The sequence below is a fragment of the Chitinophaga parva genome (assembly GCF_003071345.1).
GTDB lineage: Bacteria > Bacteroidota > Bacteroidia > Chitinophagales > Chitinophagaceae > Chitinophaga > Chitinophaga parva.
This window is the reverse complement of record NZ_QCYK01000002.1, coordinates 2,190,138-2,247,808: the sequence shown is the minus strand read 5'-3', so window position 1 is coordinate 2,247,808 and position 57,671 is coordinate 2,190,138. Positions and strand designations below refer to the sequence as shown.

Annotated in this window: 43 protein-coding genes and 1 tRNA gene (1 of these 44 only partly in view); 20 read left to right on the top strand and 24 right to left on the bottom strand. The window is 53.0% G+C overall.

Going from position 1 to position 57,671, the window contains the following annotated elements:
• From DCC81_RS19245 to DCC81_RS19235, 3 genes are all read right to left on the bottom strand, one after another.
• A protein-coding gene (locus DCC81_RS19245; RefSeq protein ID WP_133177725.1) for a hypothetical protein crosses the window boundary here: on the bottom strand, window positions 1–244 show its 5' portion. The gene continues 200 nt to the left of window position 1, outside the view; the window shows 244 of its 444 coding nt (coding positions 1–244); the start codon lies at window positions 242–244; its stop codon lies off the left edge, out of view.
• A 159-nt stretch (window positions 245–403) separates the two neighbouring features.
• Window positions 404–826, bottom strand: a complete 423-nt coding sequence (locus tag DCC81_RS19240; protein WP_108688194.1) for an Arm DNA-binding domain-containing protein — start codon at window positions 824–826, stop codon at window positions 404–406.
• 169 nt (window positions 827–995) lie between these two features.
• Window positions 996–1,079, bottom strand: a tRNA-Leu gene (locus DCC81_RS19235).
• A gap of 261 nt (window positions 1,080–1,340) precedes the next feature.
• Between DCC81_RS19235 and DCC81_RS19230 the strand changes: the two genes are divergently transcribed.
• Complete coding sequence (locus tag DCC81_RS19230; RefSeq protein WP_165806653.1) at window positions 1,341–2,315, top strand: DUF2167 domain-containing protein; 975 nt, start codon at window positions 1,341–1,343, stop codon at window positions 2,313–2,315.
• 79 nt (window positions 2,316–2,394) lie between these two features.
• Here DCC81_RS19230 and DCC81_RS19225 read toward each other — a convergent pair whose 3' ends face one another.
• The 7 genes from DCC81_RS19225 to DCC81_RS19195 all read right to left on the bottom strand — a co-directional run bounded on the left by DCC81_RS19225 (window position 2,395) and on the right by DCC81_RS19195 (window position 14,143).
• Window positions 2,395–4,593, bottom strand: coding sequence for a DUF4350 domain-containing protein (locus DCC81_RS19225; protein ID WP_108688192.1), 2,199 nt, complete (start codon window positions 4,591–4,593; stop codon window positions 2,395–2,397).
• Window positions 4,590–5,534 carry an ABC transporter ATP-binding protein gene (locus tag DCC81_RS19220; protein ID WP_108688191.1) on the bottom strand — a complete coding sequence of 315 codons (945 nt, stop codon included), beginning with the start codon at window positions 5,532–5,534 and terminating at the stop codon, window positions 4,590–4,592. Before DCC81_RS19220 ends, DCC81_RS19225 begins: the two co-directional genes overlap by 4 nt.
• A gap of 109 nt (window positions 5,535–5,643) precedes the next feature.
• Complete coding sequence (locus DCC81_RS19215) at window positions 5,644–7,080, bottom strand: RagB/SusD family nutrient uptake outer membrane protein (protein WP_108688190.1); 1,437 nt, start codon at window positions 7,078–7,080, stop codon at window positions 5,644–5,646.
• 11 nt (window positions 7,081–7,091) lie between these two features.
• Window positions 7,092–10,574 carry a SusC/RagA family TonB-linked outer membrane protein gene (locus tag DCC81_RS19210; RefSeq protein ID WP_165806652.1) on the bottom strand — a complete coding sequence of 1,161 codons (3,483 nt, stop codon included), beginning with the start codon at window positions 10,572–10,574 and terminating at the stop codon, window positions 7,092–7,094.
• A gap of 287 nt (window positions 10,575–10,861) precedes the next feature.
• Window positions 10,862–12,049 (bottom strand): FecR family protein, encoded by a 1,188-nt coding sequence (locus DCC81_RS19205; RefSeq protein ID WP_108688188.1) that lies wholly within the window; start codon window positions 12,047–12,049, stop codon window positions 10,862–10,864.
• A 58-nt stretch (window positions 12,050–12,107) separates the two neighbouring features.
• Window positions 12,108–12,707, bottom strand: coding sequence for an RNA polymerase sigma factor (locus DCC81_RS19200; protein ID WP_165806651.1), 600 nt, complete (start codon window positions 12,705–12,707; stop codon window positions 12,108–12,110).
• A gap of 227 nt (window positions 12,708–12,934) precedes the next feature.
• Complete coding sequence (locus DCC81_RS19195) at window positions 12,935–14,143, bottom strand: DUF4272 domain-containing protein (RefSeq protein ID WP_108688186.1); 1,209 nt, start codon at window positions 14,141–14,143, stop codon at window positions 12,935–12,937.
• A gap of 234 nt (window positions 14,144–14,377) precedes the next feature.
• On the opposite strand from DCC81_RS19195, the gene DCC81_RS19190 reads away from it, so the two are divergent.
• Both DCC81_RS19190 and DCC81_RS19185 read left to right on the top strand, forming a co-directional pair.
• The gene (locus DCC81_RS19190; protein WP_108688185.1) at window positions 14,378–14,761 is read left to right on the top strand and encodes a VOC family protein; all 384 of its coding nucleotides are present in this window, start codon (window positions 14,378–14,380) and stop codon (window positions 14,759–14,761) included.
• Window positions 14,762–15,234: 473 nt separating this feature from the next.
• On the top strand, window positions 15,235–16,392 hold the full coding sequence (locus DCC81_RS19185; RefSeq protein WP_108688184.1) for an alginate lyase family protein: 1,158 nt from the start codon (window positions 15,235–15,237) through the stop codon (window positions 16,390–16,392).
• Window positions 16,393–16,449: 57 nt separating this feature from the next.
• On the opposite strand, the gene DCC81_RS19180 is transcribed toward DCC81_RS19185, so the two are convergent.
• Window positions 16,450–19,320, bottom strand: coding sequence for a M1 family aminopeptidase (locus DCC81_RS19180; protein WP_133177724.1), 2,871 nt, complete (start codon window positions 19,318–19,320; stop codon window positions 16,450–16,452).
• A gap of 73 nt (window positions 19,321–19,393) precedes the next feature.
• Window positions 19,394–20,521, bottom strand: coding sequence for a helix-turn-helix domain-containing protein (locus DCC81_RS19175; RefSeq protein WP_165806650.1), 1,128 nt, complete (start codon window positions 20,519–20,521; stop codon window positions 19,394–19,396).
• A gap of 208 nt (window positions 20,522–20,729) precedes the next feature.
• On the opposite strand from DCC81_RS19175, the gene DCC81_RS19170 reads away from it, so the two are divergent.
• The 7 genes from DCC81_RS19170 to DCC81_RS19140 all read left to right on the top strand — a co-directional run bounded on the left by DCC81_RS19170 (window position 20,730) and on the right by DCC81_RS19140 (window position 29,878).
• Window positions 20,730–21,287, top strand: coding sequence for an RNA polymerase sigma factor (locus DCC81_RS19170; protein WP_108688181.1), 558 nt, complete (start codon window positions 20,730–20,732; stop codon window positions 21,285–21,287).
• A gap of 44 nt (window positions 21,288–21,331) precedes the next feature.
• Window positions 21,332–22,306 carry a FecR family protein gene (locus DCC81_RS19165; RefSeq protein WP_108688180.1) on the top strand — a complete coding sequence of 325 codons (975 nt, stop codon included), beginning with the start codon at window positions 21,332–21,334 and terminating at the stop codon, window positions 22,304–22,306.
• Between the two features lie 229 nt (window positions 22,307–22,535).
• On the top strand, window positions 22,536–25,775 hold the full coding sequence (locus DCC81_RS19160; protein ID WP_108688179.1) for a SusC/RagA family TonB-linked outer membrane protein: 3,240 nt from the start codon (window positions 22,536–22,538) through the stop codon (window positions 25,773–25,775).
• 10 nt (window positions 25,776–25,785) lie between these two features.
• On the top strand, window positions 25,786–27,327 hold the full coding sequence (locus DCC81_RS19155) for a SusD/RagB family nutrient-binding outer membrane lipoprotein (protein ID WP_165806649.1): 1,542 nt from the start codon (window positions 25,786–25,788) through the stop codon (window positions 27,325–27,327).
• Between the two features lie 6 nt (window positions 27,328–27,333).
• Window positions 27,334–28,341 (top strand): glycosyl hydrolase family 18 protein, encoded by a 1,008-nt coding sequence (locus DCC81_RS19150; protein ID WP_108688177.1) that lies wholly within the window; start codon window positions 27,334–27,336, stop codon window positions 28,339–28,341.
• Window positions 28,342–28,501: 160 nt separating this feature from the next.
• Window positions 28,502–29,389, top strand: a complete 888-nt coding sequence (locus tag DCC81_RS19145) for an AraC family transcriptional regulator (protein WP_108688176.1) — start codon at window positions 28,502–28,504, stop codon at window positions 29,387–29,389.
• A 12-nt stretch (window positions 29,390–29,401) separates the two neighbouring features.
• The gene (locus tag DCC81_RS19140) at window positions 29,402–29,878 is read left to right on the top strand and encodes a DUF983 domain-containing protein (protein ID WP_108688175.1); all 477 of its coding nucleotides are present in this window, start codon (window positions 29,402–29,404) and stop codon (window positions 29,876–29,878) included.
• A 1-nt stretch (window position 29,879) separates the two neighbouring features.
• On the opposite strand, the gene DCC81_RS19135 is transcribed toward DCC81_RS19140, so the two are convergent.
• The 9 genes from DCC81_RS19135 to hemN all read right to left on the bottom strand — a co-directional run bounded on the left by DCC81_RS19135 (window position 29,880) and on the right by hemN (window position 43,031).
• Window positions 29,880–31,601, bottom strand: coding sequence for a cytochrome-c peroxidase (locus DCC81_RS19135; RefSeq protein WP_205686369.1), 1,722 nt, complete (start codon window positions 31,599–31,601; stop codon window positions 29,880–29,882).
• Window positions 31,602–31,609: 8 nt separating this feature from the next.
• A complete protein-coding gene (locus DCC81_RS19130; RefSeq protein ID WP_108688174.1) occupies window positions 31,610–33,181 on the bottom strand; it encodes a purple acid phosphatase family protein in 1,572 nt (523 codons plus the stop codon).
• A gap of 75 nt (window positions 33,182–33,256) precedes the next feature.
• Complete coding sequence (locus tag DCC81_RS19125; protein WP_108688173.1) at window positions 33,257–34,096, bottom strand: glycerophosphodiester phosphodiesterase family protein; 840 nt, start codon at window positions 34,094–34,096, stop codon at window positions 33,257–33,259.
• Window positions 34,097–34,099: 3 nt separating this feature from the next.
• Window positions 34,100–35,572, bottom strand: a complete 1,473-nt coding sequence (locus DCC81_RS19120) for a SusD/RagB family nutrient-binding outer membrane lipoprotein (RefSeq protein WP_108688172.1) — start codon at window positions 35,570–35,572, stop codon at window positions 34,100–34,102.
• An 18-nt stretch (window positions 35,573–35,590) separates the two neighbouring features.
• On the bottom strand, window positions 35,591–39,067 hold the full coding sequence (locus DCC81_RS19115; RefSeq protein WP_108688171.1) for a SusC/RagA family TonB-linked outer membrane protein: 3,477 nt from the start codon (window positions 39,065–39,067) through the stop codon (window positions 35,591–35,593).
• Between the two features lie 39 nt (window positions 39,068–39,106).
• Window positions 39,107–40,150 (bottom strand): FecR family protein, encoded by a 1,044-nt coding sequence (locus DCC81_RS19110; RefSeq protein ID WP_108688170.1) that lies wholly within the window; start codon window positions 40,148–40,150, stop codon window positions 39,107–39,109.
• 35 nt (window positions 40,151–40,185) lie between these two features.
• Window positions 40,186–40,788, bottom strand: coding sequence for an RNA polymerase sigma factor (locus DCC81_RS19105; RefSeq protein WP_108688169.1), 603 nt, complete (start codon window positions 40,786–40,788; stop codon window positions 40,186–40,188).
• A gap of 142 nt (window positions 40,789–40,930) precedes the next feature.
• Complete coding sequence (locus tag DCC81_RS19100; protein WP_108688168.1) at window positions 40,931–41,527, bottom strand: acetate uptake transporter; 597 nt, start codon at window positions 41,525–41,527, stop codon at window positions 40,931–40,933.
• 142 nt (window positions 41,528–41,669) lie between these two features.
• On the bottom strand, window positions 41,670–43,031 hold the full coding sequence (hemN, locus tag DCC81_RS19095) for an oxygen-independent coproporphyrinogen III oxidase (RefSeq protein WP_108688167.1): 1,362 nt from the start codon (window positions 43,029–43,031) through the stop codon (window positions 41,670–41,672).
• 132 nt (window positions 43,032–43,163) lie between these two features.
• Here hemN and DCC81_RS19090 point away from each other — a divergent pair, with 132 nt between their 5' ends.
• From DCC81_RS19090 to DCC81_RS19045, 10 genes are all read left to right on the top strand, one after another.
• Entirely contained in the window at window positions 43,164–43,874 is a 711-nt protein-coding gene (locus DCC81_RS19090; RefSeq protein WP_108688166.1) for a Crp/Fnr family transcriptional regulator, read from the top strand.
• 99 nt (window positions 43,875–43,973) lie between these two features.
• A complete protein-coding gene (locus tag DCC81_RS19085) occupies window positions 43,974–44,510 on the top strand; it encodes a hypothetical protein (protein WP_133177722.1) in 537 nt (178 codons plus the stop codon).
• Between the two features lie 5 nt (window positions 44,511–44,515).
• Window positions 44,516–46,966, top strand: coding sequence for a heavy metal translocating P-type ATPase (locus tag DCC81_RS19080; RefSeq protein WP_108688164.1), 2,451 nt, complete (start codon window positions 44,516–44,518; stop codon window positions 46,964–46,966).
• The gene (gene ccoS, locus DCC81_RS19075; protein WP_108688163.1) at window positions 46,963–47,136 is read left to right on the top strand and encodes a cbb3-type cytochrome oxidase assembly protein CcoS; all 174 of its coding nucleotides are present in this window, start codon (window positions 46,963–46,965) and stop codon (window positions 47,134–47,136) included. Before DCC81_RS19080 ends, ccoS begins: the two co-directional genes overlap by 4 nt.
• Window positions 47,129–49,306, top strand: a complete 2,178-nt coding sequence (gene ccoN, locus DCC81_RS19070; protein ID WP_108688162.1) for a cytochrome-c oxidase, cbb3-type subunit I — start codon at window positions 47,129–47,131, stop codon at window positions 49,304–49,306. The genes ccoS and ccoN overlap by 8 nt, the downstream gene beginning before the upstream one ends.
• A 2-nt stretch (window positions 49,307–49,308) precedes the next feature.
• Window positions 49,309–49,473 (top strand): CcoQ/FixQ family Cbb3-type cytochrome c oxidase assembly chaperone, encoded by a 165-nt coding sequence (locus tag DCC81_RS19065; RefSeq protein WP_108688161.1) that lies wholly within the window; start codon window positions 49,309–49,311, stop codon window positions 49,471–49,473.
• A 2-nt stretch (window positions 49,474–49,475) separates the two neighbouring features.
• Window positions 49,476–50,513, top strand: a complete 1,038-nt coding sequence (locus DCC81_RS19060; RefSeq protein ID WP_108688160.1) for a cbb3-type cytochrome c oxidase N-terminal domain-containing protein — start codon at window positions 49,476–49,478, stop codon at window positions 50,511–50,513.
• 3 nt (window positions 50,514–50,516) lie between these two features.
• Window positions 50,517–51,899: a cytochrome c oxidase accessory protein CcoG gene (ccoG, locus tag DCC81_RS19055; RefSeq protein ID WP_108688159.1), complete on the top strand. Its 1,383-nt coding sequence runs from the start codon at window positions 50,517–50,519 to the stop codon at window positions 51,897–51,899.
• 19 nt (window positions 51,900–51,918) lie between these two features.
• Entirely contained in the window at window positions 51,919–52,341 is a 423-nt protein-coding gene (locus DCC81_RS19050) for a FixH family protein (protein WP_108688158.1), read from the top strand.
• 1 nt (window position 52,342) lies between these two features.
• Window positions 52,343–53,032, top strand: a complete 690-nt coding sequence (locus DCC81_RS19045; RefSeq protein ID WP_108688157.1) for a sulfite exporter TauE/SafE family protein — start codon at window positions 52,343–52,345, stop codon at window positions 53,030–53,032.
• On the opposite strand, the gene DCC81_RS19040 is transcribed toward DCC81_RS19045, so the two are convergent.
• The 3 genes from DCC81_RS19040 to DCC81_RS19030 all read right to left on the bottom strand — a co-directional run bounded on the left by DCC81_RS19040 (window position 53,029) and on the right by DCC81_RS19030 (window position 57,568).
• A complete protein-coding gene (locus tag DCC81_RS19040; protein ID WP_165806648.1) occupies window positions 53,029–55,527 on the bottom strand; it encodes a WG repeat-containing protein in 2,499 nt (832 codons plus the stop codon). The genes DCC81_RS19045 and DCC81_RS19040 overlap by 4 nt on opposite strands.
• 206 nt (window positions 55,528–55,733) lie before the next feature.
• Window positions 55,734–56,768, bottom strand: coding sequence for an alpha/beta hydrolase (locus DCC81_RS19035; protein ID WP_108688155.1), 1,035 nt, complete (start codon window positions 56,766–56,768; stop codon window positions 55,734–55,736).
• A gap of 47 nt (window positions 56,769–56,815) precedes the next feature.
• Window positions 56,816–57,568, bottom strand: a complete 753-nt coding sequence (locus tag DCC81_RS19030; RefSeq protein ID WP_108688154.1) for an alpha/beta hydrolase — start codon at window positions 57,566–57,568, stop codon at window positions 56,816–56,818.
• Window positions 57,569–57,671: the final 103 nt, after the last annotated feature.

Sequence of the window (57,671 nt, the reverse complement as noted above, 5' to 3'; positions counted from 1 at the left end):
TCTCCGTTTCATAATCGCCCAGATGGAAGTAACTTTTATCAGTTTGAAATATAGATACAATTTGCACTAAACGCATGGATTGTTCTGCATTTAGTAAGTTGGTGAACTGTGCTGAAATCTGTAACCTATTAGCGCGAAATTCGTATGGCAATTCAATTTTATCGTATTCAGCCCTTTGCTCGGAGGACATCCCTTCAATTATTTGATATAAGCCATTTTCGGCAACGTTTTGCTTTGGGGTCATATTTAAAATTTTATACAAGATACTTAAAAAAGTAAATGAAAATACCAACCTATGAAATAACAATTGATCCAACTGAAGATTCCTTTGTGAGTGCAATTGCATTGGTTCAGCATCCAGCCATTGAAGAGAATTTTTTGAAATTTTCAAAAATTGAAAAATTCATCTTCTCAACAGATGATGACAAACATGAACGGCAAATTCAATACCTACAAGACTTTTCATTTTCTCAAGATAACCTTCAAAATATGGCAACAAACCTTTAACCTGTTTGTTTTCATTAAGCATCCTTTGTTTAATCAAATCAGCAGTGAAGTCATGTTCATTCTCAACGAGCATTTTTACAACTTCTTTAAAGCGCTTCACCAGAATTTCAAGCTTCAAGTTTTCAATCTCATAATCCGCCGAAGACCGCCGAATTACACGCCGAGATGCATTCCAATCTCTTTCTTTAATGTAGATGCCAGTTGCTATTTCTTTTTTACTATCCCCAACGGCTATACGCATATAAACAGGTACTTCACCGCGCTTATTTACTTTTGACTTATAAAGCCAAAAAGAATAATCAACACTTAATATGTTCATTTTAAATTAGTTAGATGGTGACTGGAAATTCAACAGAGGTTACTGGAGAGGTTACTGGGGTTATGGGGGCCTACAAACGAAAAAAGGGTCAGCGAAATGAATCGCCAACCCTAATAAGTTGATTTTCAGTATCTCTTTAGATTGTAAGAGATTGGTTTTCAGTGAATTGTGCCCAGAACAGGAATCGAACCTGCACTCCGTTGCCGAAACAAGATTTTGAGTCTAGCGCGTCTACCAATTCCGCCATCTGGGCAATACAGCCACCCTTTCGGTAACTGCGGGCTGCAAAAGTAAATAAATCCAGAAAAAAAGCAAATTTATTTTCAAATTCCCCTCTAAAAACCTTACCCGGGAAATTATAAAGTCCCGAAATTATTTTGCTATCCTGGCGGCCGCAACCCGTGTACCCAAACCACCCTTATCTATATGTTCAGATTTTTTTGCGCAACTGTAGCCCTCACTGTGGCCTCCCTATGCCTTTACGCAGCCCCAGGGCAATGACACCGATTCCCTCGTGGAAGAAGCCGTCGCTCAGGGCCACATCATCGACTCCATCAGAAATTCGGAACACTATGAAACCGGCACCATAAAACTCAGCAATGGCAAGGCGGAGATCCACGTGCCCCCCGGTTTCAAATTCCTCAACAAAGAACAAAGCATCGACGTGCTCACCAAACTGTGGGGCAATCCCCCGGAAGTGGCCAACAAAACCCTGGGCATGATCTTTCCCGAAAATGCCGATCCTTTCACCGACAGCAGCTTTGTATTCGTGGTCTCCTACGACGAAATGGGCTACGTGAAGGACGACGACGCGGCTAAGATCAATTACAATGACCTCCTGAAGCAGATCCAGGACGGCGAAAAAGAAGATAACGAAAACCGCAAAAAAGAAGGCTATTCTACCATGCACCTCATCGGTTGGGCACAGGCTCCCTTCTACGACAAGCAAAACAAAGTGCTCCACTGGGCCAAGGACATCCAGGTAGGCGATGCCGAGCAGTCCCGCGACGAACGGACCCTCAATTACGAGATCCGTATCCTGGGCCGCAAAGGCGTACTGTCCATTGATGTCATCTGCACCATGCATGAACTGCCCCAGGTGAATGCCAACATCGAAAAGGTACTGCACATGGCTTCTTTCACGGAAGGTAACAGCTACTTCGACTTCGATCCCAAAATAGACAAGGTAGCCGCATGGACCATCGGCACCCTGGTAGCGGGCAAGATCCTCGCAAAGGTTGGCTTGCTGGCCATCTTTGGCAAATACCTCCTGGCCTTCTGGAAGTTCATCCTCATCGGCCTGGGCGCCATCGGCAGCTTCTTCCGCAAAATATTCCGCCGCAAAAAAGCGGAGTCTAACGTAGACGATTACACGCAGGCAGCTGACGCTGCTGCCATCGAAACGCCTGCTGAAGCAGCGGCGACATCCGATACGCCACCTGCCCTCCCCACAGAAGAAGGCACGGCAACGGACAATCCCCATGCATAGATCACCGCATTCTCATTACATAAAAAGGCCCGCGAAGCATATCGCGGGCCTTTGTGTTTGTATAATGATTGGTTATTGGTCAGCGGCGTTTGCGGTACAGCAGCAGGACAGCAGCCCCTATCAGCAATATGCCCGGCAGCAGGCCAAAGAATAGTACCCGCATAGTGGTCACTCCTTTATCGTCACTGTCTATCGAGTCTTTAGAGGCACGGGCGCCAATGTTCACCGGGTAACGTTCATCTGAGAACCAGCGGAACAGTTCTGTGATCAACGGCTGGTTCCAGACACCGGGCTGGTGGCGGTTCAGCTCTCCCGTGCTCATGAAGTCTGCATCACCGGCTATCACAATGCGTTGTTTTCCTTTCTGCAAACCTATTGCCAACACATGGTGGTCTTTGGACTGCAACAGCGGAATGCGCTGAAACCCCTGCTGGGACACCGTTTCCAACGCCAGCGCACCTGGCATGGATACAATGGCGCTGTCATGGCTGTAACCACCCAGCATCGGCTCCAGCATACCCGCGCTATCCGGCAGTGTAGCCAGGATGAAGTCTGGTGCATAATCGCGGCTGGGCTCCTGCACTGCACTTGCGCCGGCAGTAACACCCAGCTTGGCCAGCAAAGGCGCTACCAGCGGGGCATCACCAGGTTCTGTGAGCAGGAAGAGGTTATGTCCCTGGGCCACATAGGCTCCCAATCTCGCTTGTGCCGCGGGCGATAAGGCCTGTTTGGGATCGGCCAGTACCAGTACCACAGTTTTAGCAGGAATGTCCTGGGTATCCAGGTGCACGGTATCCACGTTGAAGCCCTGGTTGATCAGCGCCCGGCGGAAGGTCACTTCAGTGGCAAACATATGGTAGTCCGCATCACCTGCACGGTGGATATCGCGCTCCCCGTCGCCACTCACAAAAGTTACCAACGGAATGGAATCCGGTGCCACCAGGCGTTTCAGGGCCGCGGTAATTTCCTGCTCACTGGGATAGATCATGAAGTCATCATAGTAGCGCAGAAAGGTCTTCTGGTTGCCGTATTGCAGCTGGCGCACCAGGCGGTTCTCCTCCGGGCGCAGGTCTACCTGTTGGCGGATGCGGGCCGGCGACAGCACCTTGCTGAAATCAAGGTTTTGTATGTCGGCTACCTTTCGTGCTATCTGCTCATCACTTTGCCCGGGGTAATTTTTATACAGGCTCTTATTGTTCGCCAGGTCGTAATAGTATACGTACTCCATTTGCAGGTCTGGCATAAACCGGCGGTAAGGCGTCAGCAGGCGCTCGTCTTCGCTTTTCTTTTCCGGCGCTGCCAGGTAGTAGTTGTTGTCAAAGATGTTTACATACGTGGTGATCTTTAGCGGCTTATCCATGTGATGGATCAGGTCAAGGCTTTGCGGGCCCAGGGTGTGTTGCTTTGTCGCGGTCATATCTACATAGCCGGTCAGCACGGGCCTTGAACTTACATAACCGATCAGGAAGCAACTGAATACCAAACCTGCATAGCGCATAATCTTTATCCAGCGCGGCTTTCCATCACGCTGATCCTGGAGGCGCATGCTGGTGAGGCAAAGGAAGAAACCGATCACCAGCAGGAAGTACACCAGGTCTTCGGTACCAATGAGGCCATAGATAAACTTCTCCGTTCTGCCGGCTATTGACATAAAATAAGTTACGTGCCGTACTGCATCATTGCCCTGGAACAAGGTACCTACGAAGTTCAATCCCGCTAATACCGCCAGGGTGCTGATAGCCGCCACTACCTGGTAAGTAGTGAGTGAAGACATAAACAACCCGATGGCAGCATAAGCGCAGATCAGCAGGTAAAGCCCTAACGCGCCGGATGCCAGTAAAGACCAGTCAATATGATCAATGAAAAATGCACCGGACCATGCATACAGGCAAATGATCACCAGCAGCATGGCTCCATATCCCATCATGGCCAGGTATTTACCCAGCACAATGTCGCGCACCTTGATGGGCGACGAGAGCAGCAATTTCATAGAACCACTGTGGGTTTCCCGGCTGATAAGGCCCATAGTAAGCAGCGGGATATAGAAATACAAAGTATTCTTCACCCCCGGGTAAAACCCTTGCTGCTTGTTGGCAAACACGATCATGGTCACATCCGTAAAATGATGCCCCATGCGCTGGGAGCGGCCCAGCATCTGTATGTAGTACAGGAAGTCCAGGCCTATTTGCACCGGGAATACGATCAATATCAACCACGCAATGGGTGAGCAAAACAACAGGCTTAGCTCCTGCCACGCTATCTTTCTTATTACTTTCATGACGGGTTTCCGGGTTTAGGTTTTTTGTTGGACAGTTGTGCAAAAATGGCATCCAGCGAGCTTTTCTCCAGGGTGATCTCTTTCAGCCTCCACCCCTGCTGCACGCTCATCACCACGATGTGCTCCGCGATATCCGCATGCGGATCAAAATGCATACGCAGGATCTTATCTGCCAGGAAGTCTACCTGCCGCACGCCGGGAATGGCCAGCAACGTGGCTTTGGGCGGAGGGTTTTCCATCGTGGTTACCAGGCTGTCCGGCTCTATGTAATTATTGAATGCGTCCAGGCTGTCTTTGAACACAATGCGCCCGCCTTCGATCATGATGATGTCCTGGCAGGTGGCTTGTATCTCTGAAAGGATATGCGAAGAAAAGATCACTGCACGGTCAGTTGCAATTTCTTTAATGAGCTGGCGCACCTCCAGGATCTGGTTAGGGTCCAGTCCATTGGTTGGTTCATCCAGCACTACCAGCAAAGGCTTGTGAATAATGGCCTGGGCTATGCCCACGCGCTGGCGGTACCCGCCGGAAAGGTTGCCGATCAGTCGCTTACTGAAATGCGCTACGCCACAACGCTCCTTTACCGCTTCCACGGCTGGTTTCACGTCCCGTTTATCCAGCAGGCGGATGTGCGCGCAATAGGTCAGGTATTCATCCACGGTCTGTTCCAGGTACAAAGGTGCGTTCTGTGGCAGGAAGCCAATATGCCGTTTGGCCAGCTCCGGTTGCTCCCGCATATTAATGCCTTCAATGAGCACCTTGCCTTCCGTTTGGCTCAGCACCCCGCAGAGGATATTCATGGTGGTAGACTTACCAGCGCCGTTGGACCCCAGCAGGCCCAGGATACCCTGCCGGTTGATCCCGAAGCTGATGTCCTGTATCGCCCAGTCTTTGCTGTAACGGTGCGAGAGCCCTTCAATGGTAACGATGTTGTTTTGCATGTAAGATCAATTGAAAAAAATAATAGCCAGGGCTGCCCCTGCCGGGACGGAATGAAATCCGTACCCGGTCAGCAGGACAAGCCACATTGAAACAGGGCATCAACCGTATTTATGGATTTTGAGGCCAGTCCGGGTTGAAGACCATGGCGGTAGGCCACAACTCGCGGACATAAGCATTGCTGCCTGGCTCCAGGGTATAAGTAGTTCCTTCTGCTACGTGCGTGATGGTTTTCCTGAAGCGCGGGTCCTTGTTCAGCCGCTTCAGGTCAATAATGCGCATGCCGGTGAATGCCAGTTCCCGTCTTCTTTCTTCCAGCACAAAGCGGAGCACCTTATCTGCATCATTTCCAAAATCAGCCACGGTAAAGGCTTTATAGGTGGCGGGCGCAATGCGGGTAGCACGTAGTTTGTTCACGTCTGCCAGTGCCTCATCTAACTTGTTAGCACGGGCATTGCACTCCGCACGGGTCAGGTAAAGCTCTGGTACGCCGAGGTAATTGTTATAATAGTCCCCGCGCAGGAAGATGCGCACCCCGAAGCGGTTCATGTAATTGTAAGGCGGTGCAGGCGGCCATCCGTTGGCATAATACAGGTTCCAGCGGCAGTCGTCATTTGTAAACAAGGCCGTGAGCTCCGGCGATGCACAAACATCCATGCCCAATCCAAAAGGCCGCAGGAAGTGCCTGGCCACAATCGTTTCAGGGTTCAGTTGCGCATCCGGGATATTGGTCCATCCCAGCGGTGCACCGGGCACATTGGGGAAGGGACCGGGTATGGTCACTTTGTAGGTGTTCATATCCGTGAGCCCACTTTGCAGGGACAAGGCCAGGTCTGCATTCTTTTTAGCATTGTCATAATCGCCCATGAACAGGTAGGCGCGGGCAAGCACCGCGTAGCCGCCGGCTTTGGAAGCACGGAATTTCGTGAGCTTATGTTGCAGGGGCAGGTCTGCCACGGCGGCGGTGGCATCTGCGATCACCTGGTCGTACACTTCTTTCACCGTATTGCGCACAAACTTGGCATTGATGTCTGCCACCGTGGCAATGGGAATACCATAATCCTTTGCAGCGGTAGCAGCATCATAGTGCTGGGCATACACGTTCACCAACTGCAGATGCTCCATGGCCCGCCCCAGCAGCGCTTCTGCGCGGACACTGCGCTTGTTGCCATCCGTGCCTTCCGTGGCATCCATGATGTTATTGATCACGGTATTGAAATAGAAAATGCGTTTATATCCCTCGCTCCAGAGAAAATCATTCGCATTGTCTTCATATGGATGATTATTAAAAATATAAGCTTTACGGCCATAGAGCTGCTGCTTGCTGTAAAGGTTACCTGGCTCCCCTTCCGGCAGGAAGGCATCGTCAGATCCCAGGTCCCAGTAGTAGTCGCCGTAGTTCACCATGGTGCCGGAGTTCAGCATGTTCTCAAAGTCTGTCACCGTGGTGGGAATGAATTTGTCCTTGGGCTTAATGTCCAGGAATTTGTTGCATGCGCACAGCGTCAGCATGGCGGCGCCAATCGTATAAAGAGTGAGTTGCTTCATGTGTTGCAGTGTTAGAAGTTCAGGTCAAAACCGGCCATATAGGTAGGCATTATAGGTGTGGTTCTCCGCATCTGAGGTGCTGCCATGTAGTAGGCTTCCGGGTCTATACCAGGCCCGTTCCTGAACCAGGCAAACGGGTTCTGTACCTGCAGGGTGAAGCGGGCGGAGGAGAATTTGTTTTGCCAAACGCTGCCCGGCAAGGTATACATCAGGGAAATGTCCCGCACCTTTATGTAGTCTGCTTTCAGGATGTTCTTATCTGCCGCAAACCACATGGTAGAGAAGTAACTACCTCCATTGCCCTGCAGGTCCGGCGCCGGGATAGTGGAAGGGTTCTTTTCATCCCCCGGCTTGCGCCAGAAATTCTTCACGCGGCTGTCCTGGTTAAAAGTGATGTTGTAATAACTCTGCACGCCTACCACATCACGGAGGGCATTACCACCGTTGGCAACCAGGATCACGTTCAGCGTCAGTTGTTTCCAGCTCACACTGTTGGTAAAGCCGATGGTGTATTTGGGGCGAAGTGTGCCACTGTACACCAGGCCATTTACATCTGTCATATTAGACACGATGTTGCCATTGCTGTCGTAGTTCTTCACCACCTTACCGCTGGCATCGTACACCATCTCAGAACCATTGGTAGGGTCCAGGCCTGCGTAGCGGAAGCTGTACAGCGCGTCCATTGGCTTGCCTACCACGTCTACCCCGTATCCATTGGTCATGCCGTAGATATCCGGTGTGCGGGTATCTATGCGGGTCATCTTGTTGTGGTTAATGCTCAGCGCCAGGTTGCTGCTCCAGTTGAATGTGCGGCCGCGCACGTTCACGGTGTTCAGTGCCAGCTCGAAGCCTTTATTGGTCATGGCGCCATAGTTGATCAATGCGGAAGGGAATGCATTGGTAGGATCCGTGGCGCGCTGGCCCAGCAGGTCCGTGGTATGGCGGATGTAATAATCCACGGAGCCGGAAATACGGTTTTGCAGCACGGCAAAGTCTAACCCGATATTGGTGCTGGCTGTTTTTTCCCAACGCAGGGATTTATTAGGCGGGTAAATAATATCCGTAGCAGTGGCACCGCCCTCCAGGAAGAAAGAGCTCTGCGCCTGCAGGTAAGGCCCCACAGTGCGGGCCACGTTGCCGCCCAGGCCATAAGTAGTACGCAGGGTCAGGTTGTTAAGCCAGGCCACCTCCTTCAGGAAATCTTCCTGCATAATATGCCAGCTGGCGCCGGCAGACCACAGGGGCAGGTAGCGATAACGCGGGTCGGTGCCAAACAGGTTGGAGTTGTCCACGCGCACACTACCGGTCAGGTTGTACTTATCGTTGTAGGTGTAGCCAATATTGCCGTAGCCGGAAATATAACGGTCTTCCCCGTACGAAAAGTTGTTGTTATTATTATACTGCAGGGAAAACGTGTTGGTAAGGGATTCCGTGCCCTTCAGGCTGCCCAGGGCTATCTGGTCCACCGGCAGGAACTGCAGGTTATTATCGCTGTATCCCATGCGGAATACGGAGGTGGACGCACTTACAATATCACGGCGCTCCCCGCCTGCCAGTGCGGTAATGCGGTGCCGGGAGCCAAACTTGCGGTCAAAGTTCAACTGTGCCCGCGCGGTATAGGAATGTGAGTCGCTACGGGTTTCCGCTACCTGTCCTCCATCCGGCACGTTCCTGGTGATCTGCCCGTCAACGATCTGGGTAGCATCGTTGATCATGGATTTAACGTAGTAGGAATTAGCCGTATAATAGGTTTTATTATAGCCGGTACCGCGCTCCGTCTGGTACTTGATATCCAGGTTGAGGCCAGGCATAAACTTCACCGTAAATCCACCCTGCAAGCGGAAGTAGTTAGAAGAATACACCGGGAACGACTGGTTCATTTCCAGCAGGGGATTGTAGGTTTCATCATACAACCCAAGGCTTTTCAGGCGCTGGATCTCGTATTCGGATTTAGGCTGGGTGAAAGAGGCATAGCTGCCATCAGGATTTTTAAGGACTTCATAGGGCATGTTCAGGTACATGCTTGTAGGATCAAGGGTCATAAAAGTGCCCTTGGTAAGATTGGTGGCAATGCCTGCATCTGCATCCAGCCATTTGAACACCTTCACCTTTTCCTTCAGCCCTATATTTACCTGCTGGTCGCCGCTGCGCAGGCCATTACCCCTGGAGCCGGTGTAGTTCATGGACAGGTTATACTGTTGTATATCGTTGCCACCGTCTACAGACAAGGCGTAGCGCTGCCGCGCGGATTGGCGGGAATACAGGTCTTTCCATTGCTGCGGCCCGTTTGCCTGGCGCAGGCTGTTCAGGGTACTATCCAGTTGCTGCTGGGTAATAATGCCTTGTTCCGCGTTGTACAGCGCAGTGATGGCGCCCGGTGTGCGGCTACGCTGGGTAGACTCCGTATAACTGGGATGCCAGATGTTGAAATATTCCTGCTGGAGGTCTACCATTTCTTTTGAATCGAGGAAATGCAGCTTTCCTTCATCCGGCACCGGCGTTATCATGATGGAGCTACTGAAGTTCACCTTCGTTTTATGGTTGCCGCCACTGCGGGTGGTGATGGAGATCACACCATTTGCCGCGCGCGTACCATAAATGGAAGCAGCTGCCGCATCCTTCATCACCGTTACGTTCACCACGTCCGAGGGGTTAATGAAGTTGATGTCCCCTTCGTACGGGAATCCATCCACTACATACAAAGGCGCCTGGTTGCCATAGAGCGTGGCCAGGCCACGGATATTTACACCGCCATTGTTCATGAAAAGCCCTGGTACCGTGCCTTCCAGGCGGTCCAGCACATTGGTTTCCAGGCGGGTGCTCAATGTTTTTTCCGTTACAATGCCGAATGCACCGGTAGCGCGTTCCTTGGGGATATTCTGGTAGCCGGTGTTGGCAGACACGTTGAGCGCAGCGAGGTTAGAAGTGCTCAGGGACAGGCCGATATTGCCAACCCTTTTTGCCTGCACCATACCAGCAGTGACAACGATCTCTCTAGACCCATAGCCTACGAAACTGATGCGCAAGGTATGACCGGCGGCAGCTTCCACGGTAAATTCCCCGGCGGTATTGGTCATGGTGGATTGATGCGTATCCAGGTTGGTCACCGTGGCGCCAATGAGCGTGCCACCCAGGCTGTCTGTTACACGGCCGGTTACCGGAGTCAGCACCAATGGTGCCTCCGCTCCCGCTTCCGCTTCATGCTTACCAAACAGCATGATGGTATTGCCGGCTATTTTGTAGCGGATGGACTGGTCCTGCAGCAATACATCGAGAAAGTCGGTGAGCGGCATCTGCTTCGCGGAAAGCGTTACCGGGTGGGCATTGTGGAGCAATTCAGATTTACCCCAAACAACATACCCCGTTTGATGTTTGATCTCGGAAAATACTTTTTCCAGGGAAACACCCTTGCCGGAAAAAGTGATGCCTTGTGAAAATGTAGTGGCCGACACATGAAGGCACAAGACCAACAACAGCACGGAAGTGAGTTTCATGATCCTAACGATTTTGGTTGCGAGCCGGCATGGCAGTCCCGGACGGCTCCTGTAAGCAGTTTTTTGCATAGATTTGCAATGTTTGGTTGATAAATGAAGGGCTCGAAACCAGGTTCAGATCAGCCAGACGATAGTTTTGCGCAAGCAAAGCCTACCGGAAGTGTTAGCGCACTTCCGTTTTTTGTTGGTTGACCTCTTCCTTTACTTCTTTACGATTGTTAAAGCGATCTTATGATTTTGGTTATCTAATGAACGTTGTTTTAATTATCTGTCAGCAATTAATATGCTTATGGCATCACCACCAGTCGCCTGCCCGCTTCCAGCCTGAAATGCACGTCTGACCGTTCCAACCCCGCCAGCACATCGGAAAGCTGCAGGTTGCGGCTCATTTCCCCGAAGAACTGCACATCCGGTACATTTCCTTCATACACTACCTGGAGATCATACCAGCGTTCCAGCTGGCGCAGCATGGCGTGCAGGCCTACGCCGTTAAAGTTGAACAGGCCGTTCTTCCAGGCCAGGGCAGTTTCCGTATCGGCCTGCGCCTGCAGTTGCAGTACACCTTTACCCGCCGCAACAGCCTGCTGGCCTGGCTTTAGCGTAACACTCGCATTGCCGGATGATACCCGCAAAGCGCCGCTGATCAACGTCGTGAAGCTACGCTGTTCGTTCGTATAGGCGTTAACGTTAAATGCCGTTCCTAATACAGTAAGGTCTTCGTTATTATTTACCTGCACGTGGAAAGGCTGGGCACTGTTCTGCCGGATGTCGAAATAGGCTTCGCCGGAAAGCTTTACCTGGCGAATGTCCCCGGTGAATGCTACCGGGAATTGCAGGGTGCTGCCGGCATTCATCCATACCTTGCTGCCATCAGGCAGTACCAGCTGGAACTGCCGGCCGTAGGGAGTGGACACGGTATTCCAGGATGCATCATTCGCTTTGCCGCTACCAGCCTCGTACTGCAGGGTATTGCCTTGCAGCACTACACGGGTGCCTTGCTGGCGGGCCACTACTCCATTGCCCATGCTATCCAGTGATACCTGCTGTCCGTTGGCCAGGGTAAGGATAGCGCCGTTGGACGCGGGGCCTACGTCTGCCAGTTGCCCGGTAAGTGGCTCCCGGGACCTTACAGGACGCTGCGCATGATGCAACCACCAGCCCCCCACGGCCACCAGCACGATGATGGCTGCAGCCCAACCCGCCCGGTGCAGCACCGGCACCTTCCGGCGCAAAGGCACAATGGCAGCATCTTTCAGCCTGTCGGCCGCCAGGATCTGGTCCGCCACCCTGGTCCATTTGCCCGCATCGTAAGCAGGTAGCATGCCCGGCTCCGGCAGGTATTGCTCCACAGCATCCAGCAGGGCGCCACTTTCATCGGCGGCCACCAGGGCTTGCAGTTCCTGTAGTTCGGCGTCGGATGCAGTTTGTGCCTGCATGCGGTCCAGGAGATATTTCAGGCGGCTTGTTGGTTCCATGTACTAATAAGACAAATAAGTGGAAGGATGGTACCGAAAAAAAGCAAAGTTCTTTTCACTACACCAGGAGATCGATCAAAATGGCCACCAGCAGGGGGTAGCCGGCATGCTGCAAGGCGGTGCGGATATTTTTGAGGGCCATCACCATCAGATTTTTAACCGTGCTGGCGGCAAGGCCCATTTGCTCCGCAATTTCCGCAATGCTAAGTCCCTGCTCTCGACTGAGCTGGTACACCAACTGCTGTTTGGCAGGCAGTTGCCTCACGGCCTGGTGGAGCAGGGCCAGTAGCTGGTGAAATTCGGCAAGCTCTTCAGCCGGCAATCCATGGGCATCCAGGGCCTGGCGGTATTCCACCACGTCCATGATCTTACTGCGCAATTGCTGGCGGCGCAGGTGGTTAATGGCCAGGAAGAAACAGATCTTCTTGATCCAGGCTTCGGGGTGCTCCACCTCGGTAAGCTGGTCGCGGGAAAGCCATACTTTCAGGAAGGTATCCTGCACCAGGTCGTCTGCTACGGCGGCAGATCCGGTAATACGGGCGGCCAGGGCCAGTAAGCGCGGGGCATGGTGATCCACCAGCTGGCGAAACGCCGCTTCACTCCCTTCCGCTACGCGGCGGTATAGCAGGTGTAGTTCCCCTGGATGCGATGCACTCAATTGGTTGGCATTAGAAATAATAGGCAGCGATAAAAAACATTCACGCCAACAAGTTATACTTTTAGGTTAATATTTAATAATCCGTTCATCACATCCTGCAGGAAGAAAAAAACCGCTGCGGAGAGCAGCGGCAATGAACTTACCATCTAATCCAGCGACGCCATCAACGGTTCCACCTCGATACATGTATACCATTTTTCGCTGTTGCAGCTAATGCATATACTACGTCACGTATTCGTTGTCACCTCATCCCAATCCTGCTCCTGGTACCGCACCAGCCAGTTAAGCGCATAATGCCTTTCATATACCACATCAGCGTTCAGATTTCCCCCGGGTGCCTGCTGCTCCAGGCGCGCCTGCACGCAAGCCCAGTGCATACGGTATGTTTGGTCCAGGGCATCCAGTATCTCATCCACGCTACGCGGGCGGGATTGAAACGTCATCATGGTGCGCGGTTGCCTGAGCATAAGTGCAATGATACCATCCACATCGCATATCTGTTCCGGATATGCCAGGTCTTTTACCAACCCCAGCGCCCAAAGCAGCACGTTCAGGCTTTCATAACGCCAGGCGCATAATGAAACCGCTTTGGCATCCAATTGCGCCATTTGGTAGTACCGGTCCTCTTCCGGAGAGAGTTCCTTCACGTCAAACTCCTTACGGGTGCCATCCAGGCGCTCCTTCGGCACGCCGGCACCCAGGGCGGCGGTAACCAGCAATGCATACGCTCTTTCAATAATAGTTTCCTGGGCGCGCAGGTTCGTCTCCCCGGCATCCGGCACGCAAGGCAAATGGGTATTCACGCGGATCCCTTTTTCCCGCAACAACGCCTCGGTGGCGGCTTTACGTGCCAACTGCGCATCCGTGGCAGGCTTTTGCCCGTCGAAATACTTACTGTCAATCTGTATATTTATCTCGCCGTCACCGGTACTCCCTTCCGCGTCCATGATGTTGCGGAACCGGCTGTCCTGGAATTGCGGCACACCGGTTTTATTGAGCGATGTTTTAACGTTTGCGAAAAGAACAGCGTCATAGTCCCGGGCCAGCTGTTGCAAAAATTCCTGAAATGCCGCAGACAGGTCCGGTCCCAGGCTGATAGCAACTTCTGCGTTTATTGTCTGTATCTTCCGGAGCAGGCGCTCCTTCACCGCACTGTCTTGTGCCTCGATACCGGCTACGAAATTGTACATACCCATGAGCTGCGCGGTAACCGGGCAGGTAGCGCGCTGCAACTGGTAGCCTGGCTGCTCCCGCTGGCGGTAACTAATGTCCAGGAAGCGGCGCCTACCCAGGAAACCGGAAGTGGTGGTTATTTCTATCTTTTGAGAGCCGTCTTGCACCTGGTTGCGGATCCTGGCCTGGGGAAAGGCTTCCCGGGCCTTGGCGAGGAGGCCTTCGTAATCGGGCCTGTGAAAGTAAAGTGTGTAGGTTTCCATGCTGCCTGGTAAACTGGGTGAAAGAGCAAGTTAGGAAACAAATGGGATTTCCGTAAGGCCTATCGCATCGCCCGCCGCCCGTTGTGAGACGATAGCCCCGGGCGTGTATCTTTGTTCAAAAATCCTTAACATATGATCAAAAAAACATTCCTACTTTTAGTTATCGCAACCTCGTTCATCTCCGGGTTCGCCCTTAACAACATTTTAAACAAATCAAGTAAACACCCCGCACCCATGAAACGCGTAACAGGCATTGGCGGTATCTTCTTCAAATGCAAAGATCCCCAACAAACAAAACTTTGGTACAAGACCCACCTGGGAATAGACGCCGGCGACTACGGCGCCACCTTCACCTGGCGGGAAGACACAGACTCTACGAAAAAAGGCCAAACCCTCTGGACCCCCTTTGCAGAAAAGAGCAAATACTTTGAGCCTTCCTCAAAAGATTTCATGATCAACTACCGCGTTGAAAACCTGGAAGCCCTTGTAGCCGAGCTCAAAAAAGAAAATGTAACTGTGCTCGATGAAATAGCCACATACGACTTCGGCAAGTTCGTGCACATCCTCGATGCAGAAGGCAATAAGATCGAACTATGGGAGCCCATCGATAAGCAGTAAGACCTACATAAGGGGCTGATCTACCTGCTTTAAAGGAAGCAAGATCCACAACCAAATCCAAATACGCGGTGCTCCTGGCAGGCGCACCGCTCCCTCCTTTTACGAAAACGATTTCGTGCCCAAACCCAATGCCAGCAGTGCTTTCTCCGAAAACGATTTCGTAAATAAACCTGCTGAAATATTAGTTAAATCCCCGGCACTGCCCGTACTTTGATCTTATAAATTCCACGAGCAAGTACTTTTATCACATTAGCACTACCACCTACACGCTTTTACATTTTTCAATAGTAAAGCCCGGATCAGACACGTAAAGCGCGCAGCCGCTACAGGCCTTCTCGTATCCATACTAACCGTAACGTTTCACTGCCCTTTGCGCGCATTACCCGCACGCAACCCGGCCTACCATTGCCCATACGCACCATTTACTTTATTGAGCATCGTTTTTTCAAACCTCAAACCATAAATTCCAGATTATGAAAAGGAACATCCTGTATGTATCTACCATGAGCTTCATCCTGGTGTTGTCAGCCGTGTTGTATGTCAGCTGCAGCAAGCAGGCTGCAAGCCCCAAAACCCAGGGCGACCAGGTATCCAGGCCCGCCGCTATTACCTCCTTTGTGCACCCTGGCGTGATCAATACTACCGCCAGCCTTGACTACATCGGCGGGCAGGCCAACAGTGGCAACACCGACCGCCTCAATGCCTACCAGAAAGTACTGGATTTTGTAAATAGCCAGTCTGTGCCCACCTCTTTCTATTCCACGGTGGTGGTAGGCTCCAATGGCGACTCCTCCCCCTCCAAAGACCAGATCCGCCGCGATGCCGTACTGGCCTATGCCCTGGCGCTTCGCTGGGCTAAGACCGGTACTGCTACCTATGCGCAGCAATGTATCCAGATCCTCAACGGCTGGGCCTACACCTTCCAGAACTACGCGCTGAAAAGCAGCACCACCAACCAGTACCAGCCTTCCCTGGAAGCCTCCTGGACCACGCCCAGCTTCGTAGCCGCCGCAGAGATCATGCGCTACTACAAGATCAATGGCGCCACCGGCAGCGGATGGTCTCAAACTGATATCAACCAGTTTAACAACTACCTGAACAACGTAAAGAACAACTATATCAACAACACCCCGGTGTATAACAATAACTGGAATGCTTCCATGGGCTATGCTAAAATGGCCATCGGCGTATTCCTGAACAGTGCAACGGTATACCAGAACGGCTACGACGCTATCACCCAATACATGCCCATCATCATTGGCTCCAACGGCTATATCAATGAAATGTGCGACCGCAACGACTGCGTGCACTACCAGTATTCTCTCACCGCATTTGCGTACGCAGCGGAAATAGCCACCATCCAGGGCGACAACTCCCTATGGACTTACAACAGCAGCTTGCTGAGCAAAGGATACGACTTCATGCGCACTGCCTACACCGGCGCTTATTGCGGCGTATGCTCCACTTCCAGCCCGGTATTCCCTGGCACCGAGGTAGCAAACCATCATTACAATACGGCTAACCTGAACTACCTGCGTGGCCTGCAGGATCCGCTGGGACTCACAGCAGACAAGACTTTCCTGGGCTTTACCACTTACACGCACTACAACGTGAGCGTGAGCGGGTTTTAATGATCACACCTGGTACAATTTTTCAACAGGGCAGCCATTACCGCTGCCCTGTTGCCGTTAAAGTTGCCGCGTGGCAATATAGAAATGATCTTCATCTACCGCAAAGTCATCTGCCTGTAGATGTGGGATGGTGATGGTTTTCCAGCTGGTGGTTGGATAAATGAACGCGGTTTTACCCGGCGCGCTACTCACTCTTACCGGCATATTAAAACCCGCTTCATCGGCTTTCCAACGGTAGCGTAGCTGTAACGATGCCCCCTGTTGCCGCAGGCTGTATTCCAGTACAGGAATGCTGGTGTGCTTCAGGTATTGATCAAAGAAAGCATGAAGATCTTTGCCGGTTTGCCGGCAGATGTAGTTTACCAGTTCGTCCGAAGAGAGGGTCTGGTAGCGGAAATGCGCCTGTATATCCCGCAACAATGCAAACCAGCGGGCATCGTCATTTAATACACTGCGGAAGGTGTGCAGCAGTAAACTGCCTTTGCTGTACATATCACCAATGTCGTAGTGGATGTGGTTTACATTGTACACCCCGGTAATGGGTTCTTTATTCTTCACACTGCCGCGTTCCGCATTACTGTATTCTATGGCAACAGCACGTCCCATGCGGTCTTCTACAAACAGGGACTCTGCATAAGTGGCAAACGCTTCATGCACCCACATATCTGCAATATCTTTTACGGTGATGGCATTGCCCCACCATTCATGCGCTACCTCGTGCCACAGGACGGTCGGAAAAAAAACAGCGTTGCTGTCTTTTAACACTTTACCAATGCACACCCCGCTCTGGTGCTCCATTTGGTAAGGGCTCTCCAGCAGCGTAAAGCCATCCCGCGGGAAAGGATACGGGCCAAAATCGCGCTCATATGCCTTCAGCATGGGCTTCACCTGGGCAAACATTTCCCGGGCCCGTTGCTCGTGCCAGGGCAGCACATAATAATCAAGGGTCAGCGTATCCTGTCCATTACGCACCAGGTAGTCCTGCCAATGCGTGTATTTACCAAAACAAAACGTGGCGCCGTAGTTATTGATGGGATAGGTCACTTTCCATTCAAAGCAGGTTTTATCCGGGCCTACAGCGGTTTTGGACATCAGGCGCCCGTTTGATATTTCGGTAAAGCCATTAGGTATCGTAATGCGGATCCGCATACTGTCCGGTTCATCGGACTGGTGGTCTTTGCAGGGCCACCACAAACTGGCCCCGGACCCCTGGCACACCATCTGTACCCATGGATTGCCCTCATCATCATGATCCCACAAAATACCGCCCCACATGGATCTCCGGGCATCGCTTTCCTGGGGCGCGCCTTCATAACTGATATATAATTCATCTTCCCCGCTTTGCAACGTTACGGGCAGTTGTACAAACACCGCGTCAAACGCCCGTGTGTACGGTACCGGTTGGCCACGGAATAAGATCGTATCGATCTTCATATTGGCATACAGGTCCACCTGCATACGACTGAAAGGCGCTACCACCTTGAATTTAATGCGGTTATTGCCCCGCAGGTAATGATGTGCAAGGTCAATGTCGGCGGCGAGGTCGTAGTACGCTACATCATAGCAGGTACGCAACGGCGTAAGCATACCGCGCAGGGTATCTGCAAGCGTAAAGCCATTTTCCCGGTTGGAGATATGCACGGTATCTGTCGAAACGCCCATCGTTACACTGTCCTGGGGTTTACGCAGGGAGTCCGGCAGTTCCGGTAAGATGAAATTATAATGCTCCCAGAAAGCAGTATCTGTATGCATGCTGATCTGGTTACCCACGGAGTTCACGCGGTCTGCCACATTGCCGGTAAAGGGGCGCGTGCTGTCCTTATTCACACCGGTTATTTGCAAGGTAAAATCTCCCGTCCAGGGTGCGTGGTGAAGATTGCGCCGTGGGCTGTTCACGTCCAGGTTCCAATGCCGCTGCATGCTGGATAAATACCACTTGCCTTTGTAAGGCTTATACGTCATGGATGTTTTGATGTTGGTAAAATCCAGCGTGGCATGCAGTATAAAAGACATGATGCTGTAGCCCACGCCACCTTTGCCGTGCTTGTTCACGTAGTCCAGGCCCTCCGGCGTAATACCCCAGTCGCAACGCACAATGGCTTTGCTGGCATCATCCAGGTAAAGGGTGCCGTAAAGCAGCGCTTTTTTTTGCGGCTTCCTGGGTTTTATGTCAATGACCACCAGGCTGGAACTGCCTTGCTGCAGGGTTTCCAGGTAGGTGTAATTATAATAACGGAAATTCCGCTCCGCCAGGAACGACCATTCACTCAGCGCAACCTTTTGAATATCTTCTGCCAGTGAGCTGTAAGCGGTGTTGGTAATGTTACTGATAAAACTGTGAAAGCGCGGGTCTCCATGATCATCCGTGCGGACCTTGCGCCCTTTTACGATCCGTACCTGGTCTTTGTACGAGGCCGTGGTATTGTAGGTTTTGAAAATATCCAACACGGATTCATTATAGTTCAGTGTATCGTCGCGCAGGCGGATATATTCTCGGTAAAAGGCCGTAAGCCGCACGCCGGCTGTGTCGTAATTCCGGGGAATGCGGGCCACCGCCTCCTTCACCAGGGCCAGCCCATCCACCGCCGTAACCGTTACTTCCGGCAGGTGCACAACCGCCTTTTCCAGGTGCAACGTCAGCGCGGCCCCATTGGCCGGCAGGGCGATGGTAAGCGGTTGATAACCCATTGATGTAATAAGCAATGAATCGGGTAGCAAATGCCCGGGGGCTTTAAATACAAACTCACCCGCTGCATTGCAAGCAGTGCCCACCCCGGCATTTTTCAATTGGAGGGTAGCGCCGGGAATGGCGGCATGGCCCCCGGCTTCCTGTACATGGCCGGAAAAGGTCACATATTTTTCCTGGGCCCGCAGCATGCGGATACCGCAAAAAAACAAACAAAGCGTAAGTACGAAACGGAAATGCATGAATCCTTTTTGCAGCAAAACAAGGATTTCACACGCGGTGCAACTACTCAAATCCGGATTTGAGTACTAATTCTCAATGCATGGGCTGCTTTTTTTCGCTGGACTGGCTGATATATTCCCGGGGCGACACACCAGTGACCTGTTTAAAACAACGCTGGAAGGTGGCCTGGGAATTAAAGCCGCATTCGTACGCAATACCCATGATGGTCATGTGCGCAAACGCAGCCTCCCCCACCTTCTGCCGGAAAGCATCCACGCGGTAGCCATTTATATATTCACTGAAGCTTTTTTGTGCATGCTGGTTCAGCACCGCGGAAATGGTCTTGGGCGCCAGTCCCGTGTGCCGGGCCAGTAAGGCCAGGTCCAGCGCAGGGTCCAGGTACAGCTTGTCCTGCTCCATGGCTTTCTGCAGCAAAGGCATCGCTTCCTGCACTACCTCCGCCGGTGGCGCTGCCGTCTTTTTTACCGGTGCAGGTGCCTGGGCGGGCAGCAGGTAACCTTTGATGCCCAGTGTATAGATCAGCGCTACCATCGGAATGTACACCGGGTACCAGTCAAAAGTATCGAGCATGAAATTGGTGGTGGCCGGTACCACGTACGGCACCAGGTATAAAAGCCAGATGACCTGGAAGGCACCGAAGCATGTAAGGAACTGCCGGAACCACCGCCTGCGGGCCGCATCCAGCTGCGTTTGGGTGGAAAGACAACGGTAACTCAGCCAGAGGTAAACGCTCACGGACATCCAGCGGGGAATGTCAGCGTATACATTATAATCATCAATGGCCTGCCCCCAGGGCCCGGGGCGGTTGGGCGTAAGGTTCAATAACAGCCCGGCCATGAAAGTGATGGCCATCAGCTGCGGGCCCCAATCGATGATCACCGGTGCAAAATGCCAGCGTTGCTTTTTGGACAGCCGGAAACCGGGTTCCACATTGGCACGGATATAAAAATAGATCAGCGGTCCCACCGGCATGACCATAATACCGGGGAAAAAATTGAGCAGGAAGCCCACCCAGGGTGTCCCGAAATCGGTCTCGCTCATCCAGAGATAACAATTGCAAAGCCCCAGCAGGAACAGTACCATGGCCAGGAAGCGGTTAGCCGGCTTTTGGTGGCGGGTGCGGAACAAAAGCACTCCGAGGATAAATCCCTGCAGGGCGCCTAATAATAATATGGTGTGGAATATGCTGGAAAACTTCATCGTCCCGCTGATCTTTTTGGGTGCATGTATTGTTATAAATTTCCAGTAAAAATCTGGCATCTGCAAGTTTTTACGTGTACCTCAACCATGCACAGGCAATGCTTCCTTCCTGCAATCCTTGTGGCCGGCCTTTTATGCCTGCTAAAATTCAGCAGCATCAACCCGTATTTTTTTTGTATACTTACATGCTACCACTGACGCTACTTGAATGGCAACCGATGTATTTCCGCTCTCTGCGGCCGCCGTTACGGAAGGACTCCGGAACCACGACCCGCTTGTATTCCAGCAATTGTACAATGCCTTCAGCGAGGAACTTTACCTGCTGGCATTCCGCTGGCTGAAAGACAGTGGCCTGTCCAGGGATATGGTGCACAATCTCTTCGTGCGCCTGTGGACGCAGGAGCCTCCCCCGGATATTCATGGCAATGTGCGCCATTACCTCTTCCGCTCCATTACCAATGCCTGCCTCAATGAACTAAAGCGGCAACAACGCCAGCTCGGGGACGACCTGCTGCAGTTTCATGCCGACCCGGACTCCCATTTTGAAACGGCCGACTATATATTATTACAACAGGAGCTGCTCCGCCACATCCGCAACCTGCCACCCCGGTGCCGGGAGATCTTTATCCTGAGCCGTATCCAGGGGATGGAGCCGGCTGAAATAGCCAGCCAGCTTGGCATTTCCCTGAATACCGTTTACTTTCAGCTCTCCCTGGCCCTGAAAGCGCTCCGCCCCATCCTGCTTTCAAAAAAAAATAAAGCATAGCATCAAAGTTTGGCGCTTGCCAGTTGTCTTATCATTATACGCATATGGAAAACGAACTGCATAAGGTTGTGATAGAGTACCTCTGTGATCCTGGAAACCAGGAGAAACGGGCAGCGGCTGAAGCCTGGATGAAAGGCTCCCCCGAGCGCGTTGCCCAGTACGAGGCAGCGCAGGCAGTGTGGGATGCCGGCGCTACCCTGCCACCGGATGCGTTTGACAAGTCTTCCGGCTGGGAAGTATTGCGGCATGAATTGCAGTTGCCGCAAACGGGAACGCCTGTACGTAAAATAAAACCCCGCCACACCTGGTGGAAAGTTGCCGCAGTAGCCATTCCCCTGCTGGCGCTGGCCGCCTATTTCCATAACATGCAACACCATGAAGAGGCCTATACCACCTACCGCAATACCGGTCCCGTGAACACGATAGACACACTGCAACTGTCCGATGGCAGCCAGGTATTCCTGCGTCCCGGCGCTTCGCTCCGGTACAATATGAACGGGCCTTCCAGGGATATTATCCTGCTGGATGGGGAGGCGTTTTTCCGCGTGGCTAAAGATGAGCAGCACCCCTTTAAACTGCGCGTAGCCGGCGGCCTTGTTCGTGTACTGGGCACTTCCTTCAATGTGAAAAAGACCAACGCCTACAGTGATGTAACCGTGCTGGATGGCAAAGTGAGTGTGGCGCACGATGCTGCACCACCGGTGATGCTCACCGCCGGCCAGCAGGCGGTTATAAAGGACGACCAGGTGACCCTGCAGCCCGGAAATTATGCCTACCGCTGCGGATGGAGCAACCATGACCTGCATTTCAATGACCAGCCGGTAGCCACGGTGCTGCAAACCCTGGGAGATTATTACCACGTAAGCCTGGCACTCCATGACAGCACCTTGCTCCGGAAACGCATCACCATCCGGTTCAACAACGTCCCGCTCAGCGAAGCCCTTCCTGTAATGGGCGAAATGCTGGACCGGCACGCAAGCCAGGTGTCTGACACTCAGTACATATTTACTAACAAATAAAAGCCACGCCGGAACACTGTTCCATGGATTTACTGTAGAGAAATAGACCAGGATTTATTCGCTGAACATTTTTTATCGATGTTATCAACCATGCGGCGGTAGCCGCACTAAATCGTATTGCCCTTCCGCAACCGCTATGGCGCAGGCTTTGGCCTACCTGCCCGCTTCGTGCTAGCGGAATGGCACGCCCCGTAATTGTGTTTCTCATGCATTTAAAACACGCTGCAACATGAAAAATTTTCCCTGTACGCTCCTGCTTTGCATGCTGCTAGGCTTTGTGCTGCCATCCCGTGCGCAGGATAAAACAGACGTACTGTCGCACAAAATATCGCTGGACGTGGCCAACCAGCCCGCCACTGCCATCCTGGAACTGATTGAAAAGCAGGCAGGCGTTTCCTTTGCCTATCCTAACCAGGTGATCGCCAACAAGAACACTTATACCATCCACCAGCAAAAGACTACCATCAGCCACGTACTGCAATTACTCTTTCCCGGTAACCAGTATACATTTAAGGCAGTGGGCGCCCATATCATCATTAAGCCGGCCGAAACCCACGCTGCCACCATGCCTGACACTTCCACGCCGCGCACCATCGACATGAACACGGTGGTAGTAACAGCACTGGGTATTGGCCGCGTGCAGCGCTCCCTGGGCTATGCTTTCACGGATGTGAAGGGCAGTGAGCTTACCAAAGTGCGGGAAACCAACCCCATTGAAGCACTGAGCGGCAAAGTGGCGGGCCTGGATGTAAACACCACCAATAGTGGTGTAGGCGGCTCTGTGAAGGTGACCCTGCGCGGTGTAAAGGTGATAGGGGGCGATAACCAGCCTTTGTATGTGATAGATGGTATTCCCATCAACAACTCCTCTCCCGGCCAGGCAGACACTTATGGTGGTTACGACCTGGGTGATGGTTCTTCCATCATCAACCCCGATGAAGTAGCCACGATCTCTGTACTGAAAGGTGGCGCGGCGGCAGCATTGTATGGTAGCCGCGCGGCAAACGGTGTGATCCTCATCACTACCAAGAAAGGCAGCCGCAAAGGACTGGAAGTAGAATTTACGTCCAATGCAGTAGTGGAAAAACTGGTGGACAGTTATGACTTCCAACAGGAATACGGCAGCGGCCGTGATGGCCTGCTACCGCGGGATGTAGCCACTGCACGCGGTTACTCCCAGGCCAGCTGGGGCCCAAAATTCAATGCAGACAGCATGGTGTGGCTATGGAACGGCAATAAAGTTCCTTATGTGAATGCGCACAATAATATCCAGCATTTCTTCCGCAACGGCCTTACCCTTACCAACTCCGTAGCGCTGGCCACCGGCACAGATAAAACACAGCTGCGCTTTACCTACACCAATATTCATAACGATGATATTGTGCCTAAGAGTGGCCTTACCCGTCATAACTTTTCGCTGCGCGGTACTTCCCAGCTCACGGATAAACTGAGCATGGATGCCAAGATCGCTTACCTCAACGAAAACGTGGACAACCGCCCTGCGCTTTCTGACAATCCGAACAACATTGGCTATGTGCTGAGTGGCGTAGCACCCAATATTAACATTGACTGGCTGAAAGACTATAAGGACCCTGCTACTGGTTATTACATTAACTGGAACAATAACACCTACCAGGTAAACCCTTACTGGGCCATCAATGAGCAGCCTAACAACAGCGTGCAGGACCGCCTCAACGGCTTTGTATTACTGAAATACCAGCTGCTTCCCTACCTGTCTGTCCAGGGCCGTACCGGTGAAGACTATTCCAAATTCAGCTTCCGTGAATTCATGGAATATTCCACGCCCTTCAACACTACGGGCGCCCTGAATATGAAAGACCGCACCCTGCGCGAGGTGAACAGTGAACTGATGATCAACTACGGCAAGCAGATCAAAAAATTCTGGACGGGTGCTAACCTCGGTATGAACCGCATGGACTTCCATGAAAACCTGCTGAACACCACCGGCCGCGATATCAGCACCATGGGCGTGAAAAGCATCAATAACTTCCAGACAAAACTCAGTAATGAAGTGCTGGGGCAGAAGCGCATCAACTCTGTATATGGCGCCATCAACCTGGCTTACGAAAGTATGCTGTACCTGGATATCACCGGGCGCAATGACTGGTCATCCACGCTGGCGGCGGGCAATAACGCTTTCTTCTATCCATCGGTATCCGGCAGCTTCGTCTTCTCTGAGCTGATACATAAGAACAGCGTGCTGGATTTTGGTAAACTGCGCTTTTCCCTGGCGCAAACCGGTACAGACGCCATTGACCCTTACCAGCTTAACCTCACTTACGGCAGCAACCCGGACATGCCTTCTGTAGGCGGCTATGCCATTGGTGGCGTGGCAGTGGATAAAGTACCGTTCAAAGACCTGAAGCCCAGCATCAGCAAATCATACGAAGCTGGCACCAACCTGGTATTCTTCAACAACCGGGTGAACCTGGATGTAACCTGGTATCAATCCAACACCCGCAACCAGATCCTGAGTGCGCCTATCTCTACCACCAGCGGCTATACCACGGCGGTGATCAATTCCGGCAACATCCGCAACCGCGGGCTGGAAGTAACGATGGCCCTGAAGCCGGTTGCCACCAGGCACTTCACGTGGGACGTGAGCCTCAACTATGCGCGTAACCGCAATAAGATCCTGGCACTCAGTCCCCTGGTATCGGGCTATTACACCCTGGCATCCGCCCGCTGGGCCAACGCCAGCATCGTGGCAAAAGAAGGCGATGAATACGGTACCATCGTAGGCCGCAAGTTCCTGCGGAACGACGCGGGTAAAATGGTCCTCGATGCCAACAACCTCCCGCAGTATGATGCCGTGGACCAGAAACTGGGCAATGGCCAGTACAAATGGATAGGCGGCCTGGCTAACCGTTTCACATATAAAAACATCTCGCTGAATGTGCTGCTGGATGTAAAACAAGGTGGCAATATCTACTCCATGACCAACCTGCTGGCCTACGCAAACGGCCGCCAGAAGGGCACTTTGCAAGGCCGTGAAGGATGGGCCGCCTCAGAAAAAGCAAGGCTGGCTGCGAATAAAACACCGGAAGAATGGACGGTGACCGGCGGCCTGCCGGTGAGTGGGGTACAACAGACCGGTACAGACGCAAATGGCAAGGCCGTGTACAGGGACGTCACAGCCTTTGTAAGCCCCCAGGCTTACTGGCAGCGGGTTACAGACAACATCCCGGAGCCTTTTATCTATGATGCATCGTTTGTAAAGATCCGCTCCATGAGCCTGGATTATACATTTCCTAAATCCATGTTCAGCGGCAGTATCCTGAGGGAGTTGTCTCTTTCCGTGGTAGCACGCAACCTGATCACCATCAGCAAACACGTACCGAACGTAGACCCGGAGTCCAGCTACAACAATGGTAACGGGCAAGGATTTGAATATGGGTCCCTGCCTACCCGCCGCTCTTATGGTCTTAATCTTTTTGCAAAATTCTAAACTGGAAACAATGAGACGTAACAAGCATACTTCCCTTCTCTTTTTAGGTACGGCATTGTTCTTCAGCAGTTGCACCAAGAACTTCGATACCATCAATACAGATCCCACCAAAGGCGCCAGTATAGCGCCGGGGCAGCAACTGGCATCTGCCGCTTATTACCTGGATGGTGGCCGTGAAATGGGTTATCCTAACCTGTACCTGATGCTACCCAGGGTGCAGTATGTAAATGGCAGCTGGGGCATGCGTTCCGGCACCAAGTATATCCGCAATGATTTCTACAATGACCGGGTGTGGGAAACCTTCTATGGCAAAAGCGGCAAGCAGCTGGTAGACATGCTGGAACGTATCAAAGGTGATACTGCACTGGTGAACTATGCCGCCGCGGGCCGCATCCTGAAAGTGTACATCTTCTCTGTACTCACCGACAACTATGGTGATATCCCTTACACGCAGGCAGGCCAGGCTTACTATGAAAAAGTATATACCCCTGCCTATGACAAGCAACAGGATATCTACAACGATTTTTTCAAAGAACTGGATGAAGCCACCGCGCAATTCAATGCTAACAGTGAAGCCATTGACAATGATATTGTGTACAATGGGGACCTTGGCAAATGGAAACACCTGGCCAATTCCCTGCGCCTCCGCCTGGCCATGCGCCTTACCAAAAGAGATGCCGCTACCGCGGAAGCCCAGGTAAAAAAGGCCGTAGCCGCTGGTGTAATGCAAACAGCGGAAGATAATTTCCGCATGGTGCACGAAGCTTACAACTTCCCGGACCTGCGTGGCAATGGCCTCAGCCAGGCCTTGCAGGAAGAGCAGACCTACAATTATACCATTGGCTGCAATACCTTTGTGGACTACCTGAAGCAGGAAAATGATCCGCGCATTGCCGCTTTCTTTGTAAACAGGGATGCAAACGGCAAGGACATTACCAGCAAGACAAACTACCTGTCCATCAAGCCAGGCCTGTACTGGTGGGATGACTGGGCAGACTTCATCGCGGCAGATGGCACAGATATTCCCCAGGGTAACAAGTACACGCTGATAGCGCCGCCCTTCTATCAACTGCAGGCCCCCTTCCTGCACATGGGTATTGCAGAAACAGAGTTCCTGCTGGCGGAAGCTGCCTCTCGTGGCTGGATAGCGGAAGATGCCAATGCCCACTACCAGGCAGGCATCCGCGATGCCATGCAGCAGCTGGACATGTACCCCGGCATGGTCCCGGTGAGCGGCACTGAGGTGGACAATTTCGTACAGGCGCACCCGTTAGACGCCACTAAAGCCATTGAGCAGATCAATATGCAAAAATGGGTGGCCCTGTTCCCGAATGGGTACGAGGCTTTTGCCAACCAACGCCGCAGCGGATACCCGGTACTGGCAGCAGTGGATGATGTGGGCGGGGAATCTGAGACGGGTTCCAAGCCATACCTCCGGCTCTTTTACCCCAGCACAGAAGCCTTTAATAACACGCAAAATTATAACGACGCCATTGGCCGCATCGGTGGTAAGAACGACTGGATGCAACCGGTATGGTGGGATAAACAATAAACAGATATGATCAAGTACTGGACTGCACTGGCCTGTATATATTTGCTGACCAGCTGCAGCAAAAAAACAAACGGACAGGTAATACCGGGTACCGCCCGGGCGCATATCCTTGGCTATTGCATGCGCCAGGATACATGGGCCGCAGCCGTAAGCCAACTGGACCTGTCCAGGCTTACTGATTTAAACCTCGCCTTCTTCAACCCCACCGCTGATGGCAGTTTCAGCGCCTGCAACATGGCAGACCTGCAACAGGTGATAACATCGGCGCATGCGGCTAACGTACGCGTATACCTGGCCATTGGCGGCGGCGATCCGCCACCCACTATGGCAGACTGGATGGCGGCAGACAAGCGCCATACACTGATAGCCAACATCGTATCACTGGCCCATGCAGTGAACGCAGACGGTGTGGACGCAGACCTTGAAAACACGCTGATCGTGGCAGACACCGCACGCTACGCGGCTTTCATAGCAGCCTTGCAAACCGCACTGCATGCGCAGCAAAAACTCCTTAGTTCCGCCCAGGTGTACTGGAGCAGCACGCGCCAGTATATTTCAGACGCTACCCTGCAAAGGTTCGATTACATCAATATCATGTCCTATGACTCCACCGGTTTCTGGGATCCATCGCGCCCGGGGCCACACGCCAGTTATTCCATGGCCGTACGCGACCTCAATTTCTACCTGGACAGGGGCATTCCTGGTTCCAAACTCCTGCTGGGCGTACCATTTTACGGGTACGCATTTGGGCCGGGTTTTCCACCCACCGGTGCTACTGCCAGCTTCAATTACAAGGACCTGGTGCGCACCTACCCCGGCGCGGAGAACAGCGACAGTATCGTGGTGAAAGACAAGGGCACTATTTATTACAACGGCGTTCCTACTATACAAGCCAAGGTAGCTTATGCCAAAAGCCGGAACGCCGCCGGTATCATGATCTGGGAACTGCACCAGGACCTGCCCGCCAGCGACCCGGGGTCATTGCTGACAACCATTTACAATAGCCTGTACTGATATAACCCACATACCCTTTGCCAATTGGAGAGCTCCCGCGGTATGCGGGGGCTTTCTCTTTTTGTAAAAAAACAGGATCAGTAAAAAGTACCATAAATCCCCTGTTATTTACCGGCCCCTCCGGTACATCCTTGCTACCTTTGGTTCAACAAACAACACCATGGCAAAGCCCGTACTACCAACGTATAGCATTTGCAGCCTTACTGAAACGCCGCTGCTGCCCAGCGATTTCATGACAGACCGCCTGGACCATTACCTGGATACGCACCGTGATCTGCACTTCCCGCACAAACATGACTTTTATCATTTTGTATACTTTGCCACCGGCAGTGGCAAACACAGCATCGATTTTGTACCATTCCCGGTAAAGGCCGGCCAGGTCTACTGCATGGCGCCCGGACAGGTGCATACCTGGGAGTTCAGGGGCAGGCCCACCGGTTATATCATCAATTTTTCCGCGGCTTTCCTGGATGCATTTTTGAATAATGCGCGCTTCCTGGAGCAATTCAGTTTCTTTTCCGGCAATGCCGCAGAACAGGTGATCCAATTACCCGGCGGCATGCAACAGGAAATTTCACAGGTGCTGGAATCTTTATTGAAAGAAGATAAAGCCGCGCTACCAGGTCAGCAGGATATGCTGCGCACCTTGCTGGTGCAGTTGTTCCTGCTGTTGAACCGGCAGGTGACCAAGGGAACACCGCGCCCGCAAAGCCCATACAATTCTTTACTGTTGCGCAATTTCCAGCAACTCATTGCACAGCACTACAAAGAAAAGAAGCTCACCAAAGACTACGCGGCACTCCTCTATGTAACGCCCAACCATCTCAATGCACTGGCCAAAGACCTCACCGGCCGCTCTGCCGGGGAGCTGATCCGCGACCGCGTGATCCTGGAAGCCAAGCGCCTGCTCATCAATGCAGACCTGAGCATTGCCGCCATTGCGGACACGCTGGACTTTGCAGACAATTCCTATTTCTCTAAATTCTTCCGCAAGTACACCGGCACTACGCCGGAAGCTTTCCGGAAAGACAACATACACAACGCTTAAAACTGATCTTATATGTCAACGCACAGCCACTCCCACGATCATGAGGCGGCCCGCCATCCCAGTTTCTTCAACCTTTTCAAATGCAAATGCCCCCGCTGCCGCGAGGGTGATATGTTCGTGAATAAAAATCCTTACAACCTGAAAGAAACGATGAAGATGAACCGGTACTGCCCGGTGTGCGGGCAGCCGCTCAACATTGAAGTGGGTTTTTACTTCGGCTCCGGCTACGTGAGCTATGCACTGGCAGTAGCGGTGAGCGTGGCTACCTTTATAGCGTATTGGGTGCTGGCGGGCTTCTCCGTGTACGACAACAGTATTTTTATATGGCTGGGCATCAATGCGGTGGTATTGGTACTTTGCCAGCCTTATCTCATGCGCGTGGCGCGCACCGGCTGGCTGGCCTTCTTTGTAGGTTATGAACCTAACTGGCGCAGTATACCGCCGGATAACCCCGAGCGCCTCAACGACAGCCAGGAAGGCTCCTGGTAATTTAATAGGAAGGCTTATCCGTGAGCGCCTGCATAAAGGCCACCAGGGCCTTTTTTTCATTGGCGGACAGCTGTAAGGGGGTGGCGGCCAGGGTTTGGTTACTGGCATGCATACCGCCCCGGTCGTAAAACTCCACTACCTGCTCCAGGCTATGAAAAGCACCGTGGTGAAGATAAGGGCCGGTTACCGCGGCATTGCGCACCGTAGGGGTTTTAAAAGCGCCTTTATAGAAATCGATCCTGAAAAAATCATACCGGCCCAGGTCCGTATCTGCACTGCGTTTCACCAGGTTTTCCGTAAGCGGGGCCGCCAGCACTTCAAATTCTGTTCTATTGTACAAGGGCGGTGTAAGCCCGTTGAACACGGGTGCAAAATGACAAGTGCCGCATTGGGCCTTGCCCATAAAAATATTAAAGCCATGTTGCTGTAGCGGCGTCATGGCTTTTTTATCACCTTGCAAGTAGGTATCAAAAGCAGCACTAAAAGGCCTTAGTGTACGGATGTAAGCCGCCAGGGCACGCGTAACGGTGCCCATGCTGTCCAGGCGCAGGCGATGAAGCACACTGTCATCGCAGGCATTCATTTCATCAGGATTATGCATAACGGCCAGTACCTGCTCTTCCAGGCTTTTAACACGCCCGTCCCAGAACTGGGAATATTGAAAACAACTGTACAGGAGTGTAGGTGTATTGCGGGGCAACTTACCGCCGTTCAGAGCAGTATTGCGTTCCAGCCCGTCTGTAAAATAGCGGTCCGGCTGGTGGCAGGTGGCACAGCTACGGTCGTTGTGGCCGGATAAAGCTTTGTTGAAGAATAAGGACCTGCCTTGCTTTACCAGCATGGTATCTGTATTGCTGCCGCCCGGGAAAGCTTTCATGGAAAAGGCATCAGCGCTGAAAAGGTTGTCAGCAGCGGGGTTCAGCGTAACAGCCGTATTCAGTTCAAGCTGCTGCGTGGCAGCAAAGGTGCGTAGTTGTCTTTGCAGGGGAATGGCGTAATCTGCTAAAAATGTAAGCCGGTTAAAATGATCAAAGGAGGTGTCTTGTTGCAAATAGTGAATGTTACGGGTGATGCCTGCTTCCGCACTGTCCGCATCAAACATGGTGTACACGGAGTCTAATGCCTGTAGTGCCGCGATGGCTTCACGCAATCCGCTCTTTGCCATCGGCGCATCGTACCCGCTGATGTACAGGCTCATGATCCGCACCAGTTCCAGGCGGGTACTTTCCAGTATCTGTGCATCGGTGGCGGTGAAGTGGTAGAACAGGCCGGGAATATCCCGGGCAGAGCTGGCTATTACCTGTGCTTCCTCCACCATAGCGGGTTTACGGACACAGGCGCTATCGTCATATAACAGGGCTTCCAGCTGCTGCAGGCCTACCGGTTGTTCATACTCCATGAAAGGCTCTTCTATCTCGTATTTAGCGGGGCTGTTGAATACGTAGGCTTCACTGCTGAAAAAGTATTCCAGGAAAAATGCCAGTTGCTTGTACTGCACCCGGCAGGCGGCCAGGTCTTCGCGGGCCTGGTGCAGGGTTTTGGGATAGCGGCCATCAAGGGCTGCAACGCTTTGCTCCAGCTGGCGGGCGCTGGCTGCAAAGGCCTGCTGCCGGCGCGTTAAAAAGCCCAGCACACGGGCGGTATGGGACGCAGGTGGCAATGACCATGCAATGATGGCCCAAATCAACAATACTGCACCTGCGCCTTTCCGCACCCATTGCATACACAAAACTATTTCGAAGCGATCACTGTAAACGTATCTTCCAGGCAATTTTGTTTGTCCCTCACCTTGTACACCTTCGTACCAGCCTGGGGCTGAATGGTAATACTGCGGCCCGTTTGTGCCTGCCCGCTCCAGCTGTAACTGCCCACGTAAGAGGCCGTAAGCGTAAGCGGCGTGCCCGCTTTCACATGCAGCACGTTATGCCGGTTTACATTTTTCATCAAAGTAAAATGGTCCCTGATCACGCCATCTGCACAGATCCATTTCAGGTCCAGCCGGTTGCCCTGCACTTCCAGCAGGGAGGCGCCCCCCTGGTCTGCATTGGAATAGTACATGGCATCGTGGGGGAAGCTGGGTTGCTTTCCACCCAATTTACCAGCAGAGCCGCTCACCACGTATACGGTACCGCGGCCGGTGCTGTCTTTGATATAAGGACAAGCATTATCACTACCGTCGTACAGGCCGGAAGAGTTACTGAGGTTATGTTTTGCGGCGCTGAAAGTAGCCTCAAAACCGTAGTGGCCCTGGATAAGGCGGGTGCGCTCATAATCGTGGCTATGGCCACATAGCACCAGGTCCACCCCTTCCCTTTCCAGGATGCGGATAAAGTTTTGGCGGATGTAGGTCAGTTCATCCGTGTCATCAGAGCTATGAGACCCCATGGTATAGGGCGGATGATGCCAGTAGGCCACAACCCAGTCTTTGTTCTTATTGGCGGCCAGGTCTTTCTTCACCCACTGGACCTGCGGCCCCAGGGTATCATAGAGACGATATTGGCCATCTTCCATGCCGTAAGAATCAAGGGACAGGAAGTGCACGTTGCCAACATCAAAAGAATAAAATGCCGGTGTACCGGAAGCAAGCCCGCCGGCCTCGCCTTCCACTGGCATGGTGAAGTTCTGGTAATAAGCGGTCTGGTGGCTCTTTTGCGCCGCTTCAGACGCACCGGGAAAATCCTTGTCGTTGTAATCATGATTGCCCGGGCAGGGATACAACGGGTAATGTTTCAGCAGGTCGTCCTTATAGATATTAAAGAACTTGCTCTGGAACTCCGCATCTGTGCCGCTTCCATAGGCATTGTCGCCGAGGAGCACCCAGGCATCCAGGTAATTGTCCCCTAAATATTTCAGCATGGCGTTGCGCACATTGCGCTGGTTCACGGAATTGTTACCACAATCGCCAAAGGCTGCAATGCGGTACATGCCTTCCTTACCGGCTTCCGGCAGGGTATAAAAATAATTGTCAGCGTTGCCCTGCAACACGCTTTTAAAACTGCCAAAGCTGTAATAATAACGCGTATGGGGCTGCAGGCCGCTGATCTTTACGCTATGTTCCGTACGCAGCAGGCTATCGTCCACTACATGATCCAGCTGGCCTGCCTCCGTGCCAAAATGCACGCGGCTGCGGGTAGCAAGATCGGTACGCCAGCGGATCACCATGCTGGTGCCGGTACCCGCCTGGAGGTAAGGCCCTCTCAGCAGCGCTGCCGGTGTGGCGTCCGGGTCATCTACCTGTGCAAAGGCGCCCACACCGGTAAAGAGGGCCCCCACTAACATGCACGCACGTATGAATTTTGTCATTCCTTTTTGCCGTGAAATAATGGTTAAATTCTTAGATAGTTAAATTGTCAAATTGTTAAATCATTGGATTGCCGGTTACCGGTGCTTGCCATGCTTACGCAGGTAAGCCAGTAACGCTTCGGGATAGTTGGTTTGGATCACGTTGATCTGCTGCTTTTTGCAAAGCGCATCAAAGCCACTGCCGGGGCGCACTTCCTCCATGTCATCATAATCGCCCAGTGCATTGGCCCACACCCTTACGTGTGCGTTACGGATGGTGGCCATCAGGCTATCGCTGTAAAAACTGTCATCCACGTGCAGCACAGGAAAATGCCGCATTTGCAGTACCTGTTCCACTTCCCGCGCGTTGTGCACGCGGGGCATAACAGGCAGCGTGGAGTCCAGCGCCAGGGCCGGGGCTATATCTGCCACATCATACACGAAGAAGAGCACCTGCTTTTGCATACCATATTTTGCCACCAGCTTGTACACGGAGGTGCGGGCGCTTTCCGTTTCCGCTTTAAAATCAATATCGATCATAATGCGGTCCTTAGCGGCCAGCAGCGCGGCTTCAAAAGTGGGGATACGCTCTGCCGTAGCCAGCGTATCGCCCAGTTTCAGGAAAAGCCCGCCCAGTTGCGCGTAGGTAAGGTCTTCCACCTTGCCTTTACCCGTGGTGGTGCGGTCTACTTTACTGTCGTGCATCAATACCAGCTGCCCATCCTTTGTTTCCCTCACGTCCAGCTCTACGATGTCTATACCAGCCCTGATGGCGGCGCGGATGGCACCCAGGGAATTTTCCGGCGAGTGTGCATGGTCTGCCCGGTGGGCCGATACCAGGATGTGCTCCGGGTGATGATAGAAGTCGTCGATGATCTTGTCTGCAGGCGTTAGCAACATACCCGCAATGCAAAGTGACAGGAGTAAACTACGCATGCGTTATTTTTTCAGGTACCACATTAAAGTTGTTGTCTTATCCGCACCCTGGGTAGCTACAGCTTTGTTGTAGTTATCCGCATTCAACGATGTTTCCAGCGTAGGATACAGGTAACGCGCAGGAATGGTGCGGAGGGCACTGAGCGGGCCCAGTGTAAAGGCGGGCAGCCCGGTACGGCGGTTATCAAACCAGCCTTCAAAGCCCTTCATAAACCCGGCAATCCATTTTTGCTGGATGAGCTGCTTCAGTGTGCCATCATACGCTACGCCCGGTTGCTTCAGGTAGCTGTCCTGGGCGGCACCGTCAATCTTGTAAGCACCCATGGAACCCCTGATACCTTTCTCATACAGCGTTTGCGCGGTTTCACCTTTTACCGTTACGCCACCTTGCTGCGCTGCTTCTGCGAGGATAAAGCATTGTTCTGCGTAGGTCATCAGGCTGGCTTTCAGCAGGGGATCTGCATTGCTGAAGAACAGCGGCGCCAGTTCAGAGATATGCGCCTCACCCCCATTGTAATCATACGGGGCGGGGATGGCGTTTGGTACGCCTACATATTTGTTACCGTCCACTGTATAGCCGGTGGCCTGTTCTACCGGGGCAATCCATACCGGCAGGCGGGGATCATTCAATGACAGCAGCGCGTCCACCAGTTCTTTACTGGGCTTGTATTTCTGCGTTTCTGTTACACTGTTCACCAGGTTGCCGCCAGGCCAGCTGTCAGACTTGGTTTTGCCGAGGTAAGGAATGCAGGCCTCTTCTTCAAACGTGGTAAAGAGCGGGAAGCGGCTGGCATCGTTCAGCATGTCCTGCATCTGGGTAAATGCGGTCTTATCTTTGGAAGAGATACGCATCAGCAGGCGCAGGTGCAGCGCGTTGGCAAATTTCCTCCATTTCAGGAGGTTGCCACCATACATGATATCGTAGGTCTTGTCCACGTCCAGGGTGGCATTGGCCAGGCTGTCATTGGCCGCCGTGAGCCTTTTCAACAGGTCTGTGTAGATATCCTGTTGCGCATCATACCTGGGATGCACATTGGCGTTCTCTTTCAGCTGCAGCGCTTCACTGTAAGGGCAATCGCCATACAGGTCTGTGATGCGGGAAAAATTGAATGCGCGGAGAATTTCAGACACCGCCATATACTGGCCCTGGTGCTGCGTTTTGGCAAAGTTGTACAGTTGGTAGTTAAGTGACAGCGTATTGTAATAGCCATCCCAGGTTACGGAAGACCAGCCAAAGAGGTCATCTGCCTCGTTGCGTACTTTGGTGAAATAACGGCCGGCTTCACCGGGTTTGTCCATGTAGGCATCGTCCTGGTAAGTGTAGGCGCTGTTTACCAGCACGGTAGACAGCAAGTACTGCGGGTTCAGCGAGGTGGCCGTGTTAGGATCTGTATTGATCTTCACGAAATCCTTGCGGCAGGCGCCCAGCAAAAGCGAGCCGCCGATAATCGATATTGTAATGAGTAACTTTCTCATGATGCGCTGCGTAAGAGTTTAGAAATTAACGCCGAGTTTCACGCCGTAAGAACGGGTGTAGGGCAGCGTCCAGCTGGTGGTACCGGGCGTAATGCCGCCATTGGTAATGGTCATGGAGGTTTCGGGATCATAGCCTTTGCCCGCTGCGGTCCAGCTAAAGAGGTTGCGTGCAATGAAAGCCAGGGAAAGGTTATTCACCGGCAGGCGGCCCAGCTGTGATTTGCTGAACTGGTAAGTGAGGCTCACTTCACGCAGCTTTACATAGGTGGCGCTGAAAGTGTTGCGGGCATGCATTTTCCAGTAGTAGTCGCCATAGTAGCTTTCCGGGTCTGTGATGTTGGTGTTCTTTACATACGTGCCATCACCATTGTCAATGTACCCGTCTTCTATCATACCGTCATGGCGGTCATTGGTGCCATCATTCCAGGCCAGGCCACCATGGGCAGCATCACGGCCTTTGAGGGTATTGGTGGTGCGGCCGTCAGACAGGAGGTTCATGTACACGTAGGAGAAAAACTGGCCGCCCTGGCGCCAGTCTATCAGCGTGTTCAGGGTAAAGTGTTTGTAGGTAAAGGTATTGGTGATGCCCACCATGTAATCAGCATTGTAGTTACCCACACGCACAAAGTCATTCGTTTGCTGGGAGTGGCCGGTATTGTCCAACAACTCTTTCCCTTTGTAGGGCCCATCCGGTACCGTGGTCCATGTGCGGCCATAAAAATCGCCCAGCGGGCGGCCTGCCTTGATCTGGTACTGCACGCCTTCCGCGGAGCCACGCAGATAGCTGGGTACATCATCCCTCAAAGCCACCACCATGTTGCGGTTGCGGGTAAAGTTCACATGCGCGTCCCAGATCAGCTGCTTGTTTACCGGCGTACCTCCCAGGCTGATCTCCCAGCCACGGTTGCGGATCTCGCCGGCATTTACCAGCATGGCGCTGTAACCGGTAGTTCCCGTTACCGGGATGTTCATGATCTGGTTACGGCGGTCTGCATCATAGTATGCAGCGTCCAGGGTAATGCGGCCATCAAAGAAACGCAGGTCCAGCCCATATTCCTTGGAACTCAGGATCTCCGGTTTCAGGTTATGATTGCTCAGGACCGTATTGTTCATATTCCCCAGCTTCACATTGCCCCAGTCCGGCGACATAAACACGTAGCTGTTGTTCAGCTGGTAAGGATCTGTGTCATCACCAATGCGGGACCAGTTTACACGGGCCTTTGCAAAAGACAGCACATTGCTGTGCAGGTGCAGCATATCCGTGAGCACTACAGATAAAGAGGCGGAAGGATAAAAGTAAGAGTCGTTCTCTATCGGCAGGGAGCTGCTGTAGTCGTTGCGCGCGGTCAGGTTCAGGAAAGCATAGTTGCGGAAGCTCAGCTCACCCATGCCATAGATACTGTTGATCTGTTTCTTATACAGCTTGGACAGGTTGGCAATGGTACCGGCGGCGCCATTGCTGATATTGTACAGCCCCGGTACTACCAGCGATCCCGCACTCTGTGAAGTGACGGTGGTCTTGGTGTTCATATGGTTTGCACCGGCAGACACGTTGAAGGCCCAGTCACTGTTCAGTGTTTTCTTATAGGTCAGCAGGAAGTCTGTGTTCTGCTCCATGAAAGTGCTGCCGCCAATGTAATAGCCACCCAGCTTGTTCTGCACCGCGGAGAAGGCACGCTTGCTTTCTTCCGTCTGGTTGTAGTAATCCAGCCCGGTGCGGCCCATCAGGGTCAGGTCCTGGGTGAGGTTAATGTTCACCTGCACATCGCCTGTAATGCGGTTACGTTCATACCCGTTCGTTAGTTCATGTGCTACGAAATACGGGTTGTCCGTGCTGCCCAGGTCCTGTGAAAACTGCTGCAGGCCTTCCAATCCGGGCTGCCAGTAGTTTTTCAGCAGTTTGGTGTTAATGTTGGCAGGCATGGTATACACAATAGATTCCGCGCTTCCACGGTTGAACGTGGGCCGGTTGTTACTGTGATTGTTTGCATAGGCTATGTTGGAGCTCACGCGGATATTCTTGTTAAGATCGCGGGAGGCGGCCAGGTTCAGCGTATTACGGGTGAGGTCTGTATTAGGGGTAATGCCTTTGTTAGACATGTTGGTGTAAGACAAACGGAAGTCCTTCCCATTCACCGCCACATTGCTGGTGTAGGTAGAGCCGGTCTGGAAATAATCCTTCACCCGGTTAGGGTAAGAGATCCAGTCGGTGGCTACCAGGTTGCCATCCTTATCGGTAGGGCTGTTCCATTGCAGGTGCTTGGTGCCCTGGTCCAGGCGGGGGCCCCAGGAAGCGGTGGAGAGCGTGTTGGTGGGGTCTACTGCATCGGTAGCATCGCCTGCACCAAATTCGTTTTGAAACTCGGGAAACTGCCAGGCCTGGTCGTACAGGGCGGAGAAGTTCACATCCACATCCAGTCCTTTCTTGCCGCCGTTGCCACTTTTGGTGGTGATGAGGATCACACCATTAGCACCACGGCTGCCATACAATGCAGCAGCAGCACCGCCTTTCAGCACGGAAATGGAGGCAATATCGTCCGGGTTAACGTCGGAGATGGGGCTACCATAATCCACTACTACCTGTCCTACGGGCGCCTTGGCACCCAGGTTGGTAGAGTTGATGGGCACACCGTCTACTACAAAGAGGGGGCGCTTTTCACCGTTCAGTGAAGAGTTGCCGCGGATGGTCACCATCACGGCCGCACCAGGATCGGAGCTTACCGAGCGGATCTCCAGGCCCGCCACTTTGCCGGACAGCCCATTGGCTACGTTCACATCTTTTACCGTATTTACTTTAGAGCCGTCCAGCGTGGTCATGGCATAGCCTACAGACTTTTCAGAACGCTTGATACCCAATGCTGTCACCACTACAGACGACAGGTTCCTTACATCCGTCATCAGCTGCGCATTCAGCATGCTGGAAGTGCCGGCTTTCAGGTCGCGGGCAACAAAGCCGATGCAATGTACCGTCAGCACCGTTTCTGCATTGTCCACATCAATGGTGTAGCGGCCTTCCGCATCTGTGATCACCGATTTGCCGGTGGTCTTGTTCGTGATCACCGCGCCGGGGACCGGTTCGCCCTTGTCGCTGGTAATGATGCCGCTCACTTTGTGATCCACGAACGTGTATTCGTTTGGGTTAGTCACGTTCATCTTGACAACGGGACGGATCGCATAGTCGCTCCCGGCCAGCTTTACCAGGGCAAGGCCCAATGGTTTCAGTGCGCTGGACAAGTTGGCCTCATTAAAGTTGTTGCCTTCCGGCAATGCGGCGGCCGGGATAAATTTATTGGCCACCACCGCGTTGCTGTAATTGAAATTCACGTGGCAGGATTGCTGGATCTTTTCCAGCGCCTCGCTGAGCGCAATTACGTCATTGTAGGTAAGGGAGCTGGCATACAGCCTGCTGGCAGGGGTCCCTGTGGCCTGTACCCGCGGGAGCTCAAGCAATAGCATGCCCGCCAGGACCAGTGCCCTGTTCATTTTGATCTGCATAAAAGCGTTATGAGTTTCTTTTTAAGAAGTGTGATGTCTTTATTCGAAAACGACTGTTTTATCGTGAATGGTTACCCGCATGTCAAACGCGGATGCAATGGCCTGCAACAGCAGGGGCGCATTGTTTGCCCGGCAGGAACCGGTAAAGGTTTCATCCTGGCTGTGGGCCGACTTCCACTGTACATCATACCCGTAATTATCTTCCAGCACCTGTATAATTTCGCTTATAGGTCTATTATTGAAGGAGAGGCGCTCATGCCGCCACTGCCCGTACTGCCCGGGATCCACTTCCTTTGCGGCCAGCTTGTTGTCCTTTAATTCCAGCCACTGGCCGGGGCGCATCTCAAAATGCAACACTGGTGCGTCTTTCGCGGTAGTATTGGCTACTACTTTTCCTTGCTCCAGCACTACATCCACACGGTTGCGCCGGCTGTATACATTAAATTCAGTTCCCACCACGTTTATATCCAGCCCGTTTGCATGCACCACGAACTTGGGATGGAAGCCGGCGGGCTTTTTCGTCACGGTAAAGAATGCTTCTCCATCCAGCCACACTTCCCGCTCTTTCCAGGAAAACCAGTGTTTCTTAAAGCGGATATTACTGTGCGCATTCATTAATACGGTGCTGCCATCCGGCAAGGTTACCGTCCTGAGGTGCGCATAATCTGTTACCTGCATGTCCTGCCCTTCCAGGAAATAATACGTCATCATGCCCATCACCAGCATGGCCGCGGCGGCCACAGCGGCCCATTTGCGGAGGCCCACCATCCTGCCGCCCTTTTTCCGGGCGTCCAGCATCGCGTCCAGTCTTTGCTTCACGGCGTTCACCTCTTCCACGGTGGGCAGTGCAGGCTTTACCTGCATATGTAGCAACAGGGCCTTTGCTTCCGTCACCAGGCCGTGTTGGTCCGGGTGCACCATCAGCCATTGCTCCCATTGCTTTACCGCCCCAGCGTCTGTATTATATATCCAGGCGCGGAAGCTTTCGTCCATCATCAAACCGGCAGTTGTATATTGGTGATCGTGCATTTTCTGTGTTACTGTTATTAAGAGGCGGGCTTGCAGGCGGATGCCCTCACGCAAACCAATATTTTTTTAAAAAATTTTCAGGAGATCGTTTAAGAGCGCATCAATGCGCCCAGGGCGCCACTGCGCGCCACCAGTTCCCGCATTTCATCCAGGGCCCGGTAAATGAGGGTGCGCGCGTATTTCACTTCCTTGAGTTGCAGTATTTCCGCGATGGAATCATAGCTTTCGTTCTCATAGAAATAAAGGTAAACGGCCTCCCGCTGACGGGGTGTAAGCTGATGCAGCAGGCCTTGCATGGCCACCTGGCGCAGGTGGGATTGTTCCCGGGAGATCAGCTGGTCGTCTGCTGCCAGTTCCAGGTGAAAGGTGTAGGCGTCTTCATTTCCCGCCAGTTCCTGGTGCTCATCCCCTGCCCTGGCAAGACTGCGCAGCAGCTGGCGCCGCACGGAAACCAGCAGGTAACTTTTTAGGTGTTGTATGGCGGTGTGGCGGGGAGGTTTGGTAAAAAGCTGGAAGAAAAAGTCCTGGAGCACGTCCTGTATAAAGGCACGGTCTGTGGTGAAGCGGATGCAGTATTGGAATAACTGGGGGAAGTAGGTATGATAAATAGTATCGAAGGCGGCGCGGTCACCTTTGCAAAACCGCTCCCAGTGCTGGTGTTCACTGCCTGGTTCAATTGCCTTTCCTCGCATAGTTACTTATTGGTTCTCGGCTGACGTACGCACATCTTTCGCCCAGGCGCAAAACTATGAGGAAAGGTTTAAGAATGATATTAAGTTTATGTTAATGCAAAAACGGCTGCTCCCTATTGAGCAGCCGTTTTTGCATGTAATATTATTTACTTCCCAAAGGCAGCACTGTACGGCCATACAGCTCATTGAGCACCTGTGCCATGCTACCATAAAATGCGGCCAGCCCGCACACAACACCCTCGTAGCCTGCAAAAGTTTTCAGGGCCGCATTGCCGGTATAGTCGCCAATGGCCAGCAGGAAGAACAGCAGGGTGAGTGTGGCAAACACCACCTGCAGCAGGCGGCTGAGCCGCAAGCTGCCTACAAACATGAACAGGGTGAACAGCCCCCAGAGGAACAGGTAAGCGCTCAGCCCTTTTTCATCAGATGCATAGGCAGCCCCCCATGACATCTTCGGAATGAGCCAGATGGCCACGAGCGAAAGCCAGAAGAAGCCATAGGCTGTGAATGCCGTGGCGCCAAAAGTGTTGTTCTTCTTCCATTCCTGCCAGCCGGCCAGCACCTGGGCAATGCCGCCCACGAAGATGCCCATGCCGAGGATCATGGAATTGAGGCCATAAAAGCCAGCGTTGTGTAAGTTGAGCAGTACGGTGGTCATGCCAAAGCCAAGAAGGCCCAATGGAGCAGGATTAGCGGTGGTATCCGTTACCAGCACGCGGGTTTGCGGTGTGTTTTGCATACGTGGAATATTAAGTGTACGGAAGATACCTAAAATAATCCCGGGATGCAAGCACAAAAAAAATCCCGCAGGCGATGGCGCCTGCGGGGCATTTATTGGGTTCAGTATAATGACGGCAGGTAATAGCGTTTTCTCATGAGCCCTACACGGCCAGTGCATTCACCCGGCGCTGCAACTGTTGCTGCTGCAGTTTCAGGTCAAAGGCGCTGCAGATGTTGCGGGTGAATTGTTTTCCCATATCCGTTACCGTTAGTACGTCATTTTCCAGGCGAACCAGTCCATCCGCTTCCAGGCCTTGCAGCACCGGGAAGCTCACGGCAGAAAGCCATGGCATATCTTCGCGGCGCAGGCGGGTTTCCCCTTTGCAGGCAATGTCCAGGATGTAGCGCTTGCAGGCCTGGTCCTGGGCGTCCAGCACATAGCCTTTGCGGATAGCCAGTTCCCCGTTGCGGATGCTGCGGTAGTAACCCTCCAGCGTCTTATCGTTCTGTGCAAAAGCATCCCCGCTATCGCTGATGGCAGACACGCCCAAACCCAGCAGCAGCGGGCTGTCTGCCACGGTGTAGCCCATGAAGTTACGGTGCAGGCGCTGCGCTCTCCTGGCTTCACACAGCTCATCTTCCGGCAGTGCAAAATGGTCCATGCCAATATCTTCGTAACCATGTTGCAAGAACAATTCCTTGCCTTTGCGGTACAACTGCAGTTTTAACAAAGCTTCCGGCAGGTCGCTTTCATCAAAAAGGCGCTGGCCTTTGGCCGTCCAGGGCACATGTGCATAGCTGTAAAATGCCACCCGGTCCGGCCGGAGGCTGATGCAGTCTGTAACCGTGCGCTCAATGCTTTCCAATGTTTGCAAGGGCAGGCCATAGATCAGGTCAAAGTTCACAGAGGTGTACCCCAGCCCCCTGGCGGCATGCGTTACTTTGGCCACCGTTTCAAAAGGCTGTTCGCGGTTGATGACACGTTGCACTTCGGGATCATTATCCTGCACACCCAGGCTCAGTCTTGTAAACCCGCGCTGGTACAGTACCGCCAGGTGTTCCCAGGTGGTATTGAGCGGATGCCCTTCCAGGCTGAATTGATGCTCGGGATGCACATCACATCCCTCCAGCAGCTGGTCCAGCAGGTAACCCAGGTTCCGCGGGGAGAAGAAAGTGGGCGTACCCCCACCCAGGTGCAGGCTGCGAATGAGCGGCCGGCCCGGCATCTGTGCCCGGTACAGGGCCCACTCTGCCAGCAGCGCTTCCATGTATTCTGCCTCCACACTATGATTGGTCGTGATCCGTTTATTACAACCACAATACGTGCACAATTTCTCGCAGAAAGGCAGGTGCAGGTACAGCGCAATGCCTTCGCGCGTGTTCACCTTATTAAAACGCCGCGTCCACGCGACATTCCAGTGATCCACCGCCAGGCCATCCTGCCAGTAGGGCACTGTAGGATAGCTGGTGTAGCGCGGCACAGGCACATTATATTTCTGCAGGAGGGCAAGATCGGGAAGCATAAGAAATCAATTTTGATTACAAATGTAGCGGTGGCCCAAAGCCAGGGGAATGATTTTTATCATTGTTTGCAATGATATAACCTGTCAACTTTGTGCTGCCAATATTAAGCGCCATACCTAACTTGCCTGAACATGAAGACTTACTGCGTTGTATCTGACTGCCAGCACTGTGAACAACGGTTTACCTCCCTCCTTTGCCGGTCCAGCACCGAGCACCTGCAACAATTCAATGCGCAGAAAGTAAGCAGCCATTACAAAAAAGGCCAGGTGATCTTTAATGAAGGCGCTTATCCCTTTGGTATTTACTGCATTAACAGCGGCAAGATCAAACTCTCGCGCCAGGGTGATGATGGCAAGGAACATATCACCCGCCTGCTGCGGGGTGGAGACCTGCTGGGCTACCGCGCCTTGCTGAGTGGTGGCCGTTACAATGCATCTGCCGTAGTGCTGGAAGACACCCAGGTGTGTTTCATCCCCAAGGAGCTGTTTGTAACCGCATTGAAGAACGACGCCACCCTGTCTTTTGAAGTGATGAAACTGCTCAGCACAGACCTGCAGCGGGCGGAACTCAAGATCACCCACCTGGCCCAAAAACCAGTCCGGGAGCGGCTTGCGGAGACCCTGCTCTTCATTAAAGAAACCTATGGCTATGAGCAGGATGGCATTACACTGAATGTGCGCCTTTCCCGCGAGGAGATAGCCAACCTGGTAGGCACGGCCACGGAATCTACCATCCGCCTGCTTTCTGAATTCAGGAAGGATGGGCTCATAGACCTCGACGGCAAGAAGATCAGTTTCCTGGATATGCAGGGACTGGTAAAGACCGCCAACCTGCAGGACTGACCAACATCACCGCCCGGCATGATAAAAGTCACCTGACCTGCTAACTCCTTCCATTTTCCACGCACCGCTCCCAAGCTATTTTGCATAAAATTTTCCATTATGCAAATGACGCCGGCCGATGAGGCCCTGCAGGAGTACTCTACGGAGGAACTTTGTACGCTGATCGCCAACCGATACCATTCCAGCATTACCCAGGCTTGTAACTTCCTGCAGGAACATGTATTGCACAACACTTATATCCTTTCCCTTCCTGATACCAATGTAGAACTGGCCCATGTGCTCTTCATCAAAATGCAGGATGAGCTGAAACACTTATTCCTCAAAGAATCCGGCATCCTGTTCCCCTGCATCCGCAAGCATTTTTCCGGCAGCGACGCCTGCAATGCGCCCCGCTGCACCAAGTATAGCGTGATCACCACCATTACGGAACAACACCTGCAGATCCTCTCGCTGTTCAACCGCATCAAGCGCCTGCTGCTCATAGACGATATGCTGTACATCAGCAATGTATCATTGAAAGCATGCCGTGATCATTTCATGGCACTGGAAACAGATATGCGGCAGTGGATGTACATAGAGCAAACATTGCTCTTCCCCTGGCTGCAGTCCATGTATTGTATCACAGCCTTAAAATAAGCACTATGGCGGTCCTTACCCAAAGCACCTGTTTTCATTGCGGCGATGATTGCGGCCGCCATCCCATCCTGGCGGAGGGTCATACCTTTTGCTGCGAGGGTTGCAAAACAGTATACAACTTATTGCACGCGCATGGCATGGAGGCCTACTATGCCTTTACCACGGCGCCCGGCAGCTCCCGCAAAGAAGGGAGCCGCAAAGATAAATTTGCATTCCTGGACCAGGCAGACATTGCACGGCACCTGCTGCAATTCCAGGATGCAGCAGAAACGCACATTACGTTGTACCTGCCGCAAATCCACTGCAGCAGCTGTCTCTGGCTGCTGGAGCACCTGCAGCAGCTGCATCCCGGCATTCTCAACTGCCGGGTGAACTTTGCCCGCAAGGAAGCCAGTATCATCTTCCGCCAGCGCGATATCAGTTTGCGCCAGGTAGCGGAGTTGCTCAGCCGCATTGGTTACGAGCCGGCCATCAGCCTGCAACAACTGGATGGAAAACCCGCACCGGCAGTTGACCGCTCAAAGCTCTACAAGCTGGGCGTAGCGGGCTTTTGCTTCGCCAACATCATGTTATTCAGTTTCCCGGAATACCTGGGCATCACCTCCGCCGACCTCCGGTTGCGCCACCTGTTCTGGTGGATGAATGTAATCCTAAGCCTGCCGGTAGTGTTTTACAGCGCTTCCGAATTTTATATCACCGCCTGGAAAAGCCTGCGCCACCGCTTCCTGCACATTGATGCCCCGATCGTAGTGGCCATTGCCGTTACCTTTTTCAGAAGCCTTTATGAAGTATTCACACAAACAGGTGGAGGCTATTTTGATTCCATGAGCGGCATCGTGTTCCTCATGCTGGTGGGGCGTGTGCTGCAGGATAAAACCTACCAGCAGTTCAACTTTGAACGGGACTACACCGCATATTTCCCCATTGCGGTAACAAGGCTGAGAGGCAGGACCGAAGAAATGGTGACACTGCCTTCCGTGCAGGTGAATGATACCCTGCGCATTCACCATGGTGAACTGATACCGGCCGACGGCATCATCGTTTCCGGCCAGGCCATGATCGACTACAGTTTTGTAACCGGGGAAAGTATACCCGTGATGAAGGAAACCGGTGAAATGGTATATGCCGGCGGCAAACAGAGTGGCGGTGTCATGGAGATACTGGTGGTAAAAGAAGTGGCCCAGAGTTATCTTACCAGCCTGTGGAACCGGTCTTCCATGCAGGGAACAACCGCCCCGCGCAAGTCTTTTGTGCACCTCATCAGCCGCTATTTTACTTACGGTGTGTTTACCATTGCCATCATTGCCGGCTTGTACTGGCAGGCCTGGAGCGTGTTTACAGCCGTGCTGATCGTAGCGTGCCCCTGCGCATTGTTATTGAGCAATACTTTCACCAACGGTAACATTCTCCGGTTGCTGGGCCGTCACCAGTTCTACCTGCGCAATGCCCAGGTGATCGAGAATCTCTCACAGGCCGACTACATCGTGTTTGATAAAACCGGCACCCTCACGGATGCACAGCGCCAGCAGGTGTATTACGAAGGACAGCCCCTGACCCGCACCCAGGAGATCCAGCTGGCCACCCTGGCCGCCCAAAGCACCCACCCGCTCAGTAAAGCCCTGCTCAGCGCCCTGGACACCGCTGCCCGTGTGCGGGTGACCGGCTTCCACGAGCTAGCAGGCAAAGGCACGGTGATGGGCGATGGAGCGGAACAGGTAGCACTGGGCTCACACGCTTTCATCCTCCCTGATGTTGCGCCTGCAGACAATGCCACCGCCGTATACGTATCCATAGGCGGGCATTTCAAAGGGCGCTTCGTGATCCGTAATCAATACCGTGATCATATTGATAAATGCATTCTACAGCTGAAAAAACATTTCCGCCTGGCAGTGATCAGCGGTGACAATAACGCGGAATCCTGGCCCCTGCAGCAATTGCTGGGCACCGGCACCACGATACGTTTCCGCCAGTCGCCGGAAGACAAACTTTACTTCGTGGAAGGCCTGCAACAGCAAGGCCACAAGGTGATCATGATCGGCGATGGCCTCAATGACGCCGGCGCCCTGAAACAGGCCAGTACCGGTATTTCCGTAAGCGACGGGCACCACAACTTTACGCCCGCCAGCGATGCGATCATTGCGGCGGCGGCCCTGCCGGTGCTGCCACAGCTGCTGCGGCTCTGCAAGGCAAACCGTTACATCATACTGGCTGCTTTTATCATCTCTATCCTGTACAATATAGTGGGGCTTTACTTTGCCTGCACGGCACAGTTGTCACCCATGATAGCGGCTATCCTCATGCCTGCCAGCAGCATCAGCATCATCGCCATTACCGCAGGTTGCAGCAATTTACTGGCAAAGCTTACACTGACGAAAGTCATTCCCACCAATAAGCTTGCTCATTCCGATCCACGGGGTGCGCAGGTAATTTTACAGCATCAATCCGGTTCTTTATGAGCGTGATCATTCTTTTACTTCTAGCCTCCATCAGCGTGGCAACTTTATTCCTGGCAGGTTTCCTGTGGAGCGTAAAGTCTGGACAATATGACGATGCAGACAGCCCACCAGTAAGGATCCTCTTCGATCAGAAACCAACATCAACAGACAATATCCTTGACCATGATTGAGCATGTACCTAATGCCGGATCCGTTCCCGGCCATCCGCAACCAGCGCCCCGGGAAGGGCAGCTGGAGCACTTCTCGTACGATAATAAGATTGTGCAGCTCTTTGCCTTTGCCACCATATTCTGGAGCGTAATAGGCATGCTGGCCGGCCTGCTGGCGGCCGTGGAGTTGTACTTCCCCGCTGCCAACCTGAATATGGCCGCCACTACCTTCGGGCGTGTACGCCCCGTGCATACCAATGCTGTGATATTTGCCTTTGTGGGCAACGGTATTTTCATGGGCGTATATTATTCCCTGCAAAGACTTTGCAAGGCCCGCATGTTCAACGACAAGCTGAGCCGCATCCACTTCTGGGGATGGCAAAGCATCATCGTAGTGGGCGCCATCACGCTGCTGGCGGGCTATACCACCGGTAAAGAATATGCAGAACTGGAATGGCCTATTGATATAGCCATTACCATAGTATGGGTGCTTTTTGGCATCAACATCTTTGGTACCATTCTAAAAAGAAGGGAAAGCCATTTGTATGTTGCCATCTGGTTTTACATTGCTACCTGGGTTACCGTGGCCATGTTGCATATCGTAAACTCTTTTGAGCTGCCATTCAGCTGGCTGAAAAGCTACAGCTGGTATGCAGGCGTACAGGATGCGCTGGTGCAATGGTGGTATGGGCACAATGCCGTGGCCTTCTTCCTTACCACGCCCTACCTGGGCCTCATGTACTACTTCCTGCCCAAAGCCGCCGGCCGCCCGGTATACAGCTACCGGCTGTCCATTGTTCACTTCTGGTCACTCATCTTCATTTATATCTGGGCGGGCCCGCACCACCTGCTCTACACGGCCTTGCCGGATTGGGCACAGAGCCTGGGCGTAGTGTTCAGTGTAATGCTTATTGCACCCAGCTGGGGCGGTATGCTCAATGGCCTGTTCACCCTGCGCGGTGCATGGGACAAGGTGCGGGAAGATCCCATCCTCAAATTCATGGTGGTAGCGGTAACGTGCTACGGTATGGCCACTTTTGAAGGCCCCATGCTGAGTTTGAAAAATGTGAACGCCATTTCCCACTTCACTGACTGGACCATTGCACACGTGCACATTGGTGCCCTGGGCTGGAACGGCTTCCTCACCTTTGGTGTACTGTACTGGATCATTCCAAGACTGTATAACACCACTCTTTTCTCCAAGAAGCTGGCCGGCACGCACTTCTGGATGGGCACCATCGGCATTGTACTGTACGCGATACCGCTGTACTGGGCCGGCTTTACACAGAGCATGATGTGGAAGTCCTTTACAGAAGAAGGCCAGCTGCGCTACCAGTTCCTTGAAACCGTGCAGCACATCCTGCCGCTTTACGTAACCCGTAGCATAGGTGGCGCCCTGTATCTCAGCGGTGTGCTCCTGATGGTGTACAACTTATACAAAACTGTAAAAGCAGGAAACCTGGTGCGCAATGAAGATACTTCCGCCTACCCCCTGCCCCGTGTTATAGCTTCCCACAGCAAGGAGCACTGGCACCGCTGGATAGAGCGCAAACCAGTACAGATGCTGGTTTTCAGCCTCATTGCAGTAGCTATAGGCGGCGCACTGGAAATGGTGCCCACCTTCCTGATAAAGAGCAATATTCCCACTATTGCCGCTGTAAAGCCTTACACACCACTGGAGCTGCAGGGACGCGATATCTATGTGCGGGAAGGCTGCTACAACTGCCACTCCCAGATGATACGCCCCTTCCGCGATGAAGTGGCCCGCTATGGCGAATACAGCAAAGCCGGCGAGTTTGTATATGACCACCCCTTCCAGTGGGGCAGCAAGCGCACCGGGCCAGACCTGGCCAGGGAAGGTGGTAAGTACCCGGACAGCTGGCACTACAACCACATGATGGACCCGCGCATTATGAGCCCCGGCTCTATTATGCCCAACTATCCCTGGTTGCTGACCAATGATATCGACACCGCATCTACCGGGGCCCGTATACGCGCCATGCAAACGCTGGGTGTGCCTTATCCCGCCGGGTATGATGCCATGGCCAATGCAGACCTGCGCAAGCAAGCCGCTGCCATCCGCGGGCGCCTGGCAAAAGACAAGATCACTACTTTTCCCAATGCAGAAATACTGGCGGTGATCGCCTACCTGCAAAGGCTGGGTACCGACATTAAAACCACTAAACCCTGATCATGAAATTCATTCACTACCTGGAAAAGATCATGGGCGTAGACATCTTTGCCATCAGCGCCTTTGTTATCTTCTTTACCATTTTCATCGTCATGGCAGTTTGGGCTTTCACGGCAGACCGTAAGCTCATCACCAGGATCAATTCCTTACCGCTCGATAATCAATAAGCATGTCACCCGTCTTACTACTACCCTTGCTTTCAGCAGATGCCCTGCACAATCCACTGGGCATCGTACTTACCGCAGTGATCATTGCCCTGGGCCTCATCATCGTGTTGCTGGCCTATGTGCTGAACGGCGCCGCTGAAGTATACCGGGAAAAAGATAAAGCACAAACACAAAAAGAATCTAAGGCTTCCCCCGTTACCCCCATGCTCATCCTGCTGCTGATGGCTGCCCTGCCTTCCAGGGCGGCCGATGCGCAGGATGCAGCCACCGCGGTGGTGCACACGATCTCAGGCCTCAGCCCTTTAATTTACTATAGCCTCGTTGGGGTTATTGCATTTGAAATAACAATAATCCTTACCATTCTTTTCCTGCTGCAAAGCCTGTTGCGGGTGGAAAAAGCAGCGGTGGTGGCCACCGTGGCCGAGGCACCTAAATGGAAGCGGCTGTGGCTTAAGGTGAACAGCCTCAAACCCCTGCAGGAAGAGGCTTCCATCGATACCGGGCATGACTACGACGGCATCCGCGAGCTGGACAACCGCCTGCCGGGCTGGTGGCTCTGGGGCTTTTATTGCTGCATCGTATTTGCCATGGTATACCTGTGGCGCTACCACGTAAGCCACACCGCCCCGCTGAGCATAGATGAATACAAGGAAGCCGTAGCCGCCGCGGAGGAAGCTAAAGCTGCCTACCTCGCCAAAGCGGCCAACCAGGTGGATGAAAACACCGTGAAGCTGCTCACCGATGCACCCAGCCTCGACGCCGGCAAAAAGATCTTCACCAGCACCTGCTTTGCCTGCCATGGGGCAGACGGCGGTGGCGGTGTAGGCCCTAACCTTACAGACAGTTACTGGCTGCATGGCGGCGATATCCAGTCCGTGTTCAAGACCATCAAATATGGCTGGCCGGATAAAGGCATGAAGAGCTGGAAAGACGACTATTCACCACAACAGATTGCACAGCTGGCAAGCTATGTAAAATCGCTGCATGGCACCAAACCCGCAGCGCCAAAGGAACCGCAGGGCGTACTGACAAACGATTAGTGTATGGACAGTTTCAGAGACCAGCTGGCTACGCTGGATGACACCGGGAAACGCAAATGGATCTTTGCGCAGCAGCCAAAAGGACGTTTTTATAATTACCGGAAAGCGCTGAGTTATGCGTTCTTCCTGCTTTTCATTGCCCTGCCTTTTGTGCAGGTGCACGGACAGCCATTTCTCATGCTCAATATACCCGCCGGGCGGTTCATACTGTTTGGCAAGATCTTCTGGCCCCAGGACTTTTTTGTCCTGGGGCTGTTGATGATCACGTTCATCCTGTTCGTGATCCTCTTCACGGCAGCTTTCGGGCGCCTGTTCTGTGGATGGATCTGCCCGCAGACCATCTTCATGGAAATGCTCTTCCGCCGTCTGGAATACTGGATAGTGGGCAATGCCAATGAACAACGCACGCTGCACAACCAGCCCTGGAACGCCCGCAAGATCCGCATCCTGGGCACCAAACATATAGCGTTCTTCCTGTTATCTTTCTTCATTGCCAATATTTTCCTGGCTTATATCATTGGCATGCCGGCGCTGTGGGAGATCATCAGCGGCCGCTTCTTTGACCACATCGGTGGCTTCCTGGCCATCCTGCTGTTCAGCGGCGTATTTTATGGCGTATATGCATTCTTCCGGGAGCAGGTATGCACCGTGGTGTGCCCGTATGGCCGCCTGCAGGGCGTAATGCTGGACAAGAACAGCATGATCGTGGCTTACAATTACAAACGGGGAGAGCCCCGCCACAAGCCCTCCAAGGTCAGTAGTGACGGACTGGGAGATTGCATTGATTGCCTGCAGTGCGTAAAAGTATGTCCTACAGGTATAGATATACGGAACGGGGTCCAGATGGAATGCGTGGGCTGCACTGCCTGCATAGACGCCTGTGACCACGTGATGGAAAAGATAGGCAAGCCAAAGAAGCTGATCAGCTATGCATCTGAAATTGGCATCGCGGAGAACAAGCCCCTGCGCTATACCACGCGCATGAAAGCCTACACGGTACTTTGTGTGCTCATCCTCTGCCTGGATGCATTCCTGCTGGCAAGCAGGCAGGCGGTGGATATCAGCATTGTACGCACACCGGGCTTACTGTTCCAGGAGCGGGGCAAGGATAGCATTACCAACCTGTATAACCTGCGCGGGGTAAATAAAACCACGAAGGACGTGCCCCTCACCATCCGGCTGGAAAGCCCGGCTGGCGGGCGGGTACAGGTAGTGGGCAATCCCCTGGTAATGATAAAAGGGGAAAGCCAGGGCGCCGGCACCTTCTTCATCGTCCTGCCGGCAAAGGCTATCCGCCAGCAAAAGACCATTGTAACGCTGGGCCTTTACAATGGAAATGAAAGAATAGACCGCATCCGTACAGCATTCATAGGTCCCGTTCAATAATCTTTTAAATCTTTACAGCATGAGTTGGGGAAATGGATTAACGCTCGCCTTCCTGGGCTTTGCCCTGCTGATAGGCACCCTGGTATACAAGGCTACCCACACCCGGTTTGACCTCGTATCTGAAAAATATTACGAAGACGAGATCCGCTACCAGGAGCAGATCAACGATGCACATAACGCCGCAAAACAGCCGGCCGTAGGCATTTCACAGGATGAACAATACGTAACCCTGCAACTGCCGGATACCGCTGCCACCACCGGGCAGGCCTGGTTCTATTATCCTACGGATGCCCGCCAGGACCAGCACATTGCCCTGGTAACCAGGCAGGGCCTGCAGCGCATTGACAAAACACAACTGCCCAAGGGCCGCTGCCTGGTAAAGCTGCACTGGACGGCGCGCGCAGTACGGTATTATACAGAACAGGAAATGCAGATCAACTAATATGGAAGCGGTACTGACAGGCGCGCTGGTATTGGGTTTCATTGGCAGCGCGCATTGCGTGGGCATGTGCGGGCCATTGGTACTGGCCATGCCCTTTTCTGTGCAGGGCCCGGGCCGGCGCAGGCAGGGCATGCTGGCCTACCACGGCGGGCGCATTGGCATGTATGCCTTACTGGGCTCCGCTTTTGGGCTTATCGGGGAAAGATTGAAACTGGCAGGATGGCAACATGCGTTGTCTATCGGTGCCGGCATACTGTTGCTCCTGTTTGCCCTGGCCACCCTCCTGCCCCGCTGGTTCCCGGCCACAAAGGCATTGCGCGGTTGGCAAAAATTATGGCAACCACTTATGCTCCGGCTAATGCAACGCCCCGGCACCCCGGCTATGCTGGCCTTGGGTATGCTCAATGGGTTACTGCCCTGCGGCATGGTGTACATGGCCATAGCCGGTGCACTGGCGCTAGGCGGGGTATTACAGGGTAGTTTATTCATGATCGCTTACGGGCTGGGAACCCTTCCCGCACTTTTATTACTGTCCATGGTAAGCTGGAAAATGGATGCCTCTACGCGGCTTTACCTGCGCAAAGCAGCGCCCTATCTTGGTATGTTACTGGCGGCGCTGCTCATTGTGCGGGGACTTATGCCCGATGCGGCGCACGGGCTGTTCCGGCACTTCATCCGCTGCGGGCATTAATGCCCCGCTTCCACAGGAACAACCACCGGCTCCTCTACCGGCATATAGTCGATCGTGGCTTTCATGCGCAGGGGTAATGCCTTTCCTTCCGTATCGTAATACGCCCAGGTGCCATTTTTCTTTGCCATTACCGGGAAGCTAAAGGCAGCTTCCCCGAAGTAAAGCGTATTGTCATCCAACAACACCTCTTCAAACTCCACCGGCAGCACCACTTCCCCATTCCGGCGGATGATGCCGGATTGCTCACCAGCTTTTACCAGGAAATATTGCTTATTTTCCGTAGCACGGATCGATTCATATTTTGCAGGGATCACCGTCTTTCCATCCAGGCCCGCAAAGCCTTTCAGCACGGTACCGTCAGGGCCTCGTTTCACCAGCAGCAACAGGCTGTCCCGGAGATAATCTTCCCGGTCACCCGGCAGGAAATCATATTCCATGGGCACGAAGAGCTTTGTGGTACTATCGCCATAACCGTAGTGCGCGGCCCCGTTGGCATCGCGCTGCACAAAGAGGTAGGTGTTTTCCATCACCGGGTAAAGCATATCATACACCGGTGGGATCTTAAAATTACCGGCGGTATCAATGATCCCGATCTTATCATTTTTCATGATCATTGCCTTATCCTGGTAGGGATAAACCAGCTGGGGCAGGCCATCCTGTGTGTAAGCACCTTCAACCGTCTTCCGGGTTGCCAGGTCAAACAGGGCATATTGCCGCTTGCCAACGTGCACGCCTACACGGTCCTTATAACCACCTGGTACCACCGTATCATAAGGCAAGGCATACCGCTCATGCGTACGGCTGTTAAATACTGTGTAACGCAGCTTCTCCGACAGGGAATCACGGCGGGATATTACAAAATAATTGGCCAGGGTATCTGCCTGGTCAAGGCGCTGGCGGGAAAGCACCGGGTACGCCACCTTACCTTCCAGGTCCAGCAGGCCTTCCGCTTTATCATTATCCCTTTGTACAAAATACAGTTCGTGGTGCGCCACCGGTGTAATATTGTTATAGCGCGCCGGTATTACGAGGACATTTTTGACATAGTCGTAGATACCGTATTTGTAGTTAATTGCCACCTGCGCCTGGTTAGGATAACCGTTCGCCAGGAACTGTACATCGTCAAAGCGGGGTGGGATGATCACGGTGCCATTGGTGTCTATTACACCCTGCCTGCCATTCTTTTCCGCCATGAGGTAGTATTTCCGGCTTGTATCCGTATCATAAATGTAGCTGTATTGTGGTGCCACCAGCTTGCGGGTATGCAGGTTATAGAAACCCATCAGCTCTCCCCGGACCAGTTTCAGGAATGCCGTTGTGGTATCGCTATCCATGGGGCGCCAGGGGCGGATATCGTCGTAAGCGCCTTGTAATACCGGCTGCCCTTTCGTGTTGAATAAATAGCACTTGTTTTCCCTGACGGCTACCAGCAGGGTATCACTGATCATCATGAAATAATCATCATACAGGGGCTGAATGATCATATGGCCGCTGGTATCGGCAATGCCGCTCTTACCTTGCTGGCTGATCTCTACCAGTGGCCTGGGCAATGCGATCCCATCGTAGCGGATGGATTCATATTGCGTGGGCAGTACTTTCTGGCCATCCGCATTTACCATCCCGTATAATTTCCCCTGTCGTACAGTCCTGAAACCATCCGCCAGCAACGGTGCGCTGTCATCCTCCCTGTCCAGGCAGCCGCAGGTATCTTCTGTTACCGCCTTGGTGCGCAGGTTAATGAGCAAGGGCTTATTATCGCGTGACAGGCATTGCACCCATTCATCACTGCGCATATTGGCATGCTGGTGGTCATATTCAAAGGGCAATAATATGTCATTCCGGAAACTGATGACGCCCCACTTGCCGTTCTTTTGGGCAAATGCGTAATCTCCTTTGCTTTCACAACCAAAACAGTAGTCCATGTCTTCGTACACGCAAGGCGTGGTAAGTTTTGCGGCCCGCTTGTCATAAATGCCCCATTTATCATCCTGCTGTACGAGGAAACAGTTGCCGTCCAGCTCATTCACCGCATCAAACAGGAAAGGCAGGGCGAAGCCAGTAGCCTTGTACAGGGTAGACTTCCCACCCTTTGTTACCCTCCATGCTTCCCGGTACTCCGTGGCAATGCTATCATACTCCGGGCGCAGCATCCACTTCCCGGATAGCAGCAACACGCCCTGTTTTTTGTCCAGGGACACCAGTTTAAAATACTCCGGCAGGTGGCCCTCCGCGGTATCTGCACCGGGTATGATGCCATCATTGCCAGCCACGGGCACCACGTCAAACGCATGGCCGTCCCGGTCCAGTATCCGGTCAAAAGCACGCTTGCCGGTACTGTCAATATAATAATAGTCGCTTCCCTGCTGCACGCGGGCAAATCCATGGACAAAACGGGAGCCTCCCTCCAGTTCCTGGGCAACAGCCCGGCAAAAAAATGCCAGTAAAAAAAGGCTGCACAATAGCAGGGGTTTCCTGTAAAAACGGGTGTTAAACATGATCAAATGGTTCATCGGTTATATGGCGCTGGAATAAAAATACCTGGTCACTGTCAGGGCAAAGATGGGATCAGTAGCGGCTATTTCCAAATAAACAGGGTCTACAGCCTAACTACAGGGGCGTCTACAAAACGTCTACCGGGGGCCCACAAAAAAGCCGTCCACACGCGTGTAGACGGCTTGGTACCAAGAGAAAAACCGGATACCTATTTCAATGCATTGCGCAATTCATTGCCGGCATAGCGCATGGCAGATTGTACCGCAGGCACCGTGGCAATGGGGTTGAGCAGGCCATAGTCATGGATCAGGCCATCAAAACGCACCAGTGTAGTGGGTACGCCTGCCTGGTCCAGTTTGCGCCCATACGCCTCGCCTTCATCGCGCAGCACATCATTTTCTGCTACCTGGATGAGAGCCGGGGGCAAGTCTTTCAGCTCGTCCAGGGACGCCTTCAGCGGTGTTACATAATAGGCCATGCGATTATTCTTCGGGGTGTAAGCGTCCCAGAACCAGATCATCATGTTGCGGGTCAGGAAACGGTCAGTGGCAAACTCCAGGTAAGAACCGGTGTTGAAGTTTGCATCCGTAACAGGCCACAGCATTACCTGGAGCTTCAATGCAGGGCCATGCTTGTCTTTTGCCATCAGGGCTACGGCCGCTGTAAGATTGCCACCTACACTGTTGCCGGCAATTGCCAGGCGGGAAGGATCTACATTGATCTCCGCCCCATGCTCCGCCACCCATTTGGTGCCGGCATAGCATTCAATCAGTGCGGTAGGATAATGTGCTTCCGGGCTACGGGAGTATTCCACGAATACGGCCACTGCACCGGAGTTCACCACCAGGTCGCGCACCAGGCGCTTGTGCGTGGCAAAGTCGCCCAGGATCCATCCACCACCGTGGAAGAACATGAACACGGGCAGCGTACCACTCACGCCTTCAGGGCGCACCACGTACAGCTTCAGGTTCAGCCCGTCTTCCTGCACGTTCTTTTCGGTCACCTCAATGCCGGAGACATCCACCTGTACGGATTGCTGCGCGCCTTCCAGCACCTTGCGGGCATCCGCCGGGCTAAAGGTTTCCAGGCCTTTGGCTCCCGGTACGTTCAGCACTTTTAAAAACGCCTTTACTTCCTTTCCGATCTTCGGATCTTTCTGCGGGTCCAGGGTCTTCACCTGGGCATGCGCAGCGCCGGCCAGCAGGCTTACTGCCAGCGCCAGCTGCATAACTTGTTTTTTCATTGTTTTATCAGATTAACGAGTGAGTAAGACAAAGACCGCTACCAGCATTACTTCCCGGCATGCATCGCTGCATCTGCGATCACTTTCGCTACTTCCGCGGGGTGAGAGATGAATACAACATGGCTGCCGTTGATCTCCGTGGTGCTGGCACCGCTGCGTCTGTACATGGTGCGTTCAATGACAGGGTTGATGCATTTGTCGCCAGTGGCTACGATCGCCCAACTGGGCTTGGTTTTCCAGGCGGCCACGGTGAGCGGTGTGGTGGGGCCTTTGGCGCTCCATACCCCCTGCGATGCACACATGAAAGCTGCTTTAGCCGCGGGCAGGTCTGCGCAGAATGCCTTGTGGAACTTGGCTTTATCAATGTAGATATTGCCTTGTGCATCCGGCGGCAGGATGCCATATTCCGGCAGCGTGGGCGCTGAGCTGGCCAGTTGTAGCACGGTTTCACCTACTTCCGGCTGGAATGCGGCTACATACACGAGGCCTGCTACCTTGTCTGAACCACCGGCCTGGGTGATCACCGCACCCCCCCAGGAGTGGCCTACCAGGATCACCGGGCCTTCCATCTTGTCCAGGATCCGGTTCACAGATGCCACATCATCTTCCAGTGAGCTTAACGGGTTTTGATCTACCACTACATTGTAACCTTGTTTGGTAAGGATGTTGTAAACGCCTTCCCAGCCGGAGCCGTCTGCAAAAGCGCCGTGCACCAGGATGATGTTCTTCACCGGTCCCTGTGCCAGTGCGCACAGTGTACTTGCTACTGCCAGCGCCAGCGTCATAAAGATCTTTTTCATAGTTTTTAATTTTGCCCCAAATGTAGAACCACTAACTACCACCGGCCATTGCTATTCTGGCTTTTGCGTTGTGACATTTGTTACTTGGGCTAACAACAGAAAA

Bases quoted from the DNA above. Each gene is read 5' to 3' on its own strand.
- DCC81_RS19135 (WP_205686369.1), bottom strand. From the start codon at position 31,601: ATGCAATGGGTGCGGAAAGGCGCAGGTGCAGTATTGTTGATTTGGGCC.
- DCC81_RS19065 (WP_108688161.1), top strand. From the start codon at position 49,309: ATGAAATTCATTCACTACCTGGAAAAGATCATGGGCGTAGACATCTTT.
- DCC81_RS19150 (WP_108688177.1), top strand. From the start codon at position 27,334: ATGATCAAGTACTGGACTGCACTGGCCTGTATATATTTGCTGACCAGC.
- ccoG (WP_108688159.1), top strand. From the start codon at position 50,517: ATGGACAGTTTCAGAGACCAGCTGGCTACGCTGGATGACACCGGGAAA.
- DCC81_RS19090 (WP_108688166.1), top strand. From the start codon at position 43,164: ATGAAGACTTACTGCGTTGTATCTGACTGCCAGCACTGTGAACAACGG.
- DCC81_RS19190 (WP_108688185.1), top strand. From the start codon at position 14,378: ATGAAACGCGTAACAGGCATTGGCGGTATCTTCTTCAAATGCAAAGAT.
- DCC81_RS19175 (WP_165806650.1), bottom strand. From the start codon at position 20,521: ATGAAGTTTTCCAGCATATTCCACACCATATTATTATTAGGCGCCCTG.
- DCC81_RS19185 (WP_108688184.1), top strand. From the start codon at position 15,235: ATGAAAAGGAACATCCTGTATGTATCTACCATGAGCTTCATCCTGGTG.
- DCC81_RS19145 (WP_108688176.1), top strand. From the start codon at position 28,502: ATGGCAAAGCCCGTACTACCAACGTATAGCATTTGCAGCCTTACTGAA.
- DCC81_RS19080 (WP_108688164.1), top strand. From the start codon at position 44,516: ATGGCGGTCCTTACCCAAAGCACCTGTTTTCATTGCGGCGATGATTGC.
- DCC81_RS19215 (WP_108688190.1), bottom strand. From the start codon at position 7,080: ATGAAGCAACTCACTCTTTATACGATTGGCGCCGCCATGCTGACGCTG.
- DCC81_RS19240 (WP_108688194.1), bottom strand. From the start codon at position 826: ATGAACATATTAAGTGTTGATTATTCTTTTTGGCTTTATAAGTCAAAA.
- DCC81_RS19060 (WP_108688160.1), top strand. From the start codon at position 49,476: ATGTCACCCGTCTTACTACTACCCTTGCTTTCAGCAGATGCCCTGCAC.
- DCC81_RS19210 (WP_165806652.1), bottom strand. From the start codon at position 10,574: ATGAAACTCACTTCCGTGCTGTTGTTGGTCTTGTGCCTTCATGTGTCG.
- DCC81_RS19040 (WP_165806648.1), bottom strand. From the start codon at position 55,527: ATGTTTAACACCCGTTTTTACAGGAAACCCCTGCTATTGTGCAGCCTT.
- DCC81_RS19120 (WP_108688172.1), bottom strand. From the start codon at position 35,572: ATGAGAAAGTTACTCATTACAATATCGATTATCGGCGGCTCGCTTTTG.
- DCC81_RS19155 (WP_165806649.1), top strand. From the start codon at position 25,786: ATGAGACGTAACAAGCATACTTCCCTTCTCTTTTTAGGTACGGCATTG.
- ccoN (WP_108688162.1), top strand. From the start codon at position 47,129: ATGATTGAGCATGTACCTAATGCCGGATCCGTTCCCGGCCATCCGCAA.
- DCC81_RS19100 (WP_108688168.1), bottom strand. From the start codon at position 41,527: ATGCAAAACACACCGCAAACCCGCGTGCTGGTAACGGATACCACCGCT.
- hemN (WP_108688167.1), bottom strand. From the start codon at position 43,031: ATGCTTCCCGATCTTGCCCTCCTGCAGAAATATAATGTGCCTGTGCCG.
- ccoS (WP_108688163.1), top strand. From the start codon at position 46,963: ATGAGCGTGATCATTCTTTTACTTCTAGCCTCCATCAGCGTGGCAACT.
- DCC81_RS19085 (WP_133177722.1), top strand. From the start codon at position 43,974: ATGCAAATGACGCCGGCCGATGAGGCCCTGCAGGAGTACTCTACGGAG.
- DCC81_RS19220 (WP_108688191.1), bottom strand. From the start codon at position 5,534: ATGCAAAACAACATCGTTACCATTGAAGGGCTCTCGCACCGTTACAGC.
- DCC81_RS19130 (WP_108688174.1), bottom strand. From the start codon at position 33,181: ATGACAAAATTCATACGTGCGTGCATGTTAGTGGGGGCCCTCTTTACC.
- DCC81_RS19115 (WP_108688171.1), bottom strand. From the start codon at position 39,067: ATGCAGATCAAAATGAACAGGGCACTGGTCCTGGCGGGCATGCTATTG.
- DCC81_RS19205 (WP_108688188.1), bottom strand. From the start codon at position 12,049: ATGGAACCAACAAGCCGCCTGAAATATCTCCTGGACCGCATGCAGGCA.
- DCC81_RS19180 (WP_133177724.1), bottom strand. From the start codon at position 19,320: ATGCATTTCCGTTTCGTACTTACGCTTTGTTTGTTTTTTTGCGGTATC.
- DCC81_RS19050 (WP_108688158.1), top strand. From the start codon at position 51,919: ATGAGTTGGGGAAATGGATTAACGCTCGCCTTCCTGGGCTTTGCCCTG.
- DCC81_RS19045 (WP_108688157.1), top strand. From the start codon at position 52,343: ATGGAAGCGGTACTGACAGGCGCGCTGGTATTGGGTTTCATTGGCAGC.
- DCC81_RS19225 (WP_108688192.1), bottom strand. From the start codon at position 4,593: ATGAAAGTAATAAGAAAGATAGCGTGGCAGGAGCTAAGCCTGTTGTTT.
- DCC81_RS19195 (WP_108688186.1), bottom strand. From the start codon at position 14,143: ATGGAAACCTACACACTTTACTTTCACAGGCCCGATTACGAAGGCCTC.
- DCC81_RS19125 (WP_108688173.1), bottom strand. From the start codon at position 34,096: ATGCGTAGTTTACTCCTGTCACTTTGCATTGCGGGTATGTTGCTAACG.
- DCC81_RS19170 (WP_108688181.1), top strand. From the start codon at position 20,730: ATGGCAACCGATGTATTTCCGCTCTCTGCGGCCGCCGTTACGGAAGGA.
- DCC81_RS19035 (WP_108688155.1), bottom strand. From the start codon at position 56,768: ATGAAAAAACAAGTTATGCAGCTGGCGCTGGCAGTAAGCCTGCTGGCC.
- DCC81_RS19160 (WP_108688179.1), top strand. From the start codon at position 22,536: ATGAAAAATTTTCCCTGTACGCTCCTGCTTTGCATGCTGCTAGGCTTT.
- DCC81_RS19165 (WP_108688180.1), top strand. From the start codon at position 21,332: ATGGAAAACGAACTGCATAAGGTTGTGATAGAGTACCTCTGTGATCCT.
- DCC81_RS19030 (WP_108688154.1), bottom strand. From the start codon at position 57,568: ATGAAAAAGATCTTTATGACGCTGGCGCTGGCAGTAGCAAGTACACTG.
- DCC81_RS19140 (WP_108688175.1), top strand. From the start codon at position 29,402: ATGTCAACGCACAGCCACTCCCACGATCATGAGGCGGCCCGCCATCCC.
- DCC81_RS19105 (WP_108688169.1), bottom strand. From the start codon at position 40,788: ATGCGAGGAAAGGCAATTGAACCAGGCAGTGAACACCAGCACTGGGAG.